At 63.8% G+C, this 57,418-nt stretch carries 38 protein-coding genes, 1 tRNA gene and 1 other RNA gene; 9 read left to right on the forward strand and 31 right to left on the reverse strand.

Annotation, left to right across the window (positions count from 1 at the left end; translation table 11 throughout):
• Positions 1–166: 166 nt before the first annotated feature.
• The 3 genes from E4J93_RS02005 to E4J93_RS02015 form a co-directional block, all read right to left on the reverse strand.
• A complete protein-coding gene (locus E4J93_RS02005; protein ID WP_147587820.1) occupies positions 167–1,564 on the reverse strand; it encodes a phosphoglucomutase/phosphomannomutase family protein in 1,398 nt (465 codons plus the stop codon).
• A gap of 116 nt (positions 1,565–1,680) precedes the next feature.
• The gene (locus E4J93_RS02010; protein WP_255431870.1) at positions 1,681–2,586 is read right to left on the reverse strand and encodes a homocysteine S-methyltransferase family protein; all 906 of its coding nucleotides are present in this window, start codon (positions 2,584–2,586) and stop codon (positions 1,681–1,683) included.
• A gap of 1 nt (position 2,587) precedes the next feature.
• A complete protein-coding gene (locus E4J93_RS02015; protein WP_147587821.1) occupies positions 2,588–3,019 on the reverse strand; it encodes a metal-dependent transcriptional regulator in 432 nt (143 codons plus the stop codon).
• A gap of 128 nt (positions 3,020–3,147) precedes the next feature.
• Here E4J93_RS02015 and pepT point away from each other — a divergent pair, with 128 nt between their 5' ends.
• On the forward strand, positions 3,148–4,383 hold the full coding sequence (pepT, locus tag E4J93_RS02020) for a peptidase T (protein WP_147587822.1): 1,236 nt from the start codon (positions 3,148–3,150) through the stop codon (positions 4,381–4,383).
• A 118-nt stretch (positions 4,384–4,501) separates the two neighbouring features.
• Here the strand turns inward: pepT and E4J93_RS02025 are convergent, their stop codons facing one another.
• From E4J93_RS02025 to E4J93_RS02110, 18 genes are all read right to left on the reverse strand, one after another.
• Positions 4,502–5,671 (reverse strand): LCP family protein, encoded by a 1,170-nt coding sequence (locus E4J93_RS02025; protein ID WP_147587823.1) that lies wholly within the window; start codon positions 5,669–5,671, stop codon positions 4,502–4,504.
• A 14-nt stretch (positions 5,672–5,685) separates the two neighbouring features.
• Positions 5,686–6,969, reverse strand: coding sequence for a UDP-N-acetylglucosamine 1-carboxyvinyltransferase (gene murA / locus E4J93_RS02030; RefSeq protein WP_147587824.1), 1,284 nt, complete (start codon positions 6,967–6,969; stop codon positions 5,686–5,688).
• 95 nt (positions 6,970–7,064) lie between these two features.
• Positions 7,065–7,463 (reverse strand): ATP synthase F1 subunit epsilon, encoded by a 399-nt coding sequence (atpC, locus tag E4J93_RS02035; RefSeq protein ID WP_370511754.1) that lies wholly within the window; start codon positions 7,461–7,463, stop codon positions 7,065–7,067.
• Positions 7,464–7,466: 3 nt separating this feature from the next.
• Entirely contained in the window at positions 7,467–8,900 is a 1,434-nt protein-coding gene (gene atpD, locus E4J93_RS02040; RefSeq protein ID WP_147587825.1) for a F0F1 ATP synthase subunit beta, read from the reverse strand.
• A complete protein-coding gene (gene atpG / locus E4J93_RS02045) occupies positions 8,900–9,811 on the reverse strand; it encodes an ATP synthase F1 subunit gamma (protein WP_147587826.1) in 912 nt (303 codons plus the stop codon). Before atpG ends, atpD begins: the two co-directional genes overlap by 1 nt.
• Before the next feature lie 5 nt (positions 9,812–9,816).
• The gene (atpA, locus tag E4J93_RS02050; RefSeq protein WP_147587827.1) at positions 9,817–11,430 is read right to left on the reverse strand and encodes a F0F1 ATP synthase subunit alpha; all 1,614 of its coding nucleotides are present in this window, start codon (positions 11,428–11,430) and stop codon (positions 9,817–9,819) included.
• Positions 11,431–11,434: 4 nt separating this feature from the next.
• Positions 11,435–11,917: a FoF1 ATP synthase subunit delta gene (locus E4J93_RS02055; protein WP_147587828.1), complete on the reverse strand. Its 483-nt coding sequence runs from the start codon at positions 11,915–11,917 to the stop codon at positions 11,435–11,437.
• Entirely contained in the window at positions 11,907–12,512 is a 606-nt protein-coding gene (atpF, locus tag E4J93_RS02060) for a F0F1 ATP synthase subunit B (protein ID WP_147587829.1), read from the reverse strand. Before atpF ends, E4J93_RS02055 begins: the two co-directional genes overlap by 11 nt.
• A gap of 48 nt (positions 12,513–12,560) precedes the next feature.
• Positions 12,561–12,755, reverse strand: coding sequence for an ATP synthase F0 subunit C (locus tag E4J93_RS02065; protein WP_117679766.1), 195 nt, complete (start codon positions 12,753–12,755; stop codon positions 12,561–12,563).
• 114 nt (positions 12,756–12,869) lie between these two features.
• Positions 12,870–13,670, reverse strand: a complete 801-nt coding sequence (gene atpB, locus E4J93_RS02070) for a F0F1 ATP synthase subunit A (RefSeq protein WP_147587830.1) — start codon at positions 13,668–13,670, stop codon at positions 12,870–12,872.
• A 51-nt stretch (positions 13,671–13,721) separates the two neighbouring features.
• Positions 13,722–14,018 carry a hypothetical protein gene (locus tag E4J93_RS02075; protein ID WP_195419699.1) on the reverse strand — a complete coding sequence of 99 codons (297 nt, stop codon included), beginning with the start codon at positions 14,016–14,018 and terminating at the stop codon, positions 13,722–13,724.
• A gap of 229 nt (positions 14,019–14,247) precedes the next feature.
• The gene (gene upp, locus E4J93_RS02080; protein ID WP_147587832.1) at positions 14,248–14,895 is read right to left on the reverse strand and encodes a uracil phosphoribosyltransferase; all 648 of its coding nucleotides are present in this window, start codon (positions 14,893–14,895) and stop codon (positions 14,248–14,250) included.
• Positions 14,896–14,921: 26 nt separating this feature from the next.
• Complete coding sequence (rpiB, locus tag E4J93_RS02085) at positions 14,922–15,413, reverse strand: ribose 5-phosphate isomerase B (RefSeq protein ID WP_147587833.1); 492 nt, start codon at positions 15,411–15,413, stop codon at positions 14,922–14,924.
• A gap of 68 nt (positions 15,414–15,481) precedes the next feature.
• A complete protein-coding gene (glpK, locus tag E4J93_RS02090; protein WP_147587834.1) occupies positions 15,482–17,026 on the reverse strand; it encodes a glycerol kinase GlpK in 1,545 nt (514 codons plus the stop codon).
• A 48-nt stretch (positions 17,027–17,074) separates the two neighbouring features.
• A complete protein-coding gene (locus E4J93_RS02095; protein ID WP_147587835.1) occupies positions 17,075–17,755 on the reverse strand; it encodes an L-threonylcarbamoyladenylate synthase in 681 nt (226 codons plus the stop codon).
• A gap of 192 nt (positions 17,756–17,947) precedes the next feature.
• A complete protein-coding gene (locus E4J93_RS02100) occupies positions 17,948–19,006 on the reverse strand; it encodes a HemK/PrmC family methyltransferase (RefSeq protein WP_147587836.1) in 1,059 nt (352 codons plus the stop codon).
• A gap of 306 nt (positions 19,007–19,312) precedes the next feature.
• Positions 19,313–25,162 (reverse strand): beta-N-acetylglucosaminidase domain-containing protein, encoded by a 5,850-nt coding sequence (locus E4J93_RS02105; protein ID WP_187231568.1) that lies wholly within the window; start codon positions 25,160–25,162, stop codon positions 19,313–19,315.
• 249 nt (positions 25,163–25,411) lie between these two features.
• Complete coding sequence (locus E4J93_RS02110; protein WP_147587838.1) at positions 25,412–30,388, reverse strand: discoidin domain-containing protein; 4,977 nt, start codon at positions 30,386–30,388, stop codon at positions 25,412–25,414.
• Between the two features lie 694 nt (positions 30,389–31,082).
• Here E4J93_RS02110 and E4J93_RS02115 point away from each other — a divergent pair.
• Positions 31,083–32,072: a YitT family protein gene (locus E4J93_RS02115; RefSeq protein ID WP_147587839.1), complete on the forward strand. Its 990-nt coding sequence runs from the start codon at positions 31,083–31,085 to the stop codon at positions 32,070–32,072.
• Between the two features lie 141 nt (positions 32,073–32,213).
• Here the strand turns inward: E4J93_RS02115 and prfA are convergent, their stop codons facing one another.
• Together prfA and E4J93_RS02125 are read right to left on the reverse strand one after the other, a co-directional pair.
• Positions 32,214–33,281 carry a peptide chain release factor 1 gene (prfA, locus tag E4J93_RS02120; protein ID WP_147587840.1) on the reverse strand — a complete coding sequence of 356 codons (1,068 nt, stop codon included), beginning with the start codon at positions 33,279–33,281 and terminating at the stop codon, positions 32,214–32,216.
• A 287-nt stretch (positions 33,282–33,568) separates the two neighbouring features.
• On the reverse strand, positions 33,569–34,462 hold the full coding sequence (locus tag E4J93_RS02125) for an aldose 1-epimerase family protein (RefSeq protein ID WP_147587841.1): 894 nt from the start codon (positions 34,460–34,462) through the stop codon (positions 33,569–33,571).
• 235 nt (positions 34,463–34,697) lie between these two features.
• Between E4J93_RS02125 and menA the strand changes: the two genes are divergently transcribed.
• From menA to E4J93_RS02155, 6 genes are all read left to right on the forward strand, one after another.
• Complete coding sequence (menA, locus tag E4J93_RS02130; RefSeq protein WP_187231569.1) at positions 34,698–35,711, forward strand: 1,4-dihydroxy-2-naphthoate octaprenyltransferase; 1,014 nt, start codon at positions 34,698–34,700, stop codon at positions 35,709–35,711.
• A gap of 111 nt (positions 35,712–35,822) precedes the next feature.
• The gene (locus tag E4J93_RS08225; protein WP_255431871.1) at positions 35,823–36,419 is read left to right on the forward strand and encodes a MarR family winged helix-turn-helix transcriptional regulator; all 597 of its coding nucleotides are present in this window, start codon (positions 35,823–35,825) and stop codon (positions 36,417–36,419) included.
• A complete protein-coding gene (locus E4J93_RS02140) occupies positions 36,412–38,259 on the forward strand; it encodes an ABC transporter ATP-binding protein (protein ID WP_147587843.1) in 1,848 nt (615 codons plus the stop codon). Before E4J93_RS08225 ends, E4J93_RS02140 begins: the two co-directional genes overlap by 8 nt.
• Complete coding sequence (locus tag E4J93_RS02145; protein WP_147587844.1) at positions 38,252–40,165, forward strand: ABC transporter ATP-binding protein; 1,914 nt, start codon at positions 38,252–38,254, stop codon at positions 40,163–40,165. The genes E4J93_RS02140 and E4J93_RS02145 overlap by 8 nt, the downstream gene beginning before the upstream one ends.
• Positions 40,166–40,390: 225 nt before the next feature.
• A complete protein-coding gene (gene rlmKL / locus E4J93_RS02150) occupies positions 40,391–42,760 on the forward strand; it encodes a bifunctional 23S rRNA (guanine(2069)-N(7))-methyltransferase RlmK/23S rRNA (guanine(2445)-N(2))-methyltransferase RlmL (protein ID WP_147587845.1) in 2,370 nt (789 codons plus the stop codon).
• Positions 42,761–42,979: 219 nt separating this feature from the next.
• Entirely contained in the window at positions 42,980–45,115 is a 2,136-nt protein-coding gene (locus E4J93_RS02155; RefSeq protein WP_147587846.1) for a KUP/HAK/KT family potassium transporter, read from the forward strand.
• Between the two features lie 113 nt (positions 45,116–45,228).
• On the opposite strand, the gene E4J93_RS02160 is transcribed toward E4J93_RS02155, so the two are convergent.
• From E4J93_RS02160 to tadA, 8 genes are all read right to left on the reverse strand, one after another.
• A complete protein-coding gene (locus E4J93_RS02160; protein WP_255431872.1) occupies positions 45,229–46,053 on the reverse strand; it encodes a nitroreductase family protein in 825 nt (274 codons plus the stop codon).
• 82 nt (positions 46,054–46,135) lie between these two features.
• Positions 46,136–48,352: an LTA synthase family protein gene (locus E4J93_RS02165; RefSeq protein WP_147587847.1), complete on the reverse strand. Its 2,217-nt coding sequence runs from the start codon at positions 48,350–48,352 to the stop codon at positions 46,136–46,138.
• 196 nt (positions 48,353–48,548) lie between these two features.
• On the reverse strand, positions 48,549–49,340 hold the full coding sequence (locus E4J93_RS02170) for a tyrosine-protein phosphatase (protein WP_147587848.1): 792 nt from the start codon (positions 49,338–49,340) through the stop codon (positions 48,549–48,551).
• A gap of 255 nt (positions 49,341–49,595) precedes the next feature.
• On the reverse strand, positions 49,596–51,461 hold the full coding sequence (locus E4J93_RS02175) for an ABC transporter ATP-binding protein (RefSeq protein WP_255431873.1): 1,866 nt from the start codon (positions 51,459–51,461) through the stop codon (positions 49,596–49,598).
• 1 nt (position 51,462) lies between these two features.
• Complete coding sequence (locus tag E4J93_RS02180) at positions 51,463–53,229, reverse strand: ABC transporter ATP-binding protein (RefSeq protein ID WP_147587850.1); 1,767 nt, start codon at positions 53,227–53,229, stop codon at positions 51,463–51,465.
• A gap of 201 nt (positions 53,230–53,430) precedes the next feature.
• Positions 53,431–53,524, reverse strand: an RNA gene (gene ffs / locus E4J93_RS02185) — signal recognition particle sRNA small type.
• Between the two features lie 71 nt (positions 53,525–53,595).
• Complete coding sequence (locus E4J93_RS02190; protein ID WP_187231570.1) at positions 53,596–54,834, reverse strand: MalY/PatB family protein; 1,239 nt, start codon at positions 54,832–54,834, stop codon at positions 53,596–53,598.
• A 154-nt stretch (positions 54,835–54,988) separates the two neighbouring features.
• Entirely contained in the window at positions 54,989–56,920 is a 1,932-nt protein-coding gene (gene tadA / locus E4J93_RS02195) for a tRNA adenosine(34) deaminase TadA (RefSeq protein ID WP_147587852.1), read from the reverse strand.
• A 52-nt stretch (positions 56,921–56,972) separates the two neighbouring features.
• Here tadA and E4J93_RS02200 point away from each other — a divergent pair.
• A tRNA-Ser gene (locus tag E4J93_RS02200) sits at positions 56,973–57,062 on the forward strand.
• The last annotated feature ends 356 nt before the right edge of the window (positions 57,063–57,418 follow it).

The raw sequence follows: 57,418 nt of genomic DNA on the forward strand, positions 1-57,418 counted from the left end.
TCAAGGTACGCGCCGGGCGGTCCTCCTCGGAGCCGCGCGGCGGGGATTAATAATGCCATAGCGTCCGGGGGCCGTCTACCCACGTCACCATGTTCACATTCCCTACACATATCCGAGACGCATGACCGGCCGCCGCGCGCTGGCGGCCTCCCGGCCGACGGGCTCCCTACTCGATAGCCCCGCGTGCTAGCGCCGCCGCGGCATCGAGCAGCAGATCGCGCTCCTCGATCGACGAGGCCTCCGCATAGACCCTTACGACGGGGTCGACGCGACTGGGTCGCAACAGGAGCCAGGCGCCATCATCGAATGCAAGACGGAGACCGTCCATATGGCTCACCGCGGCCGGGACCCTTCCCGCGACCGCCCGCGGATTCACACCGGGCAGCATCGCATTGAGCATCTCCACCTGCTCCATACGGAGCCTGACGTCTCGCTGGCCGTACCAGCTTTCCCCCACGCGTTCGACAAGCTCTCGGCTCAACTGCTTCAGGCCCTTGCCGGTACGCACCATGAGGTCGGTCAGGGCCGCCACCGCAAGGATTCCGTCACGCTCCCGGCTGTGCTTCGGTATGCAGATGCCGCCCTGGCCATCCGTCGCCAACAGCACATCGGAGCGATGGAGCTCTTCATATATATAGGTATAGCCCACCGGCTTCACCACGACACGGCACCCGAGCATCTCCGCCGTGCGTCGTAGGGTATTCGACGAGGCGACACCCGCCACGACGCGCCCGTGCAGCCCGCGGACTTGTACGAGGTAGGCGAGCACCAGCGACGCGACCACGTCGGGATCTATATACCTTCCGTCCTCGTCCACCGCCCCCATGCGCTCGGCATCGCTGTCTGTTGCAAAGCCGGCCAGGGCGTCGCACGCGGCAACCGCGCGCTCGCACTCGTCTATCCAGGGCTCCGCGGGATTGGAGCACATGGCCGCCGCCCCCTGATCTCCGCAACCATGCATCTCCAACACGCGCGCGCCCATATCCGACAGCATCGACGGCACACAGGCGGAACCGACGCCGTACATCGCGTCATATACCACGGTGCAGGCATCGACCGCATCGTCGGATGACGAAAAGTAGCTCGCCACCTCGTCTCGATAAGCCGTTAGGAGATCGGCGCGCGACCACGGCCCGCTTGCCGAAGCGTACTCGGGCTCGATCAGTTGCTCGATATCGTCGAGAAAACCGCGCAGGTCGTCGCCGCGCCGCATATCGCGCAGCTTGACGCCCAGATATCCGGCAGGATACGAAGAACCCGTCACCATAAAGCACCCGACCGCCGAAAGATCCCGCGTCATCGCATGGGCAACCGCGGCCGTAGGGAGCGCTTCGCTCGCCATGACAACGCGCAGCCCGACGGCCGCCAACTCGGCTGCAGCGCATTCCGCAGCCTCACGCGCGCCGGAACGAGCATCGAATCCAACGTACACGACGCCCCCGGGGGCGGACCCATGCCAATAGCGGCCGGCCGCCTCCGCGATACGCCCAACGTTTTCACACGTGAACGCTTCGGCACAGCGTGCATACCAGCCATCGGTTGAAAAGTGAATGATGTCGGACATCGGACGGGGTTCCTTTCGATAGGGCAGCCATATAAAAGGATACTCTACCAATCACGTCACAAGCTAATTCCAACAGCGAGTACAAACCGCCGCCATGACGCGTCGAAAGCCCATGCCTAGAGCTTATCCAGCAGACCCGCCAAGGCGCAGGTGGTTCGCGCCGATGTGCCGCAACATCCCGCAACCAAACGGACACCCTGCTTCACCCATGCATCGCAAGCTTGGACGAAGGCATCGGGGTGCTCGCCCCATTGCACCGCGCCATCCTCATAGCCGATAGGCGCGCCACCGTTGGGGCGCACCATGAGCGGCAGCGAGGCGGCTTCGACCATGCGGGGCACCGCGCGCGCGGCCGCTGACAGCGAGCAGCAATTCACGCCCGCAGCATCGACGCCGCGCTCTTGCAGGTATGAAAGGGCCGACTCGATGGGCAGCCCGTCTTTCAGGAGGCGCCCCTCCTCGTCTATCACCACGCTCGCCAGAACGGGCATCCCGTCAGCCACATCGAATACGCCGGCAAGGGCGGGATCAAGTTCGGCCAACGAGGTGAACGTCTCGAGCAAGATGCCCGATACGCCGGCATCGAGCAACGCGTACGCCTGCTGACGATACGCCGCACACGACTGCTCGAACTCGGGCGAACCATGCAGGGAAGACGCCAGGCCGCACGGACCCACGCTGCCCAGCAGCAACTCGACGCCGCGCACGCGGGCGCAATCCACCGCAGCGCGATTCATCTCGCCCACCCGGCGGTCGATGCGGTCACGCTGCAACGAGAGCGCGTTTGCCTGAAAGCTATTGGTTATGAGCACCTCGGCGCCGGCTGTCGCATAAAGCAGATGGTGGCGCGAGACCGTTTGGGGCTCGGCCACATTCCAGAGTGCCGATGGGATATCCGCGCTTCCCGGCTCTCCCTGCAAGACGCTGCCCATGGGGCCCTGCGCCAGCAGCACGCCCTCGGCCAGGCGGTGGCGCAGCTTCTCGGCCGCCTCGCGATCGTAGCGTTCGAACCTCTCGTCCACGCTAATCCCTGCCCATGGAGATGCCCTGCGCCTCGAGGTAGCGAAGCCAGCGATCCATGGTGTCCTCGGAGAGCGCGTGCTCCATCATGCACGCCTCCTCATCCGCGCGCTCGAACGAGACGCCCAGCTCCTGGATGAGAAACGTGCGCAGGAGACGATGCCGGTACCACACGGCCTCGCCGATCTTGCGGCCCTCGTCGGTGAGCATAACCTTGCCGTAATGCGACTGGTCGACGAGCCCCTGGCTCTTGAGCGCTGCCACCGCCTTGTTGACCGAGGCCTTCGACACCTCGAGCTGGGTAGCGATGTCGACGGAGCGCACGCCGAGCCCGGCATGCTCGCCCGCCTCGCCCTCGAGTCGCACGATGCACTCGAGGTAGTCCTCGTTTGCAACGGTAAGACGCCGCGCCCGCGACGCACCGATCGTTTCCATAGTGGCATCCCCTCTTTCTAGCCTGTCTGTGATTCTACCCCATCCCCGCGACATCGCGCATAAGCGTCGACGCAGGCGCCGCGCACGCTATAGTAAGGAGACGCCATCTTATATCTCAAGGAGGAATCATGAGCACAAGCGATGTTCTCGAGCGCTTCCTGCGCTACGTGCAGGTCGACACGCAGTCGGCCGACGAGCACTGCGACCAGGTGCCCTCGACCGCCATCCAATTCGACCTTGCCAACATGCTCGCCGACGAGCTGCGCGCCCTGGGCGCTCAGAACGTGACGGTCACCGAGCATGCATACGTGACCGCCCACATCCCGGCATCCACCGGCGCCGAAGGCAAACCGCGCCTCGGCTTGATCTCTCACCTCGACACAACCGAGCAGGCACCCGGCTTCGGCGTGAAGCCGCATGTGGTCTCCTACACCGGCGGCGACCTCGTCTGCGGCGTAGTGGATGGCACCCCCGTCGCCATCGGCCCCGAAAAGGTTCCCGCCCTCCGCGATCTCGAAAACGAGGACATCGTGTGCACCGACGGCACCACGCTGCTGGGCGCCGACGACAAGGCGGGCATCGCCGAGATCATGGCGCTCGTAGCCCGTCTCGCGCAGAACCCCGAGCTGCCCCATCCGCCGCTGGGCATCTGCTTCTGCCCCGACGAGGAGATCGGCCACGGCGCCGAGCTGCTCGACCTCGATTCATACGGCTGCACGTACGCCTACACGGTCGACGGCGGCCCCATCGGCGAACTCGAATGGGAATGCTTCAACGCGGCCGAGGCCGTCGTCTCCTTCCAGGGCTTTTCGATTCATCCGGGTGACTCTAAGAACCGCATGGTCAACGCCGGCGAGCTGTTCCATCGTTTCCACGGCCTGCTGCCCGCCGTACAGCGACCCGAGTACACCGAGGGATACGAGGGCTTCTACTACCTCGAGGGCGTCTCGGCAACGGTCGAGCACGCTACGGCGCGCTACATCATCCGCGACCACGACGGCAAGAAGTTCCAGGATAAAATCGACCTGCTGCTCAAGGCTGCCGAGTTCGTGAATGCCGAACAGGGATGCGAGCGCGTGCACGTCGAGATCAAGCAGCAATATCGCAACATGGCGGAAGTTGTGGCCGAGTACCCCGAGCTCATCGATCTTGCCAAGGAGTCCTTCAGCGCTGCGGGCGTCGAGCCCCACGTCATTCCCATCCGCGGCGGTACCGACGGCGCACAGCTCTCCTTCCGCGGACTGCCCTGCCCCAACCTGTCCACGGGCGCCTACTGCTGCCACGGCGTGAACGAGTTTATTCCGGTGGCGTCGCTCCAGAAGATGGTCGACGTCCTACAGGAGCTCGTGGCCCGTTTCGCCTAGGCAGAGAGCGCGTTTCACGGCATCTCCGCGTGCACCCCATAGGCGCGCACATGAAAACGGCCCCGAAGCACACAGCGTGCTTCGGGGCCGTTGCATGTATCGCAGGCGATCGCGCCGGCTACTCCTCGATAACCTCGTCCTCGGTCTCGGTGCTGGAGTTGGACACGGTGGCGGTGCCGTTGGACCAATCGGAGGCGCTGTTGTTGGACAGATCGCCCGTGGTGGCGGACGACTCGCCCGTAGAGCCCATGGTCTGCGGACCACGCGGGTCCTCGCCGGCTTCGACGCGCTCCATCATCTGCGCGAGCTCCGCCTCGTCAACGAAGACGTAGCTCACCCCGCCGACATACGTGTCGGCGCCCGCCCACGACGGGATGTTGGCCGACCAGATCTCGTCGGTGTTCATACCGCGCATCGCATTGGCAAGCGCGGCGATATCCTGGATGCTCATGTCGGTATCGATCATGTCGGACAGCGACTCGACCAGCGGAACGATATTGGTGGCGTCCGTCTTCTCAAGCAGCGTCTTAGCGAGTGCGGAGATGAAGATGCGCTGGTGGCGCATACGGGTGTAATCGCCATCGGCGAACGCGCGCGAGCGGCAGAAGGCCAGTGCGGAGGCGCCATCAAGCGTCTGCACGCCAGGCTCGATAACCATGGGGCCCGCCTTGGGATCGTCGATCTTATCCGGCACGTTGCACTCGACACCGCCCAGGGCATCTACCAGCTGCTCCATACCCTCGAAGCTCACCTCGGCATAGTGCGAGATCTCGACGTCGCAGAGCTTGTTGACGGTCTTGACGACCTCTTCCGGGCCGCCCAGCGCGTGCGCCGCGTTGATCTTGGCCGTCTCGCCGTTACTGAGCGTGACCATGGTGTCGCGGGGAATGGAGATGAGCGTGACCTGCTTGCCCTTAGGGTCGATGCGCGAAAGCACGATGGTATCTGAGCGGAAGCTGTCCTCGCCCGGACGGCCGTCGGTGCCCAGCAGCAACATGTAGAAGGGCTCCCTCGTCACGTTGCTGTCGACCAGCGTTGCCAGGAGGTTGTCGGTAATCGAGGCGCCGCGCAGCTTGCCGGCGATATTGGATACCCACAGCCCGGCCGCGCTCGCGCCCGCGATGAGCACGCCGAGGAAGGTGCACAGTACCACGCGGCGGATCATGCGCCCGCGCCTGCGCTGACGGGCGCGCTCGGAATAGCGGCTCACGTTCTCTCGGCTATAGATGCGGCTGCTCGCGCCTGTGGACGGACGCCTGCCCTGCTGAATCGGTTTCTTGCTACCCATATACGTATCCTGCACTAATCATCGGATGGATCGGGAACGGATGCGGCTTCGACCACAGCACCCAGCGAGGTGAGCTTTTCGACGAAGCGCTCGTACCCGCGGTAGATATGATGGATGGCCGAGACCTCGGTGACGCCTTCTGCGGTCAGGCCGGCAAGCACGAGAGCCGCGCCGCCGCGCAGATCGGGGGAGACGACCTGGGCGCCCGAGAAGCCTTCGACACCGCGAATGATGGCATGATGGTCCTCGATACGGATGTGGGCGCCCATGCGCGATAGCTCGGACGCGAACATGAAGCGGTTCTCGAAGATGTTCTCGGTAATGATGGAGCCGCCGTCAGCCAACGCCGACAGCACCATGACCTGTGCCTGCATATCCGTGGGGAAGCCGGGGAACGGGAGCGTCTGGATGTCGACCGGCTCGATGCGCTCAACGCGGTGGACGCGAAGGCCGTCCTCGATGCGCTCCGTCTTGATGCCCATCTGCTCCATCTTGCGCAGAACCATGCCCAGGTGCATGGGGTTGAAACCCGTGACCTCGACACCGGCCTCGCCCGCCATGAGGGCGCCGGCAACCAAGAACGTGCCGGCCTCGATACGGTCGCCCACCACGCGGTGCTCGACCGGATGCAGCTCGTCCACACCCTGGATGGTGACGACGGGCGTGCCGGCGCCCGTGATGCGAGCGCCCATCTTGTTGAGCATCGTAGCCAAGTCGACGATCTCGGGCTCGCGAGCCGCGTTGTCGATCACGGTCTCGCCCTTTGCGCGCACCGCGGCCATAATGAGGTTCTCGGTGGCGCCGACGCTCGCAAACTCGAGCGTGACCGACGAGCCCACCAGGCCGTCGGCGGCATCGGCGTAGATATATCCATGGTCGGTATCGAACGACACGCCCAAGGCTTCGAGGCCCAAGATATGCATATCGATCTTGCGCGCACCGAGGTTGCAGCCGCCCGGCATCGCGATCTTCGCCTTACCGAAACGGCCCAGCAACGGGCCCATGACCGCGGTAGAAGCACGCATCTTGGCAACCAGCTCGTAGGGAGCCTCCCAAGAATCCACCTGAGAGGTGTCGATAACCAAGGTATGCTCGTCGGCGACCTCGATGGTTGCGCCCATGCGCTTGAGGACCTTGCCCATCACATGAACGTCCGAGATGTTCGGCACGTTCGTGAGCGTAGTCTTGCCCGGCGCCAGCAGCGTGGCAGCCATAAGCTTAAGCGCAGAATTCTTTGCCCCCGAAACGTGCACGGAGCCCTCGAGCGTATGACCGCCCTCTACGCGAATGATATCCAAACGCTTACCCTTTCAAAAACATGCCCGGGGACGCGAGCGCCCCCGGGCATGATGCTCATCGCAAATAGGCTGCTCGGCGCATGCGCGCCTGACGTCTAATTGGCAAGCAAAAGCTTACACCATGCGATTTCATTATAAAGATACGAGCGGTGCGCATCGTCCTTAGACAGATTCAACAATGACTCTTCAAAACCTTGAATCTTAGCTTGAACCTTTTCGTGGTCGACCGTCGCCAGATCAGCGGCGCGATCTGCCAGCACAACCACCTCGTCTCCCGTGATCTGGGCATAGCCGCCGTCGACCGCGAACGTCTTGCTAACCGAGCCGATCGCTTCAAAGCAGATGCGGATGTAGCCGGGCTCGATGGTGCAGATCTCGCTGGCGTGTCGCGGAGCGACGCCGAGCATGCCGTCAGAGGACGGAATGGTCAGGTACACCGCTTCGCCATCGAACGCGCTGGTCTCGGGGCATACGATGCGGACGCGCATAGCCATAGCTTACGCCCCCATCTTCGCCGCGCGCTCGCGAACGTCGTCGATCGTTCCAGCATAGCGGAAGGCCTGCTCGGGCAGGTCGTCGCACTCGCCGTCAACAATGGCCGCAAAGGAGCGGACGGTATCGGCAACGCGGATGTAGACGCCGGGGTTGCCGGTAAACTGCTCGGCAACGTGGAAGGACTGCGACAGGAACTGCTGCAGCTTGCGGGCGCGGTTTACCACCAGGCGCTGCTCGTCGGAGAGCTCGTCCATACCAAGAATCGCGATGATGTCCTGAAGGTCAGAGTACTCCTGCAGCATCTCCTGCACGCGAACGGCCACGCGGTAGTGCTCCTCGCCCACAACGCTCGGATCGAGCGCGTCGGAAGAGGAAGCCAGCGGATCGATAGCGGGATACAGGCCGAGCTCGGCAATGGAACGCGAAAGAACGGTGGTCGCATCCAGGTGGGTGAACGTGGTTGCCGGCGCCGGGTCGGTCAGGTCGTCGGCGGGAACGTACACGGCCTGGACGGACGTGATGGAGCCCGTCTTGGTGGACGTGATTCGCTCCTGCAGGTCGCCCATCTCGGTTGCGAGCGTGGGCTGGTAGCCAACTGCAGAGGGCATGCGGCCGAGCAGGGCCGACACCTCGGAACCCGCCTGCGAGAAGCGGAAGATGTTGTCGATGAAGAGCAGGACGTCCTGGCCGCGATCGCGGAAGTACTCCGCCTCGGTCAGGCCGGCAAGGCCGACGCGCAGACGTGCTCCGGGAGGCTCGTTCATCTGACCGTAGACCAGGCAGGTCTTGTTGATAACGCCGGACTCGCTCATCTCGAGGAACAGGTCGGTGCCCTCGCGAGTACGCTCGCCGACGCCGGTGAACACGGACGTGCCGCCGTGCTCCTGGGCCAGGTTGTTGATGAGCTCCTGGATCAGAACGGTCTTGCCGACGCCGGCGCCGCCGAACAGGCCGGTCTTACCGCCACGGATGTAGGGCTCGAGCAGGTCGACCGCCTTGATACCGGTCTCGAAGATCTCGGTCTTGGTGGTGAGCTGGTCGAAGCTGGGCGCGGGATGGTGGATCGGGTAGTAATCCTCGACCTCGGGCATCTCCTTGCCGTCCACGGGCTCGCCCATGACGTTCCAGATGCGTCCGAGGGTCTGCTTGCCCACGGGCATCTTCATGGGTGCGCCGGTGTCAACGACCTCCAGGCCACGCTGGAGACCGTCGGTGGACGTCATGGCGACCGTGCGAACGACGTCGCCCGGCAGCTGGCTCTCGACCTCGAGGATCGTCTTAACGCGACCCACCGGGGTGTCGGCATCGATGGTCAGCGCGTTGTAGATGTTCGGCACGCCGTCCTTGAATTTAACGTCGACGACAGCGCCGATGATGCGGACGATACGTCCAACACCCGCGGTCGCCGGAGCGTCGACGGACATGGTATCTGCCATTAGAAATCCTCCAATGCTGCGGCACCACCGATGATCTCGTTGAGCTCAGTCGTAATGGATGCCTGGCGTACGCGGTTGTACGTGCGCTTCAGATCGCTGATGATCGCCGTAGCGTTCTCGGTTGCCGAGTGCATGGCCTTGCGGCGCGCGCCCTGCTCGGCGGCAGCAGAGTCGATAAGAGCCTGCTGGATCACCGTGAGAACGTAGGTGGGAATCAGCTTTCCAAGCACGTACTCGGCGGAAGGTGCATAGGTAAACGGCGAGGTAAGACCCGTAGGGGCCTCGTTCTCGTTGTTGCGCGGTCCGCGGGCGGTCTTGAGCACCACGGGGTCGAGCGGCAGGATGCGCTCCTCGCGCAGCACCTGCTCGACGCGGTTCTTCGCGTGGTGATAGATCACGTCGACGCGACCGAACTTCCCACTCGAGAAGCCGTCTTCGATGTAGCTCGAGATCGCGCGAGCGCGCTCGATGCTGGGGTCGTCGGACTCTCCGACAACCTTCATCACCACATCGGGGTATTTGGAGAAATACTCCGTCACCTTGCGGCCGCACGTAATGAGCTCGATGCGCTTGGCGCCATGGCGGCGGAAGTGGTCGATGCGCTGGTCGACCGCGCGGTCGATCTGCACGTTGAAACCGCCGGCCAGGCCGCGATCGGAGCTAATGGCCACGATGAGGGCGCATTCGTACGTCTCGGGATTCGCAAGAAGAGGCGAGACCGTCTCGGACGCCGTATCGGTGGCGACCGTGAGCATGACGTCGGTAATGGCGTCACGGAAGGCCTCGGAGCTCTTCTCGCGATCAAGAGCACGCTTGATCTTCGCCGTCGCGACCATCTCCATAGTGCGCGTAATCTGCTCGGTGGTGGACACCGAGCCGATGCGCTTCTTTATTTCACGGAGGTTGGCCATCTGGCTTAGTTCCCCTCATTCTCCATGGAACCGGCTACCCCGGACTCGGCGCCGCGGGCGGCCATGAATTCTGCCTTGTAATCTGCAATAGCCTGCTCGAGCTTCTCGGCCGTATCGTCGTCGATCTTGCGATCGCCGATCTCGTCGAGTACCTTACCGTACGCGCCCTCCAGATACTGGATGAGCCCGTTGCGGAACGGGAGCACCTCGTCGAGCGACAAGTCGTCGAGATAGCCCTTGTTGCCGGCGAAGAGCACGGCGACCTGGGTGTTCACGGACATGGGCTTGAAGCGCGGCTGCTTGAGCAGCTCGGTCATGCGAGCACCATGCGTGAGCTGGCGCTGCGTGGCGGCATCGAGGTCGGAGCCAAACTGGGTGAAGCCGGCGAGCTCGCGGTACGCAGCAAGGTCCAAACGGAGGTTGCCGGCAACCTGCTTCATAGCCTTGGTCTGCGCAGAGCCACCGACGCGGCTCACGGAGATGCCGACGTCGACAGCGGGGCGCTGGCCCTGGTGGAACAGCTCACCCTGCAGGTAGATCTGACCATCCGTAATCGAGATCACGTTGGTGGGGATGTACGCGGAAACGTCGCCGTCCTGCGTCTCGATGATCGGCAGGGCGGTCAGGGAACCGCCGCCGTTCTCCTCGGAGAGCTTGCAGGCGCGCTCGAGCAGGCGCGAGTGCAGGTAGAAAATGTCGCCAGGGTATGCCTCGCGTCCCGGCGGGCGACGAAGCGTAAGCGACATCTGGCGATACGCGACAGCCTGCTTGGACAGGTCGTCGTAGACAACCAGCACGTGGCCGCCCGGATTGGTGCGGCTCGCAGGACGACCGTCTCGGCCGTTGTACATGAAGTACTCGCCGATAGCGGCGCCGGCCATAGGGGCGATGTACTGCAACGGCGCAGAGTCCGCAGCGGTAGCGCTCACGATGACCGTGTACTCCAGCGCATTATGCTGCGCCAAGGTCTCGCGGATGTTGGCAACGGTCGACGCCTTCTGGCCGATGGCCACGTAGACGCAGATCATGTCCTTGCCGCGCTGATTCAAGATCGCATCGATGGCGATAGCGGTCTTACCGGTCTTGCGGTCGCCGATGATGAGCTCGCGCTGGCCGCGGCCAACGGGGATCATCGCGTCGACGGCGAGCAGGCCGGTCTGAACCGGCTCGCACACCGGGGTTCGATCGATAACGCCCGGGGCCTTGAACTCGATGGGGCGACGATGGGTCTCACCCAGGGTGCCCTTGCCATCGATAGGCTGACCGAGCGGGTTGACGACGCGGCCAAGCATGCCGCGGCCAACAGGAATGTCCATAACACGACCGGTGGTACGGCACGCGTCGCCCTCCTTGATGGAGTCAACGTTGCCAAACAGAACCGCGCCCACTTCTTCGCGGTCGAGGTTCTGAGCCAAGCCGTACACGGTCTCACCCGTGATGGAACTGGTGAACTCCAGCAACTCACCAGCCATCGCGCTCTTGAGACCGAAAACGTGGGCGATACCATCGCCCACCTCGGCTACGTAGGATACTTCTTGGGTATCGACGGTAGCCGTCAGATCATACAGGCGTTGCTGCAGGATCTGCTCGATGTTCTCGGCACTAATTGCCTCGGACATGTGGCTATACCTCCGAATTCTTTACTGCATGAGTCATGACCTTGCGGGCCTGCTCGAGCTGATGACGCACGGATGCGTCACGGCGCCGACCGTTGGCGGACAAAATAAGGCCACCGATGATCGACGGGTCGACGCGTTCGATGAGGAACACGTTGCAGCCCAGGTCGAGCTCACACTTTTGGGTGATGAGCGCGCGCAGCTCGTTGTCGAGCGGTACGGCAGTGGTCACGGTGACGCCCATCGTCTGCTGGTCGCCATCGGCCATCTCGCTGTACAGATCGAGCACATCGCTCAGCTTATCGAGGTCGCCATGGGCGGCCATCTGGGACAGCACCGAGAGCACCTCGGGGCTCGCCTCGGCCTCGGCCTTCAGCGGAGCAAGGTTCTCGTAAACGCGGTCCTCGGTCTTTGCTGCCTCGAGCAGCGTGCGCGCGTAGGTTTCCAGCTTGCGCTTCTCGAAGCGCTCGCTGATCTGCTTATCGGCCATTGAGGGTGCCCACTTCCATGAGGTACTTCTTGATAAGCTCGCGCTGCTTGGCCTCGTCGTTGGCAAGGGTCTCGCCAACGATCTTGCCGGCAACGGCAACGGACATCTTTGCGATGGTGTCCGTCGCGCTTGCATAAGCGCGCTTCATTTCATCGTCTGCGCGGTCATGCGCCTTGGCGATGATGTCCTCGGCCTCGGAATGAGCCGCGGCGACGATGCGCGAGCGCTCCTTCTCGGCGTCGGAACGAGCATCAAGCACGATCTCGGAAGCCTTGCGGCGTGCCTCGGCCACGATGGCGTCTGCCTGGTCGCGGATCTCGGCTGCCTCGGCCTTGGTGGCGTCGGCCTCCTCGATGCTGTCCTCGATCTTGTGCTCACGGGCGTCGAGTACCGAGATGACCTTGGGCCACACGAACTTTGCCAGCAAGAACCAGATGATGAGGAAGATAACGAGCGCGGGCACGAACTCGGCCATCTTCGGGATAAGGATATCCGCACCGCCCGACTCCGTACCCTCGGCGAACGCCAGGGCGGGCGCGCTCAGCACCGAGGCGGCGGCCCCAAGCGTGATACCTGCGCGTGTAACGTTTTTCATGACTCCCCCTCGGGATCCGAAGTCCGGCGTCCTACTGAGAACACCCGACTATTTGACTACCAGTGCAACGACGAAGCCGATCAGGGCCAGAGCCTCAGCGAAAGCAGCGCCCATGATGAAGACGGTGAAGACGCGGTCCTGCACTTCAGGCTGACGAGCCATGGCGCTCGCAACGCCATATGCCGCAAGACCGATAGCGAGGCCAGCGCCAATAACACCGAGACCGTAACCGATAACTCCCACAATTCCTCCTTGAGTTCATGCGCCGCCTATCGACGCACTTTGAACACGATACCTATATCAAGCGCAGGCGAAGGGCGCCGCCGAGCGCCGCCCGTCCATGCGCCTGGTATCCAATTAATGGCCCTCTGCCTCTGCTCCCTGGATGTAGACAGCGGTGAGGACGGTGAAAACATACGCCTGAACGAAGGCAACGAAGATCTCGATCGCGTAGATAACAAACAAGATGCCCGCAAAAACGACAGACGGCAACGCGCCGAAGACGTTGGCAGCCGAAAGCTCCGTGATCAAGGGCTCGGCAAAGAGCGAGACCATGAGCGCGAAGGAGCCGAGCACGATATGGCCGGCGAACATGTTGCAGAACAGTCGGACGGCCAGCGTGATGGGGCGAAGCAGCGTAGAGATGAGCTCGATGAGCCAGACCAGGATGTTCAGCGGGAACATGACGCCCTTGGGCGCGAGACTCTTGATGTAACCCCACACGCCGTGATTCTTCATGCCCACGATGACGAAGTAGATGAACACGACGACGGCGAGGGCAGCGGTAGTCGAGATAGTGCCGGTGCCAGGCTTCATGCCGGGGATGATACCGATGATGTTGTTGACGACGATAAACATGAACAACGTGCCCAGAAACGGCAGGTGCCGACGCCAGGACTCTTTACCGAGGATGCCGACGCCCACGTCGTTCTCGAGATACTCCAAAACGAACTCCATGGCGTTGGCGAACCTGCCATGGGGAACGACCGAGACCTTGCGCGCGAAGGCAAACATCAAGACAAGGAGCACGATCGATGAGATGATGAGCCAAAACGTGTACTGGGTCACGCCGTGCATGAGGTCGCCGACCACGGGGATCGAGCTGAAGCTCGAAACGAGATGATTGATCTCGGCTGGCAGCTTATCGAACGCTTCCAAGGTTTCACCTTCCTTTTGTTCACCCGCACGCGGTCGCGCACGGGCTCGCAGCTATGAACGCCTACCGCACCTAATGGTATAGACGGCCAGAGCCGTCCAGCAAGCAAACAGGCTTAAGAGCTCCCCCGCAAGGAATACGATGAGCTCGTCTTCCCGCATGAGGTAGACCGCGGCGACCCCCGCCGACAACATGGCGAACGACACGAGCACGCTCAAGATCCCCTTGGGCAGGCTCGGCGCGCTCGTTCCCCGAAGCACCGGGTAGAGCGCAGCCATGAGCACGGCGAATGCGGCCAGGCCTATCGCGATTCCCAGGAGGGCAAACGGTATGTGGGAGCCAATGATCATCCCAGCGAACCGCCCATCCCCCTATCGACCCCGCTCGCCCCGAAGAGCGCTGGAATGCGGAATCGCGCGAACACTTGAGACTTTATTGTAGGCACTATTTTTCGGATTTCAACGAACTAATCGACCTCATTGCGGGGTTTTCGCCAACAGTGTTGGTTACGCAACAAACGGGGCGCGTACGCCGACTAACGGCACACGCGCCCGATAAAAAAGATGCACGATCTATGAATTATTTCGTACCGAAGATTCTATCGCCGGCATCTCCCAAGCCCGGAACGATATAGGCGTCCTCGTTGAGCTTCTCATCCACCGAGCAGGTGTAAACGCGCACATCGGGATCCGCGTCCAGAACGGCCTTGATGCCCTCGGGCGCCGCGATGAGCACCAGCAGGCGGACGTCCTTCACACCCTGGCGGCGCAGATACTCGATCGCCGCCGTGGCGGAGCCGCCCGTCGCCAGCATGGGGTCGACCACCAAGCAGGTGCGCTGGTCGATATCGGCGGGCACCTTGCAGTAGTACTCGTGCGGCTCGTGCGTCTCCTCATCGCGATACATGCCCACGTGCCCCACGCGCGCGGCGGGGATCAGCTCGAGCATGCCGTCGACCATACCCAGGCCGGCACGCAAGATGGGGATGATGGCAACCTTGCGGCCGGCGATGCGCTTGGCCACGGTCGTGCACATCGGCGTGGTGACCTCTACATCCTCCAGGGGGAAATCACGAGTGGCCTCGTACCCCTCGAACAGCGCAAGCTCCTTCACGAGCTCGCGGAATTGCTTGGAACCCGTGTTCTGGTCGCGCATGATGGTGAGCTTGTGCTGGACCATGGGGTGGTCCACCACGACGACGCGCGAGGTATCGAATGCAACGCTCATAGTATGCTCCGTTCAGATCGCTTCGCTTAGCAGGCAGCCGGCTCGCCGCCGGGCTGATCGGCCGCTTCGACCTTGCCGGTAGTATCGAGCTGCATGATCTTCTCGACACGGCCGGCATGGCGGCCGCCCTCGAACTCGGAGGTGAGGAAGACCTTCACGATCTCGCGGTTCACCTCGGGGTCGACGAAACGACCGGAGAGGCCGATAACGTTGCCGTCGTTATGGCGGCGGAACAGATCGGCGAACTCGGGCGTCGTGATAGACGAGGCGCGCACGCCCGCCACCTTGTCGGCGGCAACGGCGATACCGATGCCCGTGCCGCACACGCACACGCCGCGGTCGGCGTCGCCCGACGCTACGCAGCGACCGACCTTCTCACCGAAATCGGGGTAATCCACACGGTCGTCGGTGTCGGGACCCAGATCGATGACCTCATGGCCGAGCTCGTTGGCGAGATACTCCTTGAGCATCTGCTTCTGCTCGAAGCCGGCATGGTCGGAACCAAGTGCGATACGCATTGAAAACGTCCTTTCGAATGAAATAAACAACAGTGACAGGCTACCCATTTTGCCCGTCGAATAGCGCCTTACTGTAACACGGTACGGGAGCGCGCCACCGCGTCGTGCCAACCGGACAGCACCCGGGCGAGCTCGACAGGGTTGCCGGCGGGCTGAAAGCATTTGCCAATAGCGCGGTTCTGCACCAGCTCCTCGCGATCCTCCCAGTAGCCCACCGCGAGGCCCGCCAGGTAAGCGGCGCCCAGCGCCGTAGTCTCGAGGCTCTCGGACTGCACGACCGAGATACCCAGCAGGTCGGCCTGGAACTGCATGATGAACTCATTGCGCGAAGCCGCGCCGTCCACCGAGAGAGACTCGAGCTTGCGCCCCGCATCCATCTCCATCGCGCGGAGCACGTCGAACGTTTGGTAAGCCATGGACTCGCACGCCGCTCGCACGAGGGTCGCGCGATCAGAAGCCGCCGTCAAGCCGCAGATCAAGCCACGGGAATCCGGATCCCACCAGGGTGCTCCAAGCCCGCTAAACGCGGGGACGAGGTAGCAGCCCTTGTTGTTCGGGATCGACCGGGCGATCGCCGCGGTCTCCCCCGCGTCGGCTATGATGCCGAGCTTGTCGCGCAGCCACTGGATCACGCTGCCGGCATGGAAGATGGAGCCCTCGAGTGCATAGCTGATGCGGCCGCTCTCGGCGATACCGATCGTCGAAACCAATCCGTTCTTAGATTCGACGACCTCGTCGCCGGTATTCATGAGCATGAAGCAACCCGTGCCGTAGGTGTTCTTCGTATCGCCCGGCTCGAAGCAGCAATGGCCGAAGAACGACGCCTGCTGGTCGCCCGCGACGCCGGTGATCGGCGGCGTATGCGTCATGATCTCGCTCGAGACGCGGCCGAACTCGCCAGAGCTCCAACGCACCTCGGGAAGCATCGAATGCGGGATATCGAAGATCTTCAGCAGCTCCTCGTCCCACTCGAGCGTATGGATGTTGAAGAGCATGGTGCGGCTTGCATTGGTGTAATCCGTTGCATACACCATGCCGCCCGTCAGGTTGTAGATGAGCCATGTGTCGATGGTGCCGAACATGAGCTGTCCGGCCTCGGCTGCTTCGCGAGCGCCCGCCACGTTGTCCAAAATCCACTTGACCTTGGTTGCGGAGAAATACGCATCGGGCTTCAGGCCCGTCTTCGACCGAATCACATCGGTCAGGCCGTCGTGAACGAGTTTATCGGCGATCGGCGCGGTCCTGCGGCACTGCCATCCGATAGCGTTGTAAATAGGCTGGCCGCTATCGCGATCCCATACCACGGTGGTCTCACGCTGGTTGGTGATGCCGATGGCCGCGATACTATCGGAATGGATACCGCTCTTGAACTGCACCTCCATCATGACCGCTATCTGCGAGGCAAGAATCTCCATTGGATCTTGCTCCACCCAGCCGAGCTCGGGGTAGCTCGTCGTGATGGCACGCGACGCCTGCGCGACGATGCAATCGTACTCGTCGACGATGATCGCGCGCACCGATGTGGTACCCGAGTCGAGCGCCATGATGTACTTGCCGCCCTGGGGGAGATACATCGTGTCTACCAGTCCAAGATCCTTCAACGTGAATGCCATCGCTCGTACTCCATCTTATTTCGTATCCCTCGCGGGCACGTCCGCACGTTATGCGGTCTCGCCCGCTATAGCCAGCAGCTTCTTCGCGGTGAGCGCCCCCTCGCGCAGCACCTGCAGCCTTCCATCCCGCACCGCGACGATACTCGAGGCGTCCCGGCACGCCGTAACGCCGGCATCGATCGCGACGTCCACGCCCTCGAGCACGCGCGCCTCGACATCGGCAAACGAGCTCGGAGCCGGCAGGCCATGCGTATTCGCACTCGTCACCGCAAGCGGAGACCCGCACCGCTCGATAAGAGCAGCAACAACTGGAGACGCGGAGGCGCGCAGCGCCACCGTGCCGTCGGCAGCCTTCATGAACTCGGGAACCACGTCCGAAGCCTCCACGACGACGGTCAGGGCACCCGGCCAGCATGCATCGGCGAGCGCTCGAATCTGCCCGGGCACCCTCCGTCCATACCGATCAAGGGCGTCCGCACCCCCTACCAGCCAGGGAACCGTCTGCGTAAGCTCGCGCTGCTTGAGGCTGAAGATCCTACGATAACCCGACCCCTCGCGCGGCGGCATCGGCGAGCAGTCCCGATATGCGTCCACCGACACGCCGATGCCGTACACGGTCTCGGTGGGCAGGAGCACGAGGCCGCCGTCGCGCAGCTGCAGAGCCGCTCCGTCCATAGATGCGGCATCGAGTCCATCATGCTCGATATACGCTCTATATACAGTCGTCATGGCAGTCTCCTCCTTTTCCTTGTCACGAGTAACCGCGCATCCGCACGCGCCATAATGGACGGTTGTAATCCATGTGGAGCATTTTCGCACGCTATAACGCGAATTACCCCCGTATGAAATACCAACCAGACAAGCGGGGAGCCCCAGTCGGTAAGGGGCTCCGTTCGTGACGGTTCCATGTAATGAAGCGCGCTACAGCGGCGTGCGCGCCACCACGATGCGCGGACGATGCGTCAGGTCGAAGACCACGCGCACATCATCCATGCCCGCGCCGCGGCACAGCTCCGCCGCCTCATCGAGCGACTCCTCGAACAGCTCGCACGCAAACAGACCGCCGGGGCGCAGCATCTGGGGAGCGGCAGCGAGCAGGCGCCTGAACACCATGAGCCCATCCGCGCCGCCCTCGAGCGCCAGACCGGGCTCGAAGTCTACGACCTCGCGCGGAAGCTCAGCCATCACGTCATGTGGAATATACGGCGGATTCGATACGAGGACATCGAAGGTGCCGTATTCCTCCGGCGCTATCGGGGCCACCAGATCGCCCTCGCGTACCGAGAGCGCGTCTTCCGGTACGGCCAACGCCCGCCCGTTACGCTCGGTGAGCGCAACGGCCTGCGGATTGATATCGGTTGCAACGCATGTGACCGCGCCTTCGCGCTCGTGGATCAGCGACAGCGAGATGCATCCGGTTCCACAGCCCACCTCGAGCACGCGGGCATGGGGCGCGGCGGCTCGCTCCCCCTCTCCGGCGGTCGCAACGTCCTCGCACGTCTCGCCCGCGGCGACCGCGTCCCCCGCTTCGGATTCGGCCAACGCCCGCTCTAGGTCGGAGGCAGCGTCGAGCTCGCCGTTCCACGGCAGGGCGGCGCGCTTGCGCGCCGCCGTGGAGGCCCCTCCGAGCACCTGGGAGTCCAGGTAATCCAGAACCTCCCCAACAAGCACCTCGGTCTCGGGGCGCGGGATGAGCACGCCGGGCTCGCAAAGAACGTCGATCATACGAAAACCCGTGGACCCCGTTATGTACTGGACCGGCTCGCCCTTCGCGCGACGCACCACGGCATCATGCATGCGAGACAGCTCATCTTGATCGAGGGGGCGATCGAAATTCATGTACAGCTCGACACGGCTCATCCCCGTCACCGCTGTGAGGAGCAGCTCCGCCGTGTAACGCGAACGCTCGTCGCCCTTCTTCTCGAGGTATCCCCGCGTCCAATCGAGGCACCGGCTAATTGTCCACATTTCGTCCGCCATGGCCCTGCCCTCACTTTCCCATACCACCGAATGCTCTGAACGCGACAACGGCGAGCATCCAGGCGATAGCGACTCCAATGAACGTTGATTCTACTGCAAGGTCGCATGCGGTCTTTCCGCAGAGGCCCCGCACGTTCGAAATCAGGTGAAATTCGTCCCGCATTTCCCTGTGCAACCACCTGGTCTTACAAAAAACCGTTGGGTGCTTACAGGCATCTGCCGCCGCCCCCATGGTCGCGCGACATGAAAAAGCGGCCATCGGGACGAACCCGATGGCCGCTTCCATGCCTTCGAACGCGCGCGAGACTAGCGCTTGTTCTTGCGGGCCAACACCACGCCGGCAGCGATCACGATGACCGCGACCACGATGATGCCGCCGACCATGACGAGCGAGTTATCGCCCGTGGCCGGAATGCTGGAGCCAGGCTTGCTGGCACCGGGCTTGTTGGAACCCGGCTTGTTGGTGTCGCCCGGCTTGTTGGTGTCACCCGGCTTGTCGACGTTGCCATCGCCCGGGGTGGACGGACGCTGCAGGCCGTCGATCTTGGCGAGGATGTCCGCGGTAGCGGCCTCGACCTCGGCGGTGGTGCCGTTCTTGAGCAGCGCCTTGCCGGTGGCAACGGCGTCCTTCAGAGCGGCAGCGGACTCGGGCGTGAACACGCTCGTATCGATGGCCTCGGCGCGAGCGATCGCATCCTTCAGCGCGACGACGTTCACGAGCTCGGCACGAGCGTCGACGATAGCCTGCGCGAGCGCGCCGTTCTGGGAGGCGTCGTGCGGCTTCTCGGCGTTCGCGATAGCGGTCTCGAGGACCTTCCAGCTCTCTGCGGTGTAATCGTCCTTGTTGAGCTTCTTGGCGTCGGCGATAACGCCGGCAAGGTCGACGGCAACAAGGTTGGCTTTGCACTCGTTGAGCTTCTCGACCGCCTGGGCGATAGCCTCGGCGGTGCCATCCTCAAGCAGCTGCTCGGAAGCCTGGTAGGCATCCTTGTACGGCTTGTAGGACTCCGGCGTGTAAGCGCCCTCGGAGGTCTTCTCGAACTCCGCACGGGCTGCCAGGAGGGCGGTCACGTCGACGAGGCCGTCGCGGGCGGCGAACAGCTTATCCATGGCGGGCGTAAGCTGGGCCGGGTCCTTGACGTCCTTCTGGACGAGGGCCTTCAGCTCGGCGAGAGCGTCGGTGTAGGCCTTGTAGGACGCCTTGGTGTAGGTGCCCTTGTCCCACACGAGCTCGGCATCCTCGACAGCCTGGGCCGCACGGTCGGCAGCGGTGGCATCGAAGACGAGGGCCTCGCGGGCAGCCTTAAGGTTGGCGGCGAGCTCCTTACCCTGAGCATCGGAGAGGTTGTCGGCGTCCTTCAGAGCCTCCGTGGCGGCGGACAGCGCCTGGCTGTACGCATCCCACGTGCCCTTGGTGTACGCGGAACCATCGGTGATGGCGCCGGCAACGAGCTCGGAAAGCTCGGCGTCGGCATAACGGACCACCTTGTTGGCCACGGCGTTCTCCAGACCGGCCTTCAGGGAGGCGGCGGTATCGGCCGTGAGGGTGGACTCGTTCGCAAGCGCGGCCTCGGCGGCGGAGATAGCCTTCTCGAGGGCGGCGCGGCTCGAAGCGGTCCAGGTGGCGGTGTCGGCCTTCTTGGCCTCGGCGAGCGCGGTCTTCAGCTTGGAGATAGCGTCGGAATTCGCGCCGGCGGCCTTGCCGAGCAGGTAGATCTCGGAGATCTGCGGGGTCGTGGCGGCGGGCCACTCGACAACGATGTCCTTCACGGCAGTGAAGTTCACCGCAGCGCGGGCAGGCGCAACGGGGTTGCCGAAGCGGAACTCCTGGGAGTTCTGCTCGATGGTGCCCAGGGTAACGGTCTGGGTCTTGGAGTAGGTGCCGTCGGTATAGAGGACGGCCTTCACCGTAGCGCGGCTGGGATTGCCGCGGGAGATGATGCGGATGCCCTCATAGGCGGTACCGTCGGCCTTCAGCGGCGTGGAGACGTGATAGGTCAGAGCGCCGGCCTTGTCGCCCGCGGGAGCCCACTGGCTCTCGAGGTTCTTATCGAGCATGTTGCTCGGCAGCATGCCGCGCTGCTCGCCAACGGTGCTCTCGAAGTCGCCGCCGGCGTACGTGGACACGTACTCGCCGCCGTTGATACGCAGCTCGCCCAGGCAGATCCAGCGATGGCTGTAGGTGCCGGTGAAGCGGATGCGCAGGTAGCGACCAGAGGCATTGAGCCCCTCGGCCTTGGCGAACATGTTGCCCGGAGCCTCGGAGGAGTGCTTGAGCCACGTTGCCTGCTTGGCCGTGTCCTCGTTGAACTCATCCTCGACGATGTTCTCGCTGTTGATGTCGAGAACCTTGGTCCACTGATCGTCAGCGGCCTTGGGATCGCTCGCGACCTCAATCACGCCGTTGCGGATGAAGTCCTTGCTGGTCTCGGGGATGAAGTACTCGAAGGTATTGATCGTGCGGTTCTGACCGAGGTCGAACACGATCTTGTTTCCGGCCTTGGGCATGCCGGCGATGGTCGAATTGGTACCGATGTTGCCATCGAAGACCTTCGAGACATCGAAGCCGTCTGCGCCGGGCACGTCGCTGGAGACCAGCTGCGGAGCCAGGGAGCCCAGGAAGGAAACGGAGAAGCCGTTGAACGCCACGGAAGCGTTGTCGGCCGTAGCCTTGTAGCCCACATAGCGGGCGTTGACGGGCTCGGAGCCCAGGGCATTCCACTCAAGGCCGTTCATGGAATACATAAGGGTGGCGTTGGCGGCGTTGGTCTTGCCGGCCGTTGCCTTGACCTCGCGACGGATGCTGCCAAGGTCGATGGCGACGGCGTCGCCGTTCTTGGGCAGGGTCACCGTTGCGTCGGTGGTGTTGGCGCCCTCGCCCGTCACGCGAGCCTTGAGGCTGGCGTTCGGCAGCTTGAAGGTGCTGTAGATGTTGTCGGTCGAGAACGAGTAGCGCTCGTAGGCCTCGAACTCGAAGAGCTTGAACCAGCTGGCGGTGTTGCTGTTGGAAACGAGCTTGACCGCGGTGGCCTCGACCGTGGAGAAGTTCTTGACCTCGTCGGTGGAACCGCTCAGGTCGCAGGCCTTCTTCCAGTTGCCGGAGGCAGCGTTGGGGGTCTCGTCGGTGGTGTAGTACACCGAAGCGGACGTGAACTTATCGGCACCCGAGTCCTGCAGGACGCGCACGGTGTCGATCTTCACCTTGCCACCAAGGGTGAGCATGACCCAGTCGTTCTGCTGGGTGTTGCGGCTGCTCCAGAACTGCGTGGTCTCGTCGCCGTCGATGGCGCGGCCGATCACGTTGTTCTGGTAGGTGGGCAGGTTGGTGGTCACGGTCTTGGCAGCCGCGACCTCCTCGCCGGCCGTCGCATACAGGTCGGCAACACGCCACCAGATGTCCTTGCGCGCATTGTTTACGACCTTGATGGCCTTAGCCTCAACGGTCTTGCCCAGCTTGATGGTCTGGGAAGTCTTGTTGTTGATGGCGCCGGCCTCGTGCCACGTGCCGTCGGCGGTCTGATAGAACGCGGTGCCGTTATCGATGGCGTCGCCGCCGTTGTTCGAAAGCGCCTGCTTGAAAACAACGGCGTCGATGGACTTCACGCCGTCGAACGTCACGATCACAGCGGCGCCCGGCTCGGTGCCATCGTCCTTCTGGGAACCGACGCCGTGCGTCAGCCAGGCCTCGGTGTTGTCCTTACCGTCGGAGGCGTTGCTCAGCGGCTTGGAATTGTCGGCGCTGACCTGCTTCTCCAGCGAAACGGTGCCGAAGAAGGTGGCCGACTCGGCAGCCGGGCCGTCGACCTTGTTGATCTCGACCTCGTTGATGGTGAGCCAGCACGCGCCCTCGTTGTTGGCGGTGGCGTACAGACGGACGCCGAAGACGTCCTTCTGGTTCAGGTCCTTGAAATCAACCACGCGCTCGCGGCTGTTGCTGATGGTCTTGCCGTCAACATCGACCCACGCGCGACCGCTCTCGGTCTCCTTCAGCACCTGCAGCTTGCCGGTGCGGACGGTGTCGTTGAGATGCTCCGCATCGTAGGTGATGGTGAAGCGATCGAGGTCGAACGCGTTGGTCTTCTCGATACCGAAGAACGTGCCCTCGGTGATGGTGGCCGGGTCCTTGTAGCTCAGACCGGTGTTGGCCTTGCCGTCGAACAGAACGTCGGTTTTGGCAGACGGGCTGTCGGTACGGCTGGTCACGAACTTGGTGAAGTTTGCATCGGGGTTGGAAGCCAGCTCGGCGCGCTCGGCGACATAGGTGTCCAGAGCGTTGATGGTCGGCACGATGTGCGCCTTGCCGATGCGGGCATACTCGGTGTGGTTCACGTAGTGATAGCCATGGCCGTTGGCCTCGTCCAGCTTGGCGGTGCCCTCGGAGTACTTGGCGATCAGCGTGGACTTGTCACCCTTGAGATCGGCCTTCACGGCTTCGAGCTCGAGAAGGGCGGCCTCGGACTGCTCGGACATGGCGTCAACCCAGTACACGATCTGGTTGAGCATGGCCTTGTTGCCTGCGCCAGCACGATAGGACTCGGCGATCTTCTTCAGCTCGGTGAAGATCTGGGTCATCTCGGTGACGTCGTCCTCGGTCACGGTGCCGGTGGAAAGCTTAGTGCGGAATGCGGCAAGCTTGTCCTTGATAGCAGCGGACTCGCCGTTCTCCCACGTAGCGCCACCGCCGTACATGCGCAGGGCATGGCCGGAGAGGGACTTGAGAGCGTTGGAGCCAGCCGTGGCGACCGGGGAGTTATGGTCGACGTAGGAGAACGAATCCTCCCACGCCTGGTTGGCATGGTCCTCGGACTTCCAGAGGTTCCAGGTGAAGTCGGCATTCATGAAGATGCCCTGCTTGGAAGGCTCGGACTGCTGCATGGGGTTGAGCACGACGCCCTTGACCTGGCCCGGCTTCACATCGGAGCCCAGGAAGTTGTTGTGGCCGCCCATGTGCAGGGCGTCCTTGTCGTTATCGGAGCACGGCCAGTTGATCCACATGAAGGGAGCAACGCCGGAGTTGCGCTGGAAAGCCGAGGCGAAGTTGCCATCGATCTTACCCCAGACGCGACCGCCGGTATTAACAACCTGGATGTTGTCGGGAAGCTGGCTATACCAGCCCTCGCCGTAGCCCATGTAGTTCACCGGGCAGAAGATGATGGTGTCCTTGAGGCCGGGGTACTTGAGCGAACCGTCCTCGTTGATGGCCTTCTGCTGCTCGCGAATCCACTCGGTCATCTCCTTGCAGAGCTTGATGTAGAGCGCGTTGCCCTGATTGCCAGCGTCGTCTGCCAGGATGGAGATCTGGCGGACGCCGTTATCCATGACCTGGATGAACTTCTTCTTCAGGATGGCGACGGACTCATCGTAGTTCGCGTTGGTGATGGGGTTGCTCATGAAGGGATGCAGCGCGTACACGAAACGGCACTTGGAAGCGTTGCCGGCCTCGGCCAGCGGAGCGATCTTCTCCTTGAGCTCCTGCTCGGTGTACAGGGTGCGCCACTGAGCGTTGTGCTTGGGATCGTCCTTGGGAGCATACACGTATGCGTTGAGCTTGTAATAGCCGCCCCACTTCATGAGGTTGACGCGGTCCTCGGTGCTCCAGGGATTGCCATAGTAGCCCTCGATGAAGCCACGGGTGATGACGTCGGCGTAGTCTGCAACGGTGAAGGCGCGCAGAGATGCGCCGTCGGTCTGCTGCAGGATCTGGTACAGGGTGGTCAGACCGTAGTATGCGGCGTCGGTGCTGGCGCCCAGAACGATCACGCGGTCGGGCGTATCGCCCTTGGCGGGCAGCGAAGCGAGCAGATACGCATCGGTCTTGCTGAACAGGTCGTCGGCCACGGTCAGCTCGCCGGACTTGGTGAGCTCGGTCACCATCGTGTCGACGACGCCGTTGGAGCCCTTGACGCCCACCAGGATGTTGGTGGAGCGCTTGCCACCGAGCCCCTTGGCCTTCTTGGCCTTCATGCCCTTCAGAGCCAGAGACTCGTTGAGGCGCGCTTCGGTATCCGCATCGATGCCGTCCTCGAGCACGACGTTCGCTTCCTTGCGAAGCGTCTGCGTGCCCTCGGCATAGGTCACCGCATGCGGAGTGGGATAAATCTGGTAGTCACCCTCTGCAGCCCAAGCGGGTGTGGCGGCACCGAATGCCGTCAGCACACACAGCGTTAGGGAGCAGAGGATGAACGACCAAATTGTCCGATTACTCGAAACAGTTCGATTCATTCATCCTCCTACTTGCTGTACGAACAGTACTATTGCAGCGCAGCGTGGCGCCCTGCCGAGCAACAGGGGCGCAACGCTGCGCAAGCAACCGAAACGAAGATTACTTTATCAAAAGCACCGCCCCCGAAGGAGCGGTGCTTTCACCCGAGATTATGCCGTTAGGCATATCCCATTATGAGCCTGCTACTTCACCAGGTCCTTCTCCGCCATGCGGTGCAGGAACGCGGCCATGTCGCAGCGGACGATCTGGTCGTAGGGGCGGAACGTCTTAGTGCCGTCGGCCTCGACGAAGCCGGTGGAGACGCCCTCCGCGGCCAGCCACAGCACAGCCTCGCGGTGCGGCGTGTCCTTCGTCACGTCGGCGAAGGCGTCCTTCGCCTCGAACTTCGGCTCGCCGGCCAGGCGATACAGGAACGCGGCCATGTCGCAGCGAGTGATCTCGGCGTAGGGGCGGAACTCGGCCTTGCCGTCGGCGCCCTTGAAGCCGGTAGAGATGCCCTCCGCGGCGAGCCACTGGATGGCGTCGCGGTGCGGGGTCTCCTTGTCGACATCGGTGAAGGCCGGGGCCTTATCGGCGTCGAACTTCGGCTCGCCGGCCAGGCGGTAGAGGAACGCGGCCATGTCGGCGCGCTTCACCGTGGCGTAGGGACGGAACTCGAAGGTGCCGTCGGGCTTGGCCCAACCCTTGGAGATGCCGTTAGCGGCCAGCCAGACGATGTGATCGGCGTGCGAGGTGTTCTTATCGACGTCGACAAACGTGATCTCTTCGGACTGGTCACCGTCGAGGCGCAGGGCAACGATGGCCTCGGCAAGCCTCTGGGCAGAGTTGTAGACGGCGTTCACGTCGCCGGTCTGCGAAGCCAGAACGTCCTTCGAGGCGGACAGCGCCGTCTGCATCGCATCCCACGTTGCCTTGGTGAACTGGTCGTGCTTGCAGGGACCATCCTGCTTGACGAGCTCGGCAGCGGCGATAACGGCCTTCAGGCGGTCGAAGTTGGGAGCAGCGGCGGCATCGGACAGACGAAGCTCCGCAGCGGCGCCGTTGCCGTTGTTGGCCTTCACCCAAACGAGCTTGACTGCCTTCACGCCGTTCTGACGGTCGAACTTGATCATGATCGGGTCGAGGCCGGTGACCTTGAGGTCGCCCTCCTTCACCTTGGTGAAGGACGTGCCGTCGGTGCTGACCTCGATGCGGTACTTCTGGATGTTGCCGTTGGTGCCCGTCTGGCGCGGGGTGTACTGAATGCCGTCGACATCCATGGGGGCCTTGCCGGTCAGCGTTACCCAGTGCTCGCCCGTGGTGATGCTCCAGTCGCTGTGCCACATGGAGCTCAGGTTGCCGTCGAGCGTCTTGGACGCGTCGTCGCCGCCCTGGTGCGAGCTGTCCTTCGCAACGAGCGTTGCGGGATCGATAAGGGTCAGGTCGGTGCTGGCCTTCGGCTTCAGGCCGTCGAGAGCGCGTACGATCTCGGCGGTATAGCCGTCAACGGTCTCCTGCATGGAAGCGGGGAGATCGGAGCGGACCTTGCCCCATGCCATCTGGAGGGTGGCGACGGAGTCATCGGTGAACAGGTCCGTAAGGGTCTCGGCGTAGTCGCCGCCCTGCAGCTGAGTATATGCGTCGATGCGGCAGTAGTCGGCCTTATCGAACTCGGTCTTCTCGAGCAGCGCGTTGATCTTGGCCGTAAGGTCAGCGATGACCTCGGCGGACGGATCCATCTGCTTGAAGACGTCATACGCCTGGTCGAGCAGCTCGCGCATGCCCTCGATCTTGTGGGACTTCAGGACGGACTCAGCCGTAACGACGGCGTAGTCGAGCTCCATGGTGGAGTTGAACTCCTTGGCCGTGGAGATGCGGACGTCGTCGACATAGCCCTGGAAGGCATTCGTCTTGGAGCCGATGACGTTCACGGGGAACATGTTGGTGGCCTTGAGCTTGGCACGCTGCTTGGTGCCGACCGTGTCGACCAGCTTGCCGTTGACCCACAGCTCGGTCTGCTCGAACTTGTTCTTGAACTCGAGCTCGACCCAGTCGTTCAGCGGCAGGGTGTAGTTGAAGGAGTAGGCGCGGTTCTCACGCGTGATGCCCACCTTGCCGGTGCCCTTCTGGACAGCCATGATCTGGCCGTACTCGGACTCGAAGAGAACCTGCGGCTCGGTGGAGGCGCTCGAGCGCTTCACCTTCACGCGAAGGTCGTTGCCCAGACCGATGGTGGTGAGCGCATCGTCCTTCACGGAGACGAAAGACTTCTCGCCGTTGAGCTTGAGGGCGTTGCGGCCATCGACCTTCTCGATCGCGGCGTTCTCGCCGGCAACCAGATCGCGCTTCATGCCGGAAGCGTCGGACAGGTCCTCCATGCTCCACTGAGCGATGGCGCCGTTCTCGGCGGTGGCGACGTTGTAACCGAAGTTGGTGTTGGGGGCGTCGCCAAGACCAGCGATAGCGTCCTTGGCAGCGGCGGTGTTCATGGAACCCTTGCCCCAGCCGTTCGCGCCAAACAGGCCGGCGGAACGGTTGATACGGTCGTAGATGTCGTACTCAGACATACCGTTTTCCTGGTTGTCGCACATGTCGTTCCACACGGCGAAGGAGCCACCCAGGATCTGGGGGTCACCAGCGGGAATCATGTAGCCGCTGATGCCGTTCAGGGGATCGGTGTACGCGCTATCGGACAGGTAGTCGTAGTAGTAGCCGGCGTTGGGGACGATGTAGAACACGCCGTCCTGGCAGTCGATCAGCTCGAAGCCCAGGTCGTACATGCTCTTCATGTCTGCCCAGCCGGGGTTCCACAGATCCATCTGACGGCGCTGGCCGGACTCGGACACGCCGCTGACGTTGACATCGCCCTTGATGGTGGTAAGGGAGCCCCAGACGCGGGCGGTCTTGCCGTTGTCCTCGGCGTACTTGAACATGTCGTTCACGAAGCGACGATAGGCGTTGCCGTCGGCGCTGTACTCGTCGGCGCCGATGTGAATGGTATCGGTGCCAGCAAAGGTGGAGGTGTCGCCACCCTTGACGTACTCGTCGAAGATGCTCTGAACGAAAGCAAGGCTATCGCTGTAGAGCGAGGTGAGGTTGAGGTGGTCGTTCTGACGGCCATCGGTACCGTGGCGCAGGTCGGGACGAACCTTGGTGAAGGACAGGGAGTGAGCCGGGGTGTCGATCTCGGGGATGATGTTCACGCCGAGAGCAGCAGAGTGCTCGATGAAGTCCTTGAACTCAGCCTTGGTGTACCAGACATCCTTGGCGGTGAGGTCGGCCTTGTTCTTGCCGTTGTTGCCGCCTTCCTTGATGCTGGACTCGAGACGGAACGCGTTATACGCCTGGAAGACGTCCTTGCCGGCACGCGTGTACTCCTCGAGGGGGATGTAGTTGTCGTTCAGGTGAACATGGAAGTCATTCAGCTTGAACCAAGCCATCTGCTTGGTCATCTGCTGCAGCCAGTCCATGGTGAAGGTCTTACGACCCACATCGAGGATAAGGCCGCGGACCTTGTACAGCGGGTAGTCGCGCGCGGTACCAACGGGGAAGGAGCCGTTGCCGGTCTTCATGCCCTGGAGGATGGTCTTGGCGCCCCAGTTAGCGCCGGCGACCTTCTCGGCGGTCACGGTGATCTTGTCGCCCTTGGCCTCGACGAGGTAGCCCTCGTCCTGCAGGCCCTTGGACTTGTCGGTGGTCAGGGTAAAGAAGATATCGCCCGCGTTGGCAGACGTACCCTTCACCACGGACAGCTCGATGCCGGTTACGGCCTGGAAATCGGAAGCGAACTCATCGGCCATGGCCTTGAGGGAGTCGTCGCTGAAGACGACGCGCTTGGCGGAAGCCGCGGCGAAGGAGCCGGTGCCGCCGACCCACTCGCGGAGCTCGGGCACGATCGACGGAGCAGCGTTGCCGGCCTTGGCTGCGGACAGCGTGCCGGGGACGGTAACGTCAAACTCCTTGAACGCGTAATCAGTGCTGTCCTTCTTATTGGTGATCTTGAAGGAAGCCTTCACCGTCACGTTCGCGATGGGATGGAAGATCGTGCCATCGAGACCGATGACCTGCTCGTAATCGGTACCGTTGTACTTGATCTCATAGCCCTCGGGAGCCTCGGGGAGCTCGTACTGGAGCGTCTGGGTCTCAGCGGTAACCGGAGCGATCTTGATGTCGTTCAGATACTCAGCGGGCTGCTTTGCAGGCGCGGGCGGAACCTCGTTCCAAGCCTCGAACTCCATGCAGGAGACACCGTACACGCTGCTCATAGCGCTCACGCGAAGAAGAACGTAGCGTCCCGTAGCAGGCTTAGCAAGGGTGATCTTGTTCTCGCCCTTGGTGTTGTTCTGCTCGTCCACAACCGGAGTGCCCCAGTTTTCGACAGAATCGCCGGCGGCATCCCACGCGGCCTTGTTATCGGTCACATAGACCTGATACTTCGTGGCGTAGTTTTCCGCATTCTCCCAGAGGATGTCGAAATACTTGATGGTCTCGGTCTTTCCAAGATCGACACGCAGCCACTGCACCGGCTGGGCCTCGGTCATCCAGCGATCGGCCTTGCCATCCTTCTTTTTACCGTCAACGGCGCGCGCACCATTCTGCAGGTGGTAGTCGGCGCTCGCCTTGGTGGTCTTCTTAAGAGTGAGGTTCACAGCCTCGGAAGACTCGGGATCGGTGGAGCCGCCCTTGCCGTACACCTCCATCTCGCCGCAGGAAACGCTCGGATAATTGGAGACCTTGGTCACCAGGAGCTTCACATAGCGGCCCGTTGCCGGCTTTTCCAAAGTGACATCGGATGCCTCGGAGGTGTTGCCCGTTACGGTCGCAACCGGGTTGCCCCAGTCTTCCGTGCTGTTCGACACAAACAGCTTGAAGTCCGCAGCATGCTCGTCCTTGCTCTCCCAAGTCAGCTTGACGCGAGAGATCTCGGTAGCCGTCTTAAGGTCGACATACGCCCACTGCTCCGGACCCTCCTCGGAGGACCAGCGCGTCTTCGGATCGCCATCGGTCAACGCCGACGCCGGAAGGGTGTCGTACGGTGCCTTGCTTACTGTCACCTCCTTATTGAGTGCCAGGTTCGCGGGTCCGGCCGCATATGCGGCGGGCGTCGTGGAAACCACGCAGATCAGCGCGAGCGCCACTGCGAAGAAACCATTCAGCACCTTTCTTGCCCTTGATATCATTCCCTCTCCTTTTGTCTCACGATGTCGCCGCGATTCGACGACATTCGACCGACATAATCCATTCAACCTTACCGTTCACTTTCGTAAACGGCGGTTAGAGGCCGGTGAGCGGTATTAGAGAATATGCGGCTTTATACAGCTCAACATCGGGCTCACATCTTCACGAAACAAAGCGCAGACCCTGTAACCACGCGCTTTTTCGCTAGATGCGCACCTCCGCCTCGCAGCGCATATAACCGTCATATTTCTGTATACATTTGCTCACCGAATCTTCTGCAATCTTTAATCGCCTTATTCATTCTTAAGTCTTTCGGTAAACGGTCGCTATTTGTCATGAGTGGTTATTCACATATAACTTGTATTTAATCTTGAATACCACTAGCTGCAGGCTTGTTGCGAGTCCCATCAATGCGGCCTTCAGGCGTGGAGACCGTCGACCCGGCGAAGCAGGTGCTCAATATGCAAAACCATGCAGATAGGCACCCCATCCAATCCATCGACCGCGGTCGCAGCTCCTCCACCGCCTCCATCTATGTATATTAGTGTGCCCCCGTTCGCACGAGACAAGCCGCACCGCCCCGCCGCTTCGGCTAGGCACATTGTGGTGTTACAAAATGTGCGCGATGGAGCCTGGAGAAAGGGCTATGTTTGGCCTAGGGAAGCATGCTATCCGGTATGACCGAAGGGGGACGCCATGCCTGAAGATCCGCAACTTGTTAAACTCAAGCATCTTGGCCGCTATGTTGTGGTGCGTCGCGCCATCACGCTCGCATGCGTATGCGCATCCGCCCTGCTGCAAACCTACGTTATCCAAGCATTCGTCAATCCCGCCAGCCTGCTTTCGGGAGGGTTTACCGGCGTTGCCCTCCTCCTCGAACGCGTCGCCCATCTTATGGGCGCCAGCCTGCCCGTCTCCATAGGCGTCCTGCTGCTCAACATCCCCGTCGCGCTCTTTTGCTGGCGCTCCATAAGCAAGCGCTTCGTCCTCTTCTCCATGGTCCAGGTGGGGTTGCTCAGCGCGTTTCTCAAGATCTTCTCGTTCCAGCCCATCTTGGGAGAGACGTTTCTCAACGTGATCTTCGGCGGCGTCTTGAACGGCATCGCCATCGCCATCGCCTTGAAAAGCGGGGCGTCTACCGCCGGCACGGACTTCATCGCCCTCTACGTTTCCAACAAGACCGGTAAGACGATCTGGCCCTATGTGTTCGCGGGCAATTGCTGCATCCTGGCGATCTTCGGCTCTATCTTCGGATGGGAGCACGCCGCCTATTCCATTGTGTTCCAATTCATATCGACCAAGGCCATCGACGGCTTCTACCATCGGTACAACCGTTCCACCCTGCTCATCACCACCAAGAAACCCCAGGAAGTGGCCCGCGCCTACACGGACACGCTCCATCACGGCGCCAGCATCATCGACGCCACGGGCGCATTTAGCGGCGAACCCGTCGGTATCATCCATACCGTGCTCTCCACCTACGAGGTGGGGGATGCCATCCGACTCATCCGCTTCGTCGATCCGCGCGCCGTGGTCAACGTGCTCAAGACCGATGACTTCGTTGGCAACTTTCATCGCGCCGGCATCGACGAACCGCTTCCAACCGAGGTCGAGAACGGTGAATCACCCGACTCGATTCTGGAGCTCATCGCGCGCAAGCAGCACGACGACCATGCGGGCCAATAAAAAACGACGCAGCTTACGAGCATCCACCCGCACCGACAACCCGCGCGCGGGCGCCCTCGTCCCGCTGTTTTAAAAAAGGCCGCCGGCATAAAGCCGACGGCCCGTCTTCACTGGTATGTTGCCCGTTAGCCCGGTGGCGCCTTAGACCGCCGCCGCCAGCTTCTCGGCACGCTCGGCTGCAGCCAGCGCCTCAATCACGTTGGAAAGCAGGTCGCCCAGCAGCACACCGTTATACGTGGAGTTGAAGCCGATGCGGTGATCGGTCACGCGGTCCTGCGGCTGGTTGTACGTGCGGATCTTCTCGGAACGGTTGCCGTGGCCGATCTGGCTGGAGCGCTCGGCACCCAGCTCGGCCTGCTGGCGCTCGAGCTCCATCTCGTACAGGCGCGCACGCAGCATCTGCATGCAGACCTCGCGGTTCTGGATCTGGGAGCGCTGCTCCTGGGACTGGACCACGGTGTTCGTGGGCAGGTGGGTGATGCGCACCGCCGAGTAGGTGGTGTTGACGCACTGGCCGCCGGGGCCGGAAGCGCAATAGGTATCAATACGCAGGTCGGACTGGTTGATCTGCACGTCGATCTCTTCGGCCTCGGGCAGAACGGCCACGGTAGCGGTAGAGGTCTGGATGCGCCCCTGGCTCTCGGTCTTGGGAACGCGCTGGACGCGATGGACGCCGGACTCGTACTTCATGACCGAGTACACCTTGTCGCCCTCGACCTTGAACTCGATGCTCTTGAAGCCGCCCGCCTCGGAGGGGCTGGAATCCAGGACCGTCATCTTCCACTTCTTGGACTCGATGAAGCGCTGGTACATCTTGAAGAGATCGCCCGCGAAGATAGCGGCCTCGTCGCCGCCGGCTGCGGAGCGGATCTCGATGATGGTGTTCTTCTCGTCGTTGGGATCGCTCGGGATGAGCATGAACTTGATGTCCTCTTCAAGCTTGGGCAGCTTGCCCTCGTTCTCGGAGATCTCCATCTGGAGCATCTCCTTCTCGTCGGCATCGGACGCCTCGCGCAGCATCTCCTTGGCAACCTCGATATCATCGAGCGCGGCGATATACTCGCGCGCAGCGTTCACCAGGTCGGTCTGGTGCGCGTACTCCTTGTTGAGGCGCGTGAACTCCTTGATATCGCTGGCGACCGCCGGGTCGGACAGCTTCTTCTCGAGCTCTTGATACGCAACGATGATCTTCTCAAGCTTCTCGCGCATGATGCACTCCTTCTAACTGAATCAACGGGTAGAGCGCCGCTGGCACGCGACGCGGTTTCAGGGACGGCGGCCGACGGCCGCCAAGCGCCACCGCTTCCGCAGACGTAGCGCCGCTCGGTTCATCCAGCTAGAGTTTGTCGAACGCGAAATGCATGGAACGGTCCCCTTTCAACGGACGATATGATACCCAAAGTGCCATCGAGGCACAACGCAGCGGACTCAAAGCGCAGGTCGTTCATGGTATCCGCGCATTTTGCCCGCCACGCGCCGCCGGCACGAGCGCAGGCCTACAGCAAGGTCATCGAGAACGAGCGGACATCGGTCTCACCCGGAGCCAGGATGGTCACGTTGTCGCGATGCTCGAGCACGTCGTCCTCCTCCGCGAGCGCGGCATGGCCCGTCCAGGGCTCGACCGCCACGAAGGGCGCATCGGGCTGGGCCGACCAGATTCCCACGAACTTGAAGCCGTCAAACGATACGCGCACGCCGTGGCCGGACTTCCGGCTCACCAGGTCGATCGTGTTATCGGGCACATCGGAGAGCACCACGGTATCGCAGTCGAACAGCTCGCGCGTGATGGGCAGGACGTCGGCGTCGTCAAGCGAGCGGAACGTGTTCTCGTAGGTAAGCATGCCGCCGTCGACCATGGTGGGCGAATCGGCCGTCCACCGACAGGTAAAGCGCAGCTCGTAATCGTCGAACGCCTCGCCCTCGGCGCCGGGGGCGGGCACGTTGAACGCAGGATGGCCGCCCACCGAGAACGGCATGGGCGCGTCACCGGTGTTGGTAACCGCGAAGGTCTGCGTAAGCGTAGACGGGCCGGTGATGGCATAGGTCATGTTGAGGACGAAGCCATACGGATACGCCGCGCGGGTCTCCTCGGTATCCACCAGCTCGAAGGTGACCGACGAACCGTCGTCGGCAACCTCCTTTACCGCGTGCTCCATATCGCGCGCGAAGCCGTGCTTGCCCAGGGTGCACACACCGGCAGCAGACTCGACCGGACCCCTACCGGCCGCACCCACCACGGGAAACAGCACCGGCGAGCTCTTGCCCCACCATGCGGGGTCGGATTGCCAGAGATACTCGCGCCCGTCCTTTGCCAAGCCGCGCAGCTGCGCCCCCTGGGCATCGATGCGCGCGACGACGCCGTCTTTTTGAATGGTAACCGTCTGAGCCATCTTGCTTCCTCTCCCCGTGCGCCCCACGTCTGCCCGCCGATGCGGGCGAGGCCGTCGATGCGCGGTGGCATAAGCGGACCGTCGCCCCGAACGAGCGTGGTCCGCGCTTTCCCTGCTCTAGTTATACCACCCGAAACCACGGGCGAGCGCGCGGGACGGGGTGTCACCGATGGTTGCCCGCGCCCCCGAGCGGCGCCATACAATGACGGCCCGTTTCCAAATAAGGAGCCCGGTCATGAAAACATCGAATCCGTCCATCTCGCATAAAGCGCAACCAGGCGAGACGCGCTCGGCCTGGATCGAAGCGGTGCGGCCGCGCACCCTGCCGCTCGCCGCCTCGGGGTCGTTCGCGGCGGCGGGACTCGCGGCCGCACGCGGGCATTTCCGCTGGCAGACGCTCGTCCTCATGCTCGTCGTATCCATCTTGCTGCAGGTTATCGCGAATTTCGCCGACGATCTTGGAGACCTTTCCCACGGCCTGGACGATGCCACGCGCGTGGGGCCGCGGCGGGGCATGCAGCGGGGCATCATCACGCCCGCGCAGATGAAGCGCGCCCTCATCGGCTTGAGCGCCATCACCTTCATCTTGGGCTGCGCGCTGATCTGCACCGCGCTCTGCCACGGCGACCCGCCCCGCTGCGGCGTCGTAACCGCGATCGCCGCCTTCATCGCGCTTGGCGTCGCCGCCATCGCCGCGGCGATCCTGTACACGGTGGGCCCGCACCCCTACGGCTACGCCGGCCTTGGCGACGCCGCCAGCTTCCTGTTCTTCGGCATCGTGGCCGCATGCGGCGGCACCTTCCTCTACACGCACGCATTCGATCCGGCCGCGCTCGTCGCCGGCATCGCGCTGGGGCTGCCCGTAGCCGCCGTGATGAATATCAACAACATGCGCGACTCGCTCGACGACGCAGCAAAGGGCAAGCGAACGGTGGCCGCCGCCCTGTACGGCCTGGGCGAGCGCGGTCATGGCATCTCGGGCGAAACCGCCATGCGCATCTACCATGCCATCTTGATCTGCGGATCGCTCGCCCTCTTCTTAGCAGCGCTCTTCATGGCACGCGGGGTCTCGCTCGGCACGCTCGTGCGCGCGGCGGCCCTGAGCGTCGGCTTCCAACCGCTGCTATCGACGCTCGTCGACGTTGTCCACGAGCCCGACCACGCCGCACTCGACCGCTTCATGGCGCCCACGAGCCTGGGCACGGCTATCGCGACGCTCGTATTCGCGCTCTGCACGGCGCTGGGATAGCAGAAACGGGGACCTGTTCGTAAATTTCATTGCATCATTATTATTTCGGTACCCATAGTATTAAAGCGGGCTATTATACTTTCCCTATACTCCAAGGGAAAGGAGAGTTCTGTGAACGGCCCAGAATTCAAATGCAATGCTACGCCCACCAGCACGCATCCACCCGCGAACGCCCCCGACGCAGCCGCGCAGAACAATGCCGCGACGCCCGCGCCCGCGAAAGAGACGTCGGCCAAGAGCGCCCGTAAATTCATCGATCTTCCCGAGGCCCCCGACGCCGCCGACGACCCGGTGGTCGCCCGCGCATCCCGCATCCTGTCCTGCCTGGGCTTCTGCGGCCACTTCATGCACTTCAACCGCGGCGGCCGGTCCGGACGCGCGCCCATCCTCTGCCTGCTCGAGAAAAACGGGGGCACCCTGTCCCAGCAGGAACTCGGCATGTTCTTCGAGCTCAAGCCGGGCTCCCTGTCCGAGATCCTCTCCAAGCTCGAAACCGCCGGCCTCATCTACCGGACGCGCGGCCAGCAGGACCGCCGTCAGCTCACGGTCACGCTCACCGAAGCGGGCGCCGAGGCGGCGCGCCAAGAGGCCGAGATCCGTCAGCGCTTCCGCTCCAACGCATTCTCCACGCTCACCCCCGAAGAGCAGGAGACGCTCGCCGGCCTGCTCGAGCGCGTCCGCGCGCACTGGGAGGGGCTCGATGGTTAAAACACTCGTCGCCTCGATTCGCGACTACCTCAAACCCACCCTCGCAACGCCGCTGCTCGTTTTGTGCGAAGTTGCGTGCGAGATGGCCATCCCCTTCGTGACCGCCAACCTCATCGACACCATCAAGGACGGCGCGGCCGTGGCGGACATCCTGCCCACCGCCGGCGTGCTCGTTGCGCTCGCCCTGGTCTCGCTGTTCTTCGGCGCCGCCGCGGGCATCACGTGCAGCCACGCGAGCTGCGGCTTCGCCAAGAACCTGCGCCACGACCTCTTCTACAAGATCCAAACCTTCTCGTTCACCAACATCGATGCGTTCTCCAGCTCGTCGCTGGTCACGCGCCTCACCACCGACATCACCAACGTGCAGCAGGCATTCATGCTCATCATCCGCATCGCCGTGCGCGCCCCGCTGGTGCTCGTGTTCGCGTTCGCGATGGCCTACGCCATGGGCGGCGCCGTGTCCTTCGTCTACCTGGCTATGATCCCGATCCTGGGCATCGGCCTGGGGCTCATCATCCACAAGGTGACGCCCATCTTCACCCGCGTGTTCCATAAGTATGACGCGCTCAACGAATCGGTCGAGGAGAACGTCACCGGCATGCGCGTGGTAAAGAGCTACGTGCGCGAAGACTACGAGAAGCAGAAGTTCGCACGCGCGGCGCAGGACGTGTGCGCCGACTTCACCCGCGCCGAGAAGCTGCTCGCCTTCAACAACCCGCTGATGAACTTCTGCGTCAACGGCGCCTTCGTCGTGATCATCTACCTGGGTTCCAAGCTCATCATCACCAGCCAGGCAGCCGCGTTCGACGTGGGCCAGCTCTCCTCCACCTTCACCTACGGCTTCCAGATCCTCATGAGCCTCATGCAGCTCTCCATGATCTTCGTCATGGTGACCATGGCCGAGGAAAGCGCGCGCCGCATCTGCGAGGTGCTGCAGGCGCAGTCCACCATCGTCAACCCGGACGAACCCGTAAGCACGGTGGCCGACGGCTCCATCGATTTCGACCACGTGAGCTTCAAGTACTCCGCCCGCGCCGAGCGCCAGGCGCTCGACGGCATCGACCTGCACATCAAAAGCGGCGAGACCGTCGGCATCATCGGCGGCACGGGCTCGGCCAAATCCACGCTGGTCAACCTGATCGCCCGCCTGTACGACGCAACCGAGGGCACCGTGCGCGTGGGCGGCGTCGACGTGCGCGATTACGACCTGGACGCGCTGCGCCATCAGGTTGCCATGGTGCTTCAGAAAAACGTGCTGTTCAGCGGTACCATCGCTGACAACCTGCGCTGGGGGGATGCGAACGCCACCGATGCCGAGGTGCGCGAGGCGGCCCGCCTCGCCTGCGCCGACGAATTCATCGACGGCTTCCCGAAGGGCTACGACACGTGGATCGAGCAGGGCGGCTCCAACGTGTCCGGCGGCCAGAAGCAGCGCCTCTGCATCGCGCGCGCCCTGCTGCGCCGCCCCAAGATCTTGATCTTGGACGACTCCACCAGCGCCGTCGACACCAAGACCGACGCCAAGATCCACGCGGGCCTTGCCAGCTACCTACCCGATACCACCAAGCTCATCATCGCCCAGCGCGTATCGAGCGTATCCGACGCCGACCGCATCATCGTGATGGAGGGCGGCCGCATCGCCGCCATGGGCACCCACGAAGAGCTGCTGGAAACCTCCGAGATCTACCGCGAGACCTTCACGTCGCAGAACAAGATGAGCGAAGAGGCCGAGTTCGTCGACGAAGCCGCGGCAGCGGCCGTCCGCGACCTCGAGCGGGCCTCCGCCCCTCTCCCCGCAACCGACGAATCCGCCCCGAAGGGAGGCGAGGCACATGAGTAAGCCCGCAGCCGGCGCTCCGGCGCGCAAGTCATCCACGCTCATCCGCCTGGTCAAGCTGCTGTTCTCGTTCTACCCGGTGCTCTTGCCGCTGGTCATGGTGGGCGTCCTTGTGTGCGGCCTCATCAATTCCATCGGCGCGCTGTTCCTGCAAAGCGCCCTCGAGATCATCTCGACCTCGTGGCAGACGGGCGATTGGACCGCGGCCCAGCCCAAGATCTTGCAGCTCGTGCTCACCCTGGGTGCCATCTATGTCGCCGGCAACCTCATCTCCCTGTTCTGGAACCGCAACATGGCGACCATCACCCAGGGCTCGCTGGAAAAGCTCCGCGAGAAGATGTTCAACCGCATGCAGGACCTGCCCATCCGCTATTTCGACACCAACCAGCGCGGCGACATCATGTCGCATTTCACCAACGATATCGACACCCTGCGCCAGATGATCTCGCAGTCCCTGCCCAACCTGCTGCAAACCGTCATCGTGCTGGGCACGGTCCTCTTCATCATGCTGTACTTCTCGGTATGGATGTGCCTGGTCATCATCACCGGCATCGTCTGCATGGTGTTTCTCACCAAGATGCTCGGCTCCAATTCCGCGCGCTTCTTCATCGCGCAGCAGCGCGAGCTCGGCGTCGTGGAGGGTCATATCGAAGAGGTCATGAACGGGCAGAAGGTCGTCAAGGCCTTCTGCCACGAAGCCGCCGCCGAGGCCGATTTCGACGCGCGCAACGAGAAGCTCTTCGAGGTCTCGCAGAAGGCGAACATGTACGCCAACATCCTCATGCCGGTCCTCATGAACCTGGGCAACCTCATCTACGTGGTGGTCGCGCTCGCGGGCGGCGTGTTCCTGGCGCTCGAGGTGCCCAACTTCTCGCTGTCGGGCATGCCGCTCTCCATCGCCGTGGTGGTGCCGTTCCTCAACATGACCAAGCAGTTCTGCGGCCAGATCGGCCAGGTCTCGCAACAGATCAACGCCGTGGTCATGGGCCTTGCGGGCGCGCAGCGCATCTTCGACCTGCTGGACCAGGAGCCCGAGGCCGACGATGGCTACGTCACGCTGGTAAACGCCCGCGTGAACCCCGAGACCTGGGAGCTGGAAGAGGCCGACGAGCGCACCGGCCTGTGGGCCTGGAAGCATCCGCACCGCGCGGACGGCACCGTGAGCTACGTTCCGCTGCGCGGCGACGTGCGCCTGACGGGCGTCGACTTCGGCTACACGCCCGACCACGAGGTGCTGCACGATGTCTCGGTCTATGCGAAGCCCGGCCAGAAAGTAGCGTTCGTGGGCGCCACGGGCGCCGGAAAGACCACCATCACCAACCTCATCAACCGCTTCTACGACATCGCCGACGGCAAGATCCGCTACGACGGCATCAACGTGAACAAGATCTGCAAGGCCGACCTGCGCCGTTCGCTGGGCGTCGTGCTGCAAGACGTCAACCTGTTCACCGGCACCGTGATGGACAACATCCGCTACGGCAAGCTGGATGCGACGGACGAGGAATGCATCAAGGCGGCCAAGCTCGCCGGCGCGCACGACTTCATCTCGCGCCTGCCGGAGGGCTACGCCACCATGCTCACCGGCAACGGCTCCCAGCTCAGCCAGGGACAGCGCCAGCTGCTCTCCATCGCACGCGCGGCCGTGGCCGATCCGCCCGCCATGATCTTGGATGAAGCCACGTCGAGCATCGACACCCGCACCGAGGAGATCGTCCAACGCGGTATGGACGCCCTCATGCAGGGTCGCACCACCTTCGTGATCGCGCACCGCCTGAGCACCGTGCGCAACTCCGATGTGATCATCTGCCTGGACCACGGGCGCGTGATCGAGCGCGGCACGCACGACGAGCTCATCGCCAAGCACGGGTACTACTACCAGCTCTACACCGGAGCATTCGAGCTGGAATAGGCGCGCGCTTCGCGCGAGAACGGGTCGGGCCCGCCCCTCGTCATGGGGGCCTTCATGCACCTCAAGGCAGCTAATTCGGCTGGATGGCCGCGTTAGCTGCCTTTTCTACATCAAAACCCTCTGAGGAAGGGGCGCGCTGCCACGCGGCGCTATGCGATAATGACGGTTTGAATACGTACGTGCCGCGAGCAGCATCTCCGCGGCGCCATCAAGAAAGGCGGCACCATGAACAGCGCCACTACGGCGGCACTCACCGGAACCTACCTGGAGTTCTACGCCAGCTGCCCCGAGGGCTTCGAGGCGGCGCTCGACGCCGAGCTGCAGCGCATCGGCCTTCGCAAGACGCGCCGCCTGAAGGGCCGCGTCACCTTTACCGGCACCGTGCGCGATGCGTATCGCGCCTGCCTGTGGAGCCGTCTGGCCAGCCGCGTCTTCGTCGTGCTGGGGCGCTTCGATTGCTGGGACGCCAACGCCCTCTACGACGGCGTGTACCGCATGCCCTGGGAAGAGCTCCTGCGCCGCGGGGCGAGCATCGCCGTAACCGCGCGCGGCACCAATCGCGAGCTGCGCAACACCCATTACTCGTCGCTCTGCGTGAAGGACGCCATCTGCGACCGCCTGGCCGACGAGGCCGGCAGCCGAGCCGACGTGGACACCGAGCACCCCGACGCACGCATCGCGCTCTCCATCCGCAACGACCGCGCCAGCATCCATCTCGACCTCTCGGGCGATCCGCTCTTCAAGCGCCTCCCGCGCGAGGCCACCAAGCCCGGTGCGCCCACCCACGTGCTGCGCCCCGACTACGCCGCCCTCATGCTCGAACAGGCCGGCTGGGGCGAGGCCGTGCGCGAGGCATCAGCCAATGAGGCCGGGGCCGGCATGCCCGCCCTGCTCGACCTCTCCTGCGCGGGCGGCGGCCTCGAGCTCGAGGCCCTCAACATGCTCCACGACCGCGCGCCCGGCCTGCTTCGCTCGCACTGGGGGTTCGAAGGCTGGCAACGCCATGACGCCGACGCCTGGAGCGAGCTGATCGATGACGCCGACGAACGCGCCGCCGCGGGCCGCTCCCGCACCGCCTCCGTCGTGGCAACCGACCTCAGCCCGCTCGCGCGCGCATACGCCGGCCGCGTCCTCAAGCAGGCGGGCTTCGGCGGAAAGACGACCTTCGTCCCCGCCGACGTCGACGCCATGCTGAAGGCCGTGCCGGCCAACGCGACCGGCGCCCGCATCGCCGTTGCCGACGCCACCGAGGTGCCCTTCACGCAGACTGCCGCGCTCCTCGCGCTCGCCAGCGGCCTGCGCGACGCCGCGGCGCCCGCGCGGCTTGCCGTGCTCTCGCGCGACAGCCTCTTCGCACGCGGCCTGGGAACCGACCCCGCCGCCCAGATCGAGGTAAAGCCCAACAATGAAGACGCCGCCATCCTCGTCTTCGACGGCTCGGCCCTGCAGGACGCCGTCGCGACGAGCGATACCGCGCACACCGTCGACCTGGGCGACGGCCGCCTGGTGCCGGTGCTATCGCCCGGCTCGGAGCAATTCGCCGCTCGCCTGAAGAAGGTCGCGCGCCTGCGCCGCAAATGGGCTCAGCGCACCGGCGTCACCTGCTACCGCGTCTACGATGCCGACCTGCCCGACTACGCGGCCGCCATCGATCTGTACCAGGGCACCGACGAGACGCCGGGCCGCTGGCTCGTCATCGCCGAATACGCCGCGCCCAAGAGCATCGACCCCGCGATCGCCCAGGCGCGCTTCCTCGATATCCTGGCGCTCGCGCCCCAGATCCTCGACGTGTCGCCCGATTGCGTCCACGCCCGCGCGCGCACGCGCTCGCGCGGCGGTTCGCAGTACGCCAACGCCGGCCGCTCCGCGTTCTCGCAGGGCGTGAGCAACGGCACGACGGGCGATGTGGACATCGAGCGACGTCTCCCCCTCATCCAGGAGGGCGGGCTCACCTTCGCCGTCAACTTCGACGACTACCTCGATACCGGCATCTTCCTCGACCACCGCGTGACGCGCGGCCTGGTACGCGAGCATGCCCGCGGTTGCCGGCGCTTCCTCAACCTCTTCGCCTATACGGGCACGGCCACGTGCTACGCGGCCGACGGGGGCGCAGAGGAGACGGTGACCGTCGACCTCTCCAACACCTACCTCGCCTGGGCCGAACGAAACATGCAGCAGAACGGCTTCAGCGGCAGGAACCACGAGTTCGTGCGTGCCGACGTGCGCCGCTGGATCGCCGAGCAGCGCCTCACGCGCAACCGCTGGGACCTGATCTTCTGCGACCCGCCCACGTTCTCCAACTCCACCAAGATGGGCTCGCGCACCTTCGACGTGCAGCGCGACCACGCCGAGCTCATCATCGGCCTGTCGCGCCTGCTCACCCGCGAGGGCGAGGCCATCTTCTCGTGCAACCTGCGCACGTTCAAGCCGGATACCGAGAAGCTGGCCCGAGCCGGCGTGATCATCACCGACATCACCGCGCAGACCATTCCCGAGGACTTCGCCCGCAACCCGCGCATCCACCGCTGCTACCTCGTCAAGCGCTACACCGTCGAGGAGGCCATGGAGCGCGCCGGCCTCGACCCGCTGTCGTAAGCGTTCCCGCACACCGCGAACAGTCGCACCCCGCACGAGCCTCCCGCGCCCGCCTCCTCGGGACGGGAGGCTTTTCACAGCCCTTTCTTGCAGGTAGAGGGGGCATGGCATATGCTGTCCATTAAGGCTATAATTGCGAGCCACCAAGGCGGTCACCTTGGCATTTGTTCGCCTCGCGCAGCCGCGCCGGGGCCCGTTTCATCAAGGAGCACAGAACCGATGACGCAAACGACCGTCTCCGATTCTCCGGAGCATACGAGCAGCGAAGACACCGCCGCTCAGCGCCCGTCCAACGAGCGCAAACTCAAGAGGAAGTCCGCGAAGAACTCCAAGCCCGATACAAGTGACGGCGACAAGGGCCACAACATCCCGGTCAGCCTCGCCGCCATGCTCGTCACGCTGGGCGTCGTCTACGGCGACATCGGAACCTCGCCCATGTACGTGACCAAGGCGCTGCTGGCAGGCCAGGGCGGCATCATGCAGGTGACCGAGGAATTCATCCTCGGAGCCCTGTCGCTGGTCATCTGGACCGTCACCCTGCTCACCACCGTCAAGTACGTGCTGGTGTCGCTCAAGGCCGACAACCACGGCGAGGGCGGCATCTTCGCCCTGTACAGCATCGTGCGCAAATACGGCAAGTGGCTCATCATACCCGCCATGCTCGGCGGCTCGGCCCTGCTTGCCGATGGCATCCTCACCCCGGCGGTCACCATCACCACCGCCGTCGAGGGCCTGCGCACCATCCCCGCCATGCACGCGCTCATCGGCGACGGGCAGACCAACGTGGTCATCATCACGCTTATCATCGTAAGCCTGCTGTTCGCCGTCCAGCGAGCCGGTACCAGCAAGATCGGCCGCGCCTTCGGACCGGTCATGACCTTCTGGTTCCTCTTCCTAGGCGCCAACGGCCTGGTCTACGTTCTGGGCAACCCGGCCATCCTGCTGGCCTTCAACCCCCTGCGCGGCCTCAGCTTCCTGCTGTCGCCCAACAACCATGCCGGCATCATGATCCTCGGCAGCTGCTTCCTCGCCACCACCGGCGCCGAAGCCCTCTACTCCGATATGGGTCACGTGGGCAAGGGCAACATCTACGCAACCTGGCCGTTCGTGAAGACTTGCCTGCTGCTCTCCTACCTGGGCCAGGGCGCCTGGCTGCTGGCCAACGCCGGCAACCCCGAGCTCGCCGCCATCCAGGACCTCAACCCGTTCTTCCAGATGCTCGGCGAGGGCATGCGCCCGTTCGCCGTCGGCCTGTCCACCGCCGCCGCCATCATCGCCTCGCAGGCGCTGGTAACCGGCGCGTTCTCGCTGGTCTCCGAAGCCAGCCGCCTGGACCTCATGCCGCACATGCAGGTGTTCTACCCCGCCGAGACCAAGGGCCAGCTCTACATCCCCATGGTCAACAACGTCATGTGGGTCGGCTGCATCGCGGTCGTGCTGCTGTTCCAGTCCTCCGCGCACATGGAGGCCGCGTACGGCCTGGCCATCACCATCACGATGATCTGCACCTCCGTGCTGCTCTTCTTCTTCCTGCATAACGTGCGCAAGCGCCGCATTGCCGCATGGATCTTCGTGATCTTCTTCGTAGCACTCGAGGGCTTCTTCTTCGTGTCCTCGCTCACGAAGTTCTTCCACGGCGGCTACTTCACCATCCTCATGGCCGCCCTCATCATGGGCATCATGGTGAGTTGGTACAACGGCACCGCCGTCGAGCGCCGCCAGGCAACCCTGCTGCCCATCCGCAACTACCTGGACCAGCTCGGCCGCCTGCGCGACGACGAGACCTACGAGCTCATGAGCGACAACCTGGTGTACCTCACCAACGTGGCCAACACCAACTACCTGGATCGCGACATCCTCTACTCGATCCTGGACAAGCATCCCAAGCGCGCCCGCGCCTACTGGTTCCTCAACGTCGAGGTCATGGACGAGCCGCACACGCTCTCGTACTCGGTCGAGACCTTCGGCACCGACTACGTCTTCCGCGTGCACCTGTACCTGGGCTATAAGATCAACCAGCGCGTGAACGCCTACCTGCGCCAGGTGGTCTCGGACCTTTCGGCCTCCGGCGAGCTGCCGCCGCAGACCCACGAGTACTCCGTCTATAAGCAGCCCGGCCCCATCGGCTCGTTCCGCTTCTGCATGCTGCGCAAGATGCTCGCCCCCGAGAGCGACGTCGACAGCCGCGAGCGCTCGGCCATCGCGCTGAAGTACACGATTCGCCGCTTCGCCGGCTCGCCGGCGCGCTGGTTCGGTCTGGAGAGCTCGAGCGTGTTCTACGAGTACGTTCCTCTGTTCACCAAGTTCAAGGAAGTCGACCGCATGACGCGCATCGACCCCGACGCACGCCCGTAAGGCTGCGCACCGGCCTGGCTTTCAGCCTGCAAGACGAAGGCTCCCTGCGATCATGCAGGGAGCCTTCGTTCGTTTCGGGCCTTGTTTTCGGACCGCGGATGCGGTGCGCACGCCTAGGCGTCGGCGTTCAGCCCCTCGCCGCGCCAATTCCTCAGCCAGCACTCCATCGAGCGGTTCATCTCGGCCATGAACGCACTCGTATGCTTGCGCGTGTAGATATCGGTCACACGGGCGCCGGCCTCGGTGGCATGGGGCCTGAACATCGCATCCATCTCCGCCACCTGGGCGTCCATCGTTGCGGCATCCGCACGGCGATAGCGCTCGGACATCACAAGGTTCTCAACGGGATGCGGCGTAGCCGGGCGCTCCTTATGCGGCACGCCGAGCACCACCATGGATAGCGGGATGGTGTGCGCGGGCAGACCGAGCAGCTCGGCCACCTCCTCGGCACTCTCGACGATATCGCCGATATAGCAGCTTCCCAGCCCCACGGCCTCCGCTGCGATCACGGCGTTTTGCGCCGCTATGATCGCATCCTGCGCCGCGATGGCCAGGTCGCCCAGCCCGCAGGTCGAGCGCGGCTCGCAGCCATGCTCGGCAGCGAACTCCTCGCTCAAGCAACCTACGTGCTCAAACAGGTCGATCCACTTGCAATAATCCACCACGAACACCAGCGCCCACGGCGCTTTGGCGATAAACGGCTGGTTGTCGCAAAGCACCGAAAGGCGATCCAGCGTCTCTTGCTGGCGAATATCGATGATCGAATACATCATCATCGCGCCCGCCGACGGCGCGCGGCTCGCTGCATGCAGCACCGCTTGGCGCTGCTCGTCGGTCACCTCCACCTCGGCGAACTTGCGCGTCGATGAGCGCGCGTCGATCACATCCAGCACATCGTGCTGCCACGCGCATTCGCCGGTCGTCATGTCGCTTGCCATAAGAAAAGCCCTCCTGCGTCGATGGATACGTGTATGCATCTTACCGCAGGAGGGCTTACAGCCGTGTACGCGCGTCGGCGTGTTACTTGATCTTCGTGGTACCAGGTGCGAGGTTGGGATCGGTCTCGTTCGCCGCGCTCTGGAACACCTTGGTGTAGATATCCTTGCCATCGCGGAACATCATGAAGTACTGCATCTTAGCCAGGTTCTCGCGCGCCGCGATGGCCTCGGCGACGGGGCTTCCCTTCGGATAGTCCTCGGGCGCGGTAGCGGCGCTCGACAGATACCAGCGCAGGCTCTTATCCTCGAAGCCCGTCGCATTGAGCGCGGGAAGATCGCGCCTCAACATAACGTGCGCCTTCTCCCATGCGGTCATGGGCGCGCCCACCAGATTCATCATCGCGCTGCCCAGATAATTCGTAGAGAGGTCGTCTACCGAACTCTCCTGATCCCGGCCGGCCACGTCGTAGTTGGCCCAGATGATGTAGTCGGTCTGCCACAGGCGCTCGGCGTGCGCCGCCTCGTCTTCGCCCGGGAACCACTGCTCGTTGAACCTATCGGGGAAGAACGGCTGGTGATCGCCGAAGAAGACCACGATGACCTCGCGGTCGAGCTTGCGCAGCGCCGCCAGGAAGTCCTTCAGCGCCCGATCGGACTCCTCGATCAGGGCCAGGTACTCGTTGACCTCGGGGTCGCTCATGCCATCGATAGGGTAATCCACCTGCTTGTCGAAGGGAACGAGCCCCGTCTCGTAGCCGGAGTGGTTCTGCATGGTCACGTCGAAGATGAACTGCGGGGACTCATCGGACTCGAGCATCTCGAGGATCGCATCATAGGTGGCGGCATCCGTCACCATGCCGCGCAGCTTCTCGGCATCCTGGAAATCCTTGATGGTGAGGAACTGGTCGAATCCCAGCGTCTTATACACGTTCTCGCGGTTCCAGTTGGTACCGTGATTGGGATGGATCGCCGTCGTCTTGTAGCCCAGGTCGCGGAACTGCTTGGGCAGCGATTCGGTGCGCGCCAGGTCGTAGATGGTGTACGGATAGGTACCCGAGCCCAAAAACGCCATGGAGTTGCCGGTAAGGTACTCGAACTCGGTGTTGCAGGTGCCACCGCCGTATGCCGACACGTACAGGATGCCGCGCTGCAGCGCATCGGGGATGTTCTTGTAGAACTGCGGACCCTCGTAGCCGGCATGCAGGTTCTGGTAGATGGAGAGGTCTGCGAACGTCTCGTTCATGATGGTGACGATCGCGGGTTTCTTCTCGCCGAACTGCGCGGAGGCCTGCTGGCGCTCGATGCTCGCGCCCTCGGCGGCGTCGTATTCCTCGGCGTACTCGGCCATAAGGTCCTTGGCCGTGCCGATGTTGTAGCCCTCGGGCACCGGCGGCTTGATGGTCTGCGCGCCGGAAATGAAGCTGGGCAGGAAGCCCTGGCGGTAATAGCTCTCCAGCGGGCGCCAGGTGTATACCTGGATATTGAGCTGGTTGTAGTAGTCGACCATCGTCACATGCGCGCCCACGCCCGCGATGCACAGCACGCCCGCGAGCAGGTTGACGACGAGCGCCCGCTTGTCGCCCTGATTCCTCGGCGCGATGAGCGCGGCCAGGCGCAGCGCATAGACGGCAAGCGCGGCGAACGCCATGCCGTACAGGCAAAACGGGTTGAGGATGTAGGAGTAGCCCGTGCCCGCCACGGCCATGGCGGTGGACAGGGCCGAAAGGTCGCCCGGTGCGATGGGCATGGACTTGAAGGTGATCACGAAGTGCTCGGCCAGGCCCAGGACGAAGAACAGCAGCGCGAGCACGCTCGGCACGCCGGCGCGGCGCTGGAAGATGAGGAACAGGCCGCCGAGGAGCGCGGTGACGATGCCCCACTCGAGCAGCAGGCACAGCGGGTACATCCATAGCAGATTATGGTTGCTGGGCACCTCGAGCGCCAGCGTGGCGAAGGCGCCGCCCAGCAGCACGAAGATGATGGCGCCGACCAGCGGGTGCGGGAAGCGGCCCTGCGGCCCCAGATACGCTGCGAGGCGCTCCTTCATCTGGGGAGCGCACGCACTCGCCAGGGACAGCGCGCTCAGCACGGCGTTTAGGACCAGCGCCGAGAGGATATCGTTCTCGACCATGCCCACGGCGGCATACACGCCCACGAACGCCTGAAGCGCCAGGAACAGCCCTGCGGACAGGTAGCGGCTGCGCGCCTCTTTCTTGTCGAGGTCCATCGCGCGCACCGCGCGCACGAGAGCGTAAACAGTGGCCGCAAGGGCCGCGAGCGAGATGAGGGCTACCAACATACCAACCTGTCCTATGGCTTCACGCGCGACGCGACCCATGCGTGCGCACACCCGATTGTTGCAGCCAACAATACTAGCGCTCGTTTATCGATTTTTTGTCAAAGGGCGCGGGCCAGACGAAGCGGCGCGACGCTTTACAGCGAATGTACACAAAGGCGAACTCTTTACCCGCCCCATACGCCGACCAGACATCGCGCTAACGCCAGCGTGCCACCACATCATCCCCGCGCAGCCGCGCGGTAATGCGGTCCAGGAGCTCTGGCGAACAGCCGGCAACGTCCCGCAGGTACGCACGGGCCGTGCCGTACGTTTCGTGGAAATACTCCAGCGTTCGCTCCATCTCCTCGGGCGCCGACTCGAACAGGCAGCTCGGCACCTCCTTGAACAGCAATATCGATACGCCCAGGCGCTGCGCCCGAAGACCGCGGCCCATATACCGCTGCGTAACCGCATAATCCGCCACGATATGAACGTCGTCCACGCCGGCAAGGCCCAGCAACAGCATGGCGATCACGCCCGTGCGGTCCTTGCCCGCCCGGCAGTGGAACAGCGAGCACCCTTCGCCATCGAGGGCCTCGAACACCTGGCGCAGACTGGCGGAGCTGTCATCGAGAAGCGACCGGTATACATCGAACATGCATGCGGGGAGCGCGCCGCGGAAGCCACTCGAGTTGAGCTGGTCGAGCATGGGGATATGGGTGTAGCTCACGCCGGGCTGGGGATGCTCGCCATATGGATCGGGCCAGTACTTGAGCTCGAAATTGCTGCGCACGTCCACCACGCGCCGCAGCCCGTAAGCGCGCAGGAAGGCGCGATCCGACGCCCGCAGCCAACCCAGCGTCCCCGAGCGCAAGAACGCGCCCGAAGCGGTGGTCCCCGTCGTGCCGTCGTCGCGCGTAAACGGATAACCGCCCAGGTCGCGTACGTTATGGGCGCCCTTCAGCTGAAGCGGCGCCGATGTGCGGACAGACGGTACGGTAGCATCCATGGAAACCTCACCTCGGGCGGCACCCCGGCCGCGCTACGGTGGCGAGCGGCGCAATGGGCGCCGCGGCCGGTCGATATGCGCCGACGCCGTGCCAAACAATAACAGGGCGTAAACGGTCCCTTTACTATAGCCATACCCGCGGCTTGAAACCAATGGCGAAGCCGCAAGCTTAACGTACCTTTACGCGAGCGCAATCGAACGGCGATGCCCCGAACACCGACGCGTCCGCCGAGCCGCGCTCAATGCATCCGTATCCTATGCCTCCTCCCACTGGCTCTTGTACAGGTCGGCGTAGAAACCGCCTGCGGCAAGAAGCTCCTCGTGCGTGCCGCGCTCCACAACGCCGCCGTCGCGCATCACCACGATGCAGTCGGCCTCGCGGATCGTCGAGAGGCGATGGGCCACCACGAAACTCGTCCGCCCGCGCATCAGCTCGTCGAACGCCGCCTGCACCTGCAGCTCGGTGCGCGTGTCGATCGAGCTCGTCGCCTCGTCCAGCAGCAAGATGGCGGGGTCTACCAGCAGCACGCGCGCAATGCACAGCAGCTGCCGCTGCCCCTGCGAGAGCGTGCCGCCGCCCTCGCCCAGCACCGTATCGTACCCCTGGGGCAACGCGTCGATGAACCCGTCCGCATGCGCCTTGCGGGCCGCGGCGACCACCTGCTCGCGCGTCGCGTCCGGACGTCCGTAGGCGATGTTCTCATGCACCGTCCCCTCGAACAGCCAGGTATCCTGCAGCACCATGCCGAAGCGCGACCGCACGTCGCTGCGGGCCAGGTCTGCCACGTCCACGCCGTCCAGCTCGATGCGCCCCTGTTGGACATCGTAGAACCGCAGCAGCAAGTTGATGAGGGTGGTCTTGCCGCATCCGGTGGGCCCCACCAGGGCGATGCGCGCGCCCGGGGCCGCATGGATGCAGATGTCGTGAAGCAGCGGGCGATCGGGCGTATAGCGGAAGCCTACGTGGTCGAAATCAACTTCGCCGCGCACATCGTGCAGCGGGCGCGCATTCGGGGCATCGGGCGTCTCCTCGACGGCGTCGAGCAGGGCGAACAGGCGGCGGGCCGAGGCATAGGCCGTCTGCACCTGCGTGACCACGCTCGTGATCTCGTTGAATGGCTTGGTGTACTGGTTGGCATAGCTCAAAAACACCTGCACGCCGCCCACCGTAAGCGGCGCGGGCGCACCCGTGACCACGCACAGGCAGCCCATAACCGCTACCGCCGCGTATATCAGGTTGTTGATGAAGCGCGTGCCCGGATTGGACAGCGACCCCATGAACTGCGCACGCTCGCCCGCGGTATAGAGCTCGGCGTTCATCGCATCGAAGCGCTCCTGGGCGCGCGGGCCGAACCCGAAGGTGCTCACCAGGCGCTGGCTGCCCACATATTCCTCGATATGGGCGCCCAGCCTGCCCTGAATTCGCTGCTGGTCCGCGAAGCTCTTATTGGATACGCGCGCGATCAGGGCAGCAGCAAGAATCGAGAAGGGCGTGGCCAGGACCACGACCATCGCCATGGGCACCGAGACCGACAGCATGAACGCCAGCGTGCCGACGATGGTCACGATGCCGCCGAAGAGCTGGCTGAGCCCCTGCAGCAAGCCGTCGCCGATCTGGTCCACGTCGTTGACCACGCGCGAGATGAGGTCGCCATGCGGATGGGCATCGATAAACGAGATGGGCATGCGGCTGATCTTATCGCTCGCCGCGATGCGCATATCCCGCACGCACCGATACGTCAGGCGGTTCACGCAATACCCCTGCGCCCACTGGAAGGCGGCGGCGGCGAGCGTCAGCACCGCAAGCTGCGCCACCAAAGGCGCGAGCACCTCGAACGACACCCCGCCGGCACCAACCATGGCGTCGATGGCGCGCCCTATAAGCAGCGGGACGGCGAGCTGCAGCACCACCGAGGCCGCAGCCGCCGCAAAGGAGGCGACGAATGACAGCGCATGGGGGCGTACGAACCCCAGCAGGCGGCACGTGATCACCCGGGCGCTCAGCGGAGTCGCGGGCGCAAGCGAATCGAGCGGCGCCCCGCCCTCCCGGCGACGGCCGTCGCCGCCGGCGATATTCGATGTGACCGTAGAGACGGAGCCGGTGGAAACATAGGGATTCACGCTACGCCACCTCCTCGCCCGCGAGCTGCGACGCGCAGATCTCGCGGTAGACCTCGCATGTTCGCAGCAGCTCCTCATGGGAACCCAGCCCCACCGCGCGACCGCGGCGCATCACGCAGACCAGATCGGCATCGCGCACGGCCGAAACGCGCTGGGACACGACCACCGTGGTAAGCGGCCGTCCCGCGCGCGCCCGTTCGCGCGCCAGCGCGCGCAGCGCGCGGCGCAGCGCGGCATCGGTGCGCAGGTCGAGCGCCGACGACGCATCGTCGAGCACCAGCAGCCACGGATCGCCCACCAGGGCCCGCGCGATCGTCAAGCGCTGGCGCTGGCCCCCGCTGAAGTTCTTGCCGCCCGCCTCGACCGGCGTCTCCAGTCCCGCCGGGCACGCGCGGACGAACTCCGCCGCCTGCGCGACCTCGAGGGCGCGCCACAGCTCCGCATCGCTCGCGTTCGCATCGCGCCAGCGCAGATTGGAGGCCACCGTGCCGGACACGAGCTGCACCGCCTGCGGAACCACGCCCACGGACGCGCGCAGCCGCTCCAGCGGCCAATCGCGCACGTCGGCACCGAATACGTCGACCGAACCCGCGCTCGCATCGTACAGGCGGGCCATCAGCGCGCCGAGCGTCGACTTGCCCGAGCCCGTACCGCCTATGATGCCCAGCGTCCCGCCCATGGGCAGCTGAAAGGTAATGTCCTCGACCGCGTTGGCCGATGCGGACGGATAGCGAAACGCCACCCCATGGAAACTCAACGCGGGCGCACCGGACACGAGGGCCTGGTCCATGTCCCAACCCGCATCCGCCGCGCACGCCAGCGCGGGCTCGCAATCCAACACCTCGTTTATACGGCTCGCACTGGCCGACGCCCTGGTGAACACCACCACCAGGTTGGCCACGTAGACGATGGCGAGCAGCGTCTGGGTCATATAGTTCACAAAGGCGACGACCTCGCCCTGCGTCAGGCGACCCGTGTCCACGACCATGCCGCCGCTCCACAAGATGGCGCATACACCCAGGTTCATCACGAGAAAGGTCACGGGGTTGAGCACGCTCGACAGCTTGCCCACGGCTATGGCCACCGTCGACTGCTCCGTTGCCGCCCCGTCGAAGCGAACGCGCTCGTCGCGTTCGCGCGAGAACGCGCGAATCACGCGGGCCCCCGAAAGCGCCTCGCGCTGCACCAGGGCCACGCGATCGAGCTTGGCCTGCATCTCCTTGAAAAACGGAACGCTCTTAGCCATGACCAGCCAGAACACGAATCCGATCAGCGGCGTGCATACCAAGAACACCACACCCAGCTGCACGTCGATAAGAAGCGCCGCCATCATGGAGCCCAACGCCAGGAACGGCCAGCGAATGAGCATGCGCACGGCCAGCGCGATTGCCAGCTGCATCTGGTTGACATCGTTGGTCACGCGCGTGATGAGCGAGGGCGTGCCGAACCGATCGAGGTCCGCGCACGACAGCCGGTTGATCTGCGCATAGAGCTCGCGCCTCATATCCGTGCCCATGCCCTGCGACGCCAGCGCAGCCATCTTCTGGCACACCAGCGTGGCCGAGATGCCAACCACCGCCATGAGCACCAGCACCGCGCCGTGGCGCAGCACGGCATCCACGTCGCGGCCGGCCACGCCCACGTCGATCATGCTGGCGACCACGAGCGGCGTCACCAGATCGAAGCAGACTTCAACGAGCTTGGCCAGAGGTCCCAGGATGAAATAGCGGCGATATACACCGACGAAACGTTTGATGAGCCTCAGCACGAGCGCGCTCCCTACCACGACGCGGATAATACGCACCCATGATAGAGCAGACCTCGAACCCCTGTCTTGAAAGGCTCCGAGACCCCTATTCTCTTACCGAATTCGAAAACGCACCTAACACGATTGTTATAAAGCGGTAGCTCGACCGACGCACCATGCGGCCGGCCCCGAAAATCGCCCTGCATACAAAAAACCCCGTGCGTTCGATGGGAACGGATGCCCGTCAGAGGCTCCTTATGGCTGCTTCCTTCCGGACCTGACCAGATTCGGAACATATCGTCACCCGAACCCATCGAACGCGCGGGGCGCGTGTCGTCTATCTTACCGCAAAGCGGGAGTGAAAGTCGAGACCTAAATACGCTCCCCTTACAGCACGCGTGCGATGCGCTCGCAGGCCTCCATCAGGACCGAGCGCGGACTCGGCACGCACATGCGCTGGAAGAATTCACCGTCACGCGGGTCGAACTTCACGCCGTCCTGCAGGATGACCTTGGCCTCCTCGTAGATGCGGCGATGCAGCTCGGCCCCGTCGATTCCCAACGCACGGCAGCGGTCTTCGAAATCGAACCACAGGACATACGTGCCCTCGGGCCGGCGCACGCGCACATCGGGTAGGCGCTCGGCAAAGAAGCCGAGGACCGCGTCGATGGTGCCGTCCAGATAGGAAAGGCACTGCTCGAGCCAGGGCTCGCCCTGCTCGTAGGCGGCGATCACCGCGCTGATACCGAAGGGCGTTGGCTCCGAGAACCGCATCGCCCGCTCGAAGCGAACGCGGTCGCGTGCGTCGCTGAACACCACGTTCGTCGCCGACAGGCCCGCCAGGTTGAAGGTCTTGTTCACCGCGGTGCAGGTCATCACGCGCGCATACGGCGCCACCTGCGCAAGGTGACGCATGCACACGCCGGGGCGCAGCAGATCGCCGTGGATCTCGTCGGCAACGATCATCACGCCGTTGCGCGTGCAGATATCGGCCACGCGCTCCAGCTCTTCGCTCGTCCATACGCGACCAACCGGATTATGCGGGTTGCACAGGATGAGCATCGTGGCGTCCGGACGGGCGGCGAGCTCCTCAAGCCCCTCGTAATCCATCGTGTAGTACAGGTCGCCCGTCTCGGCGCCATCCGCCTGGCGCACCAGATGGTTATCGAGGAGCGCGCGGCCGGCGTCCTCGACGCTCCCGGCAAACGGCGGGTAGACCGGCCGTTGGATGATCACGCCCTCGCCCGGCTGGGTGAAGGCCTCGATGGCGTACTGCAGCGCGCGAACCGTGCCCGCGCAGAACGTCATGAGGTCCGGGTTGATCTTCCAGCCATCGCGCCTCGCAAACCATCCGGCCACCGCCGCGTGATAACGCTCGCAGCCGTCCAGCGTCGAATAGCCGAAAACGCCGTGGTCGGCCGTCGCGCGCAACGCGTCGACGATCGGCGCGGCGCAGCGGAAATCCATGTCTGCGGTAAACAGCGCGATGTGGTCGTCGGTGATAGCGGACACGCCGTTGTGCTCGGCCGTCGCCGCGCTCGTGCTCCATTTGCTCGAGTAGCTATACGGCGCATGACGGCGATCGATAACCTCGTCGAAGTCGTAAACGGTTGCATCGGTATCCATGGGTCCTCCAAGGGGTCGCGAACGTATATCGAGACGGATGGGACGAAGGGGGCGGAGGCGACGATGCCGCGCGCCCGGGCCGGCTGTTCGAGCGGCGTGCGCGAACAACCGGCTGGGAAACGAGCACCTCGCCGCGGAGCACGCGCGCATGCCCCTAGCGCAAACGGCGCATCGACAGCATGCGCGCGACCGTTTCGCCCGCGCACACCAGGTTGCGGCGCGTCTCCTCGGCAGAAAGCGCGCGATCGAGCGGCATGGGGGCGCGCAGGACGGGCAGGACGGCGTCGACGCCGGCACGGTACACCGCGTCCAGGTTCATCGACCTTCCGCCCGCCACCGCCACCACCGGCTTACCGGCGCGCGCCGCGCGGCGCGCCACGATGGCAGGGCCCTTGCCGGCCGCCGTCTGCTCGTCGATGCGCCCCTCGCCCGTAACCACGACGTCGGCGTCGGCCAGAAGTTCGTCGAAATCCAACAGGTCGAGCAACGCCTCCGCACCCGATACGAGCTTCGCTCCGCAGGCCAGCAGCGCGGCTCCCAAACCTCCCGCCGCACCGGCGCCCGGCACGCCCGAAACGGTGCGGAATCGGCGCTCGCCCTCCTGCCGGCCCGTGCCCGCGCACGCGGCGCGCGCATCATCCAGCTTCGAGGCATACGAGATCATGTCGCGATCGAGCTGGTCGAAGAGCGTGGCGCAGTCTCCCCGCGGCGTGGGCAGGTCGGCCAGGCCCTTCTGGGGACCGAAAACGCGTACGGCGCCGCGTTTGCCGACCAGCGGATTCTCGACGTCGACCAATGCGATGAGTTCGGTCTTCCCCAACGCCTCGACGGCCGGGGCAAGGTCCACGGAGGCGACGTGCGCCAAGCCCTCGAGCCCGGGCGGGACCTCGCGGCCCCGCGCGTCCAGTACGCGCGCACCCAGGGCGCTCAGCAGTCCCGTGCCGCCGTCGCTCGTCGCGCTTCCGCCCAGGCCCACGTAGATGCGGCTGGCGCCCGCGCACACGGCGTCGCGAACCAATTCGCCCACGCCATAGGACGACGCGCGCAACGCCTCATCGTGCGTGCAGCCCGAAAACTCGACGCCCGCTGCGGCAGAAGCCTCGATGATCGCCTCGCCGTCATGGGTGAGCAGGTATTCCGCCTCGATGACGCGGCCGAAGGGGTCCGACACCGCAACGGCGCGCATGGTGCCGTCCAGCGCACGGGACGCCGCGGCCACCGTGCCCTCGCCGCCGTCGGCGAGCAAGACGCATTCGACACGCGCCGACGGGCACGCGCGGCGCACACCCTCCTCGAACCATCGCTCCACCTGGTCGCTCGCAGCCGACCCCTTGAACGAGTCGATAGCAAGGACGAACGAGGGCGAGGCCGCAGGGGGCATCGCGGCGCGAACGGCGCGCGGGACGCCCGTGGTGCGGATGCGGTCGCGGTCGCGCTTTTCCAGATGCACGCGCTCGGCCAGCTCGTAGGCATCGGCGGCATCGCCCGCAGCGCCGGCGTCCGCCGGCAGCGCGCCCGCAGCATCTCGAAGGGCCTCGGGCGCGGCATCAGTCGGGGCGCCCTCCTGCACCGGAGCCGCCGGCGCCTCCGCCCGCATCGCAGCCTTACGCGACGCGCGCATGGTGGCGAAGAACGACTTGAGCACGCCGGCGCACTCATCTTCCAGCACGCCCGGAATCACGGCGAAACGATGGTTGAGGCGCGCGTCGTCGTTGACCGCATAGAGGCTGCCCAACGCACCGCCCTTGGGATCGGGCGCGCCGTAGATGCAGGCCCCGATGCGGGCGTTGATCATGAGCCCCGCGCACATGAGGCACGGCTCGAGTGTGACGTAGACGATGCAGTCCGACAAGCGCCAGCGTCCCAGCTTCCTCGATGCAGCCATGATCGCGCTGAATTCGGCGTGCGACGACGGGTCGTCATCTCGTTCGCGCACGTTGTGCGCACGGGCGATGATTTCGCCTTCGCGCACCAACACGGCACCGATGGGAACCTCGCCCATCTGCGCGGCCAACCGCGCCTCGTCCAGCGCCGCGCGCATGAAGCGCTCGTGAGATGTGGTCTCCTCCTGCTCACTCAGCTGCATCAACGTCCTTTCTCACATACCAATTCCATTCGATGCTATCATTACCAAGCATGGAGAGATGGCAGAGCGGTTGAATGCGGCGGTCTTGAAAACCGTTGGGCGCGCAAGCGTTCCGGGGGTTCGAATCCCCCTCTCTCCGCCATTGCGAGAGCGAAAGCGAGTCCGCCGGGCTCGCTTTTTTCATGGCACGCGCGGGGATTCGAACCCGTACGGGCGCGGAGCTGAGCGAATGCGCCGAGCATTCGCCAGCGCAGCGCGCAAGGGGCCGCCAGGCCCCGCAGCGGAGGACGGCGCAGCCGTCCCCGAATCCCCCTCTCTCCGCCAGATTTGTTGAGATTGCGAGTCCGCCGGGCTCGCTTTTTTCATGGCACGCGCGGGGATTCGAACCCGTACGGGCGCAGCTCGGCCCTTACCGTCAGGCTTCCGCGTCAGCAGCCCCATTACAGTTTGAGCCGTCCGTAAGGGCGGCTCTTTCACCTTCAAGGCATTACGATTGGG

Source organism: Collinsella sp. BA40, from assembly GCF_008014645.1.
Lineage (GTDB): Bacteria > Actinomycetota > Coriobacteriia > Coriobacteriales > Coriobacteriaceae > Collinsella.

Coding starts and splice junctions, on each gene's coding strand:
- E4J93_RS02005 (WP_147587820.1), bottom strand. CDS start 1,564: ATGTCCGACATCATTCACTTTTCAACCGATGGCTGGTATGCACGCTGT.
- E4J93_RS02015 (WP_147587821.1), bottom strand. CDS start 3,019: ATGGAAACGATCGGTGCGTCGCGGGCGCGGCGTCTTACCGTTGCAAAC.
- pepT (WP_147587822.1), top strand. CDS start 3,148: ATGAGCACAAGCGATGTTCTCGAGCGCTTCCTGCGCTACGTGCAGGTC.
- E4J93_RS02025 (WP_147587823.1), bottom strand. CDS start 5,671: ATGGGTAGCAAGAAACCGATTCAGCAGGGCAGGCGTCCGTCCACAGGC.
- atpC (WP_370511754.1), bottom strand. CDS start 7,463: ATGGCTATGCGCGTCCGCATCGTATGCCCCGAGACCAGCGCGTTCGAT.
- atpD (WP_147587825.1), bottom strand. CDS start 8,900: ATGGCAGATACCATGTCCGTCGACGCTCCGGCGACCGCGGGTGTTGGA.
- atpG (WP_147587826.1), bottom strand. CDS start 9,811: ATGGCCAACCTCCGTGAAATAAAGAAGCGCATCGGCTCGGTGTCCACC.
- atpA (WP_147587827.1), bottom strand. CDS start 11,430: ATGTCCGAGGCAATTAGTGCCGAGAACATCGAGCAGATCCTGCAGCAA.
- E4J93_RS02055 (WP_147587828.1), bottom strand. CDS start 11,917: ATGGCCGATAAGCAGATCAGCGAGCGCTTCGAGAAGCGCAAGCTGGAA.
- atpF (WP_147587829.1), bottom strand. CDS start 12,512: ATGAAAAACGTTACACGCGCAGGTATCACGCTTGGGGCCGCCGCCTCG.
- E4J93_RS02075 (WP_195419699.1), bottom strand. CDS start 14,018: ATGATCATTGGCTCCCACATACCGTTTGCCCTCCTGGGAATCGCGATA.
- upp (WP_147587832.1), bottom strand. CDS start 14,895: ATGAGCGTTGCATTCGATACCTCGCGCGTCGTCGTGGTGGACCACCCC.
- rpiB (WP_147587833.1), bottom strand. CDS start 15,413: ATGCGTATCGCACTTGGTTCCGACCATGCCGGCTTCGAGCAGAAGCAG.
- glpK (WP_147587834.1), bottom strand. CDS start 17,026: ATGGCATTCACGTTGAAGGATCTTGGACTGGTAGACACGATGTATCTC.
- E4J93_RS02095 (WP_147587835.1), bottom strand. CDS start 17,755: ATGACGACTGTATATAGAGCGTATATCGAGCATGATGGACTCGATGCC.
- E4J93_RS02100 (WP_147587836.1), bottom strand. CDS start 19,006: ATGGCGGACGAAATGTGGACAATTAGCCGGTGCCTCGATTGGACGCGG.
- E4J93_RS02110 (WP_147587838.1), bottom strand. CDS start 30,388: ATGATATCAAGGGCAAGAAAGGTGCTGAATGGTTTCTTCGCAGTGGCG.
- E4J93_RS02115 (WP_147587839.1), top strand. CDS start 31,083: ATGCCTGAAGATCCGCAACTTGTTAAACTCAAGCATCTTGGCCGCTAT.
- prfA (WP_147587840.1), bottom strand. CDS start 33,281: ATGCGCGAGAAGCTTGAGAAGATCATCGTTGCGTATCAAGAGCTCGAG.
- E4J93_RS02125 (WP_147587841.1), bottom strand. CDS start 34,462: ATGGCTCAGACGGTTACCATTCAAAAAGACGGCGTCGTCGCGCGCATC.
- menA (WP_187231569.1), top strand. CDS start 34,698: ATGAAAACATCGAATCCGTCCATCTCGCATAAAGCGCAACCAGGCGAG.
- E4J93_RS02140 (WP_147587843.1), top strand. CDS start 36,412: ATGGTTAAAACACTCGTCGCCTCGATTCGCGACTACCTCAAACCCACC.
- E4J93_RS02145 (WP_147587844.1), top strand. CDS start 38,252: ATGAGTAAGCCCGCAGCCGGCGCTCCGGCGCGCAAGTCATCCACGCTC.
- rlmKL (WP_147587845.1), top strand. CDS start 40,391: ATGAACAGCGCCACTACGGCGGCACTCACCGGAACCTACCTGGAGTTC.
- E4J93_RS02155 (WP_147587846.1), top strand. CDS start 42,980: ATGACGCAAACGACCGTCTCCGATTCTCCGGAGCATACGAGCAGCGAA.
- E4J93_RS02160 (WP_255431872.1), bottom strand. CDS start 46,053: ATGGCAAGCGACATGACGACCGGCGAATGCGCGTGGCAGCACGATGTG.
- E4J93_RS02165 (WP_147587847.1), bottom strand. CDS start 48,352: ATGTTGGTAGCCCTCATCTCGCTCGCGGCCCTTGCGGCCACTGTTTAC.
- E4J93_RS02170 (WP_147587848.1), bottom strand. CDS start 49,340: ATGGATGCTACCGTACCGTCTGTCCGCACATCGGCGCCGCTTCAGCTG.
- E4J93_RS02190 (WP_187231570.1), bottom strand. CDS start 54,834: ATGGATACCGATGCAACCGTTTACGACTTCGACGAGGTTATCGATCGC.
- tadA (WP_147587852.1), bottom strand. CDS start 56,920: ATGCAGCTGAGTGAGCAGGAGGAGACCACATCTCACGAGCGCTTCATG.